The sequence below is a fragment of the Massilia sp. CFBP9026 genome, from assembly GCF_034045165.1.
Taxonomy (GTDB): domain Bacteria; phylum Pseudomonadota; class Gammaproteobacteria; order Burkholderiales; family Burkholderiaceae_D; genus Telluria; species Telluria arenae.
Genome location: NZ_JAXCWH010000002.1, coordinates 1 through 57,671, shown reverse-complemented (window position 1 = coordinate 57,671; position 57,671 = coordinate 1). Strand labels below are relative to the sequence as shown.

At 66.3% G+C, this 57,671-nt stretch carries 43 protein-coding genes (1 of these 43 running past the window's edge); 15 read left to right on the top strand and 28 right to left on the bottom strand.

Translation table 11 applies throughout. The annotated features are described in order from the left end of the window. Positions 1-844: the 5' portion of a ribonuclease Z gene (locus SOM28_RS04385; protein ID WP_320467358.1), read on the bottom strand. It extends 119 nt beyond the left edge of the window; 844 of the gene's 963 nt are visible here — the first part of the coding sequence; its start codon is at positions 842-844; its stop codon lies off the left edge, out of view. Between the two features lie 149 nt (positions 845-993). Here SOM28_RS04385 and SOM28_RS04380 point away from each other — a divergent pair, with 149 nt between their 5' ends. After that, positions 994-1,413, top strand: a complete 420-nt coding sequence (locus SOM28_RS04380) for a hypothetical protein (protein WP_320467357.1) — start codon at positions 994-996, stop codon at positions 1,411-1,413. Between the two features lie 21 nt (positions 1,414-1,434). Here SOM28_RS04380 and SOM28_RS04375 read toward each other — a convergent pair whose 3' ends face one another. From SOM28_RS04375 to SOM28_RS04365, 3 genes are read right to left on the bottom strand one after another with little or no spacing between them, the layout of a single operon-like run. Then, a complete protein-coding gene (locus SOM28_RS04375) occupies positions 1,435-2,349 on the bottom strand; it encodes an NAD(P)/FAD-dependent oxidoreductase (RefSeq protein ID WP_414675163.1) in 915 nt (304 codons plus the stop codon). Continuing rightward, on the bottom strand, positions 2,336-2,800 hold the full coding sequence (locus tag SOM28_RS04370) for an Rrf2 family transcriptional regulator (RefSeq protein ID WP_320467355.1): 465 nt from the start codon (positions 2,798-2,800) through the stop codon (positions 2,336-2,338). Before SOM28_RS04370 ends, SOM28_RS04375 begins: the two co-directional genes overlap by 14 nt. 42 nt (positions 2,801-2,842) lie before the next feature. Then, positions 2,843-3,247: a YbaN family protein gene (locus SOM28_RS04365; protein ID WP_320467354.1), complete on the bottom strand. Its 405-nt coding sequence runs from the start codon at positions 3,245-3,247 to the stop codon at positions 2,843-2,845. A 257-nt stretch (positions 3,248-3,504) separates the two neighbouring features. On the opposite strand from SOM28_RS04365, the gene SOM28_RS04360 reads away from it, so the two are divergent. Next, on the top strand, positions 3,505-5,427 hold the full coding sequence (locus tag SOM28_RS04360) for a sensor domain-containing diguanylate cyclase (RefSeq protein ID WP_320467353.1): 1,923 nt from the start codon (positions 3,505-3,507) through the stop codon (positions 5,425-5,427). 131 nt (positions 5,428-5,558) lie between these two features. On the opposite strand, the gene SOM28_RS04355 is transcribed toward SOM28_RS04360, so the two are convergent. Then, positions 5,559-7,892, bottom strand: coding sequence for a CHASE domain-containing protein (locus tag SOM28_RS04355; protein WP_320467352.1), 2,334 nt, complete (start codon positions 7,890-7,892; stop codon positions 5,559-5,561). A 137-nt stretch (positions 7,893-8,029) separates the two neighbouring features. On the opposite strand from SOM28_RS04355, the gene SOM28_RS04350 reads away from it, so the two are divergent. The 4 genes from SOM28_RS04350 (at position 8,030) to SOM28_RS04335 (ending at position 11,804) form a co-directional block, all read left to right on the top strand. Next, complete coding sequence (locus tag SOM28_RS04350; RefSeq protein ID WP_320467351.1) at positions 8,030-8,482, top strand: hypothetical protein; 453 nt, start codon at positions 8,030-8,032, stop codon at positions 8,480-8,482. Between the two features lie 64 nt (positions 8,483-8,546). After that, the gene (locus tag SOM28_RS04345; RefSeq protein ID WP_320467350.1) at positions 8,547-9,167 is read left to right on the top strand and encodes an LON peptidase substrate-binding domain-containing protein; all 621 of its coding nucleotides are present in this window, start codon (positions 8,547-8,549) and stop codon (positions 9,165-9,167) included. A gap of 22 nt (positions 9,168-9,189) precedes the next feature. Then, complete coding sequence (locus SOM28_RS04340; protein WP_320467349.1) at positions 9,190-9,948, top strand: anti-sigma factor; 759 nt, start codon at positions 9,190-9,192, stop codon at positions 9,946-9,948. 290 nt (positions 9,949-10,238) lie between these two features. Next, positions 10,239-11,804: a DEAD/DEAH box helicase gene (locus tag SOM28_RS04335; protein WP_320467348.1), complete on the top strand. Its 1,566-nt coding sequence runs from the start codon at positions 10,239-10,241 to the stop codon at positions 11,802-11,804. Positions 11,805-11,941: 137 nt separating this feature from the next. Here SOM28_RS04335 and SOM28_RS04330 read toward each other — a convergent pair whose 3' ends face one another. From SOM28_RS04330 to SOM28_RS04230, 21 genes are all read right to left on the bottom strand, one after another. Continuing rightward, on the bottom strand, positions 11,942-13,300 hold the full coding sequence (locus tag SOM28_RS04330; RefSeq protein WP_320467347.1) for a sensor histidine kinase: 1,359 nt from the start codon (positions 13,298-13,300) through the stop codon (positions 11,942-11,944). Beyond that, positions 13,287-13,973 (bottom strand): response regulator transcription factor, encoded by a 687-nt coding sequence (locus SOM28_RS04325; protein WP_320467346.1) that lies wholly within the window; start codon positions 13,971-13,973, stop codon positions 13,287-13,289. Before SOM28_RS04325 ends, SOM28_RS04330 begins: the two co-directional genes overlap by 14 nt. Positions 13,974-13,977: 4 nt before the next feature. Then, positions 13,978-14,790 (bottom strand): MipA/OmpV family protein, encoded by an 813-nt coding sequence (locus SOM28_RS04320; protein ID WP_123069652.1) that lies wholly within the window; start codon positions 14,788-14,790, stop codon positions 13,978-13,980. 282 nt (positions 14,791-15,072) lie between these two features. Then, complete coding sequence (locus SOM28_RS04315; RefSeq protein ID WP_320467345.1) at positions 15,073-16,782, bottom strand: response regulator; 1,710 nt, start codon at positions 16,780-16,782, stop codon at positions 15,073-15,075. 116 nt (positions 16,783-16,898) lie between these two features. Then, positions 16,899-18,602, bottom strand: coding sequence for a glycosyltransferase family protein (locus SOM28_RS04310; protein WP_320467344.1), 1,704 nt, complete (start codon positions 18,600-18,602; stop codon positions 16,899-16,901). Further along, positions 18,599-20,719, bottom strand: coding sequence for a DUF7024 domain-containing protein (locus SOM28_RS04305; protein ID WP_320467343.1), 2,121 nt, complete (start codon positions 20,717-20,719; stop codon positions 18,599-18,601). The genes SOM28_RS04310 and SOM28_RS04305 overlap by 4 nt, the downstream gene beginning before the upstream one ends. Positions 20,720-20,751: 32 nt before the next feature. Beyond that, positions 20,752-22,860 (bottom strand): DUF7024 domain-containing protein, encoded by a 2,109-nt coding sequence (locus SOM28_RS04300; protein ID WP_320467342.1) that lies wholly within the window; start codon positions 22,858-22,860, stop codon positions 20,752-20,754. Then, complete coding sequence (locus SOM28_RS04295) at positions 22,857-23,630, bottom strand: PIG-L deacetylase family protein (RefSeq protein WP_320467341.1); 774 nt, start codon at positions 23,628-23,630, stop codon at positions 22,857-22,859. Before SOM28_RS04295 ends, SOM28_RS04300 begins: the two co-directional genes overlap by 4 nt. Then, the gene (locus tag SOM28_RS04290; protein WP_320467340.1) at positions 23,620-24,471 is read right to left on the bottom strand and encodes a GNAT family N-acetyltransferase; all 852 of its coding nucleotides are present in this window, start codon (positions 24,469-24,471) and stop codon (positions 23,620-23,622) included. The genes SOM28_RS04295 and SOM28_RS04290 overlap by 11 nt, the downstream gene beginning before the upstream one ends. After that, entirely contained in the window at positions 24,471-24,845 is a 375-nt protein-coding gene (locus SOM28_RS04285) for a GtrA family protein (protein ID WP_123069658.1), read from the bottom strand. The genes SOM28_RS04290 and SOM28_RS04285 overlap by 1 nt, the downstream gene beginning before the upstream one ends. Then, positions 24,838-25,896, bottom strand: a complete 1,059-nt coding sequence (locus SOM28_RS04280; RefSeq protein ID WP_370663537.1) for a glycosyltransferase family 2 protein — start codon at positions 25,894-25,896, stop codon at positions 24,838-24,840. The genes SOM28_RS04285 and SOM28_RS04280 overlap by 8 nt, the downstream gene beginning before the upstream one ends. Before the next feature lie 12 nt (positions 25,897-25,908). Continuing rightward, entirely contained in the window at positions 25,909-28,869 is a 2,961-nt protein-coding gene (locus SOM28_RS04275; RefSeq protein WP_320467339.1) for a glycosyltransferase, read from the bottom strand. 1 nt (position 28,870) lies between these two features. Beyond that, entirely contained in the window at positions 28,871-30,151 is a 1,281-nt protein-coding gene (locus SOM28_RS04270) for an FkbM family methyltransferase (protein ID WP_320467338.1), read from the bottom strand. After that, a complete protein-coding gene (locus SOM28_RS04265; RefSeq protein ID WP_320467337.1) occupies positions 30,148-31,173 on the bottom strand; it encodes an FkbM family methyltransferase in 1,026 nt (341 codons plus the stop codon). The genes SOM28_RS04270 and SOM28_RS04265 overlap by 4 nt, the downstream gene beginning before the upstream one ends. Positions 31,174-31,190: 17 nt before the next feature. Then, the gene (locus tag SOM28_RS04260; protein WP_320467336.1) at positions 31,191-32,468 is read right to left on the bottom strand and encodes an ABC transporter ATP-binding protein; all 1,278 of its coding nucleotides are present in this window, start codon (positions 32,466-32,468) and stop codon (positions 31,191-31,193) included. Continuing rightward, the gene (locus SOM28_RS04255; RefSeq protein WP_320467335.1) at positions 32,468-33,268 is read right to left on the bottom strand and encodes an ABC transporter permease; all 801 of its coding nucleotides are present in this window, start codon (positions 33,266-33,268) and stop codon (positions 32,468-32,470) included. The genes SOM28_RS04260 and SOM28_RS04255 overlap by 1 nt, the downstream gene beginning before the upstream one ends. 222 nt (positions 33,269-33,490) lie before the next feature. Then, positions 33,491-34,375: a hypothetical protein gene (locus SOM28_RS04250; protein ID WP_320467334.1), complete on the bottom strand. Its 885-nt coding sequence runs from the start codon at positions 34,373-34,375 to the stop codon at positions 33,491-33,493. Between the two features lie 327 nt (positions 34,376-34,702). Next, positions 34,703-35,470 (bottom strand): Crp/Fnr family transcriptional regulator, encoded by a 768-nt coding sequence (locus SOM28_RS04245; protein ID WP_123068627.1) that lies wholly within the window; start codon positions 35,468-35,470, stop codon positions 34,703-34,705. 17 nt (positions 35,471-35,487) lie between these two features. Continuing rightward, positions 35,488-35,796, bottom strand: coding sequence for a VanZ family protein (locus SOM28_RS04240; protein ID WP_229414867.1), 309 nt, complete (start codon positions 35,794-35,796; stop codon positions 35,488-35,490). Positions 35,797-35,861: 65 nt separating this feature from the next. Next, positions 35,862-37,097 carry a tetratricopeptide repeat protein gene (locus SOM28_RS04235; RefSeq protein WP_320467333.1) on the bottom strand — a complete coding sequence of 412 codons (1,236 nt, stop codon included), beginning with the start codon at positions 37,095-37,097 and terminating at the stop codon, positions 35,862-35,864. A 116-nt stretch (positions 37,098-37,213) separates the two neighbouring features. Further along, positions 37,214-39,019, bottom strand: a complete 1,806-nt coding sequence (locus SOM28_RS04230) for a CHASE2 domain-containing protein (RefSeq protein ID WP_320467332.1) — start codon at positions 39,017-39,019, stop codon at positions 37,214-37,216. A 333-nt stretch (positions 39,020-39,352) separates the two neighbouring features. On the opposite strand from SOM28_RS04230, the gene SOM28_RS04225 reads away from it, so the two are divergent. The 6 genes from SOM28_RS04225 to SOM28_RS04200 all read left to right on the top strand — a co-directional run bounded on the left by SOM28_RS04225 (position 39,353) and on the right by SOM28_RS04200 (position 50,707). Further along, complete coding sequence (locus SOM28_RS04225) at positions 39,353-40,708, top strand: FecR family protein (protein WP_320467331.1); 1,356 nt, start codon at positions 39,353-39,355, stop codon at positions 40,706-40,708. Between the two features lie 372 nt (positions 40,709-41,080). Then, complete coding sequence (locus SOM28_RS04220; protein ID WP_320467330.1) at positions 41,081-43,336, top strand: DUF4214 domain-containing protein; 2,256 nt, start codon at positions 41,081-41,083, stop codon at positions 43,334-43,336. Positions 43,337-43,604: 268 nt separating this feature from the next. Continuing rightward, on the top strand, positions 43,605-45,860 hold the full coding sequence (locus tag SOM28_RS04215) for a DUF4214 domain-containing protein (protein ID WP_320467329.1): 2,256 nt from the start codon (positions 43,605-43,607) through the stop codon (positions 45,858-45,860). A 264-nt stretch (positions 45,861-46,124) separates the two neighbouring features. Further along, entirely contained in the window at positions 46,125-47,951 is a 1,827-nt protein-coding gene (locus SOM28_RS04210; protein WP_320467328.1) for a type I secretion system permease/ATPase, read from the top strand. A gap of 32 nt (positions 47,952-47,983) precedes the next feature. Beyond that, on the top strand, positions 47,984-49,348 hold the full coding sequence (locus tag SOM28_RS04205; protein WP_320467327.1) for an HlyD family type I secretion periplasmic adaptor subunit: 1,365 nt from the start codon (positions 47,984-47,986) through the stop codon (positions 49,346-49,348). A gap of 3 nt (positions 49,349-49,351) precedes the next feature. Next, positions 49,352-50,707, top strand: coding sequence for a TolC family outer membrane protein (locus SOM28_RS04200; RefSeq protein WP_320467326.1), 1,356 nt, complete (start codon positions 49,352-49,354; stop codon positions 50,705-50,707). Here SOM28_RS04200 and SOM28_RS04195 read toward each other — a convergent pair. Beyond that, positions 50,704-51,963, bottom strand: coding sequence for an acyltransferase family protein (locus tag SOM28_RS04195; RefSeq protein ID WP_320467325.1), 1,260 nt, complete (start codon positions 51,961-51,963; stop codon positions 50,704-50,706). The genes SOM28_RS04200 and SOM28_RS04195 overlap by 4 nt on opposite strands. Before the next feature lie 47 nt (positions 51,964-52,010). On the opposite strand from SOM28_RS04195, the gene SOM28_RS04190 reads away from it, so the two are divergent. Continuing rightward, positions 52,011-52,292, top strand: coding sequence for a hypothetical protein (locus tag SOM28_RS04190; RefSeq protein ID WP_320467324.1), 282 nt, complete (start codon positions 52,011-52,013; stop codon positions 52,290-52,292). Positions 52,293-52,305: 13 nt separating this feature from the next. Here SOM28_RS04190 and SOM28_RS04185 read toward each other — a convergent pair whose 3' ends face one another. Beyond that, positions 52,306-53,187, bottom strand: a complete 882-nt coding sequence (locus SOM28_RS04185) for a sulfurtransferase (RefSeq protein ID WP_320467323.1) — start codon at positions 53,185-53,187, stop codon at positions 52,306-52,308. A 465-nt stretch (positions 53,188-53,652) separates the two neighbouring features. Between SOM28_RS04185 and SOM28_RS04180 the strand changes: the two genes are divergently transcribed. Together SOM28_RS04180 and SOM28_RS04175 are read left to right on the top strand one after the other, a co-directional pair. Next, the gene (locus tag SOM28_RS04180) at positions 53,653-56,574 is read left to right on the top strand and encodes an Ig-like domain-containing protein (RefSeq protein ID WP_320467322.1); all 2,922 of its coding nucleotides are present in this window, start codon (positions 53,653-53,655) and stop codon (positions 56,572-56,574) included. A gap of 271 nt (positions 56,575-56,845) precedes the next feature. Further along, on the top strand, positions 56,846-57,499 hold the full coding sequence (locus SOM28_RS04175) for a PEP-CTERM sorting domain-containing protein (RefSeq protein WP_229414865.1): 654 nt from the start codon (positions 56,846-56,848) through the stop codon (positions 57,497-57,499). The last annotated feature ends 172 nt before the right edge of the window (positions 57,500-57,671 follow it).

Sequence of the window (57,671 nt, the reverse complement as noted above, 5' to 3'; positions counted from 1 at the left end):
GCAGCGGGCCGCCGTCCTGGTAGCGTGGGCTGAAATGGGTCAGCACCAGGTTGCGCACGCCGGCCCCTTCGGCGAAATGCGCGATCCGCATCGCCGAACTGTGCTGCGGCCCGGGCCCGATCTTCTGCAGCACTTCCTCGGTATAGGTCGCCTCGTGCACCAGCACGTCGGCGCCCTGCGCGCTGGTGGCCAGCAGGGCCGGGCTGTCGTTGTCGCCCGCGACCACGATGCGGCGCGCGCGCCGCGGCGGCAGCAGGTAATCGAGGGCCTTGATGGCGCGGCCATCTGGCAGGACCACGTCGCGGCCGTGCTGGATCTCGCCCCACAGCGCCGACGATGGGACCGCGTCGGCCCGCAGTTTCCCGGTGTCGATCCGGCGCTCGACCGCGGCCTCGGCGAAGCCGTAGGCCCAGCACGGGATGCGGTGCGACAGCGCGGTGGCGTCGACCGCCAGCTCAGGCAGCAGCGGGCCGGCAGCCAGGTCGTCGGGTGTGAACCAGACGAGCGGGAAGGGCAGGCTCAATTCGCTGGCCTGCATGATGCATTCGATCATGGCGCGCAGCGGCGGCGGGCCGACGATCGTCAACGGATCGCTGCGGCCCAGCAGGCCGGCGCTGGCCAGCAGGCCGGGCAGGCCGTAGCAGTGGTCTCCGTGCATATGGGTGATGAACACGGCGCGCAGGCTCATCACCGAGAGCGGCGTGCGCAGGATGCGGTGCTGGGTGCCTTCGGCGCAGTCGACCAGCACCCACGCGCGCGCGCCGCGCAGGCGCAGCGCCAGGCTGGACATATTGCGTTGCCGGGTCGGCGTGCCGGCCGACGTGCCGAGGAAGATGAGTTCCATGACGTATTCTCGTGGTGTGACGGCCTCCATTATCCGGCAACGCGGTCCTGGCCGTCGCGCAGCCAGAACTTGGGGTGGGCCACGGTGTCATACGAAACGGGAACGCCGCCAACCGGCCGGCCATGCCCGACTCGACGAAGGAGAACGACATGCGCAAGAACGCCATTGCCACCGCGTCCGCGGCGGCTGTTGTCGCATTGCTGGGTGCAGCGCCGCCTGCTTTCGCTGCGCCGGTATTGCAAGAGATGCAGGTGCCCGTTGCCGGCATCAGCTGTTCGCGCATCGGGCCGCCACCGCAGCGGGTGACGCCCGACGCCGAAGTGCTCGAGTCGATCGACGGCGTCTACCGGCTGTCCAACGGCCAGAAGCTCGGGATTGCGGCCGGTGACCAGCAGGTGGTGGCCGACTTCGGCCGCTGGCACCAGATCCCGCTGGTGGCGACCACGCCAGAGCGCTTCGAATCGCGCGACGGCCTGGTGTGGGTGCGCTACGAGGCCGACGAAGCCACCGAACGGATCGTGGTCAGCTATCCGGCCGACGCGCGCGGCCACTATGTCGACGCCTGCTGACGCCGGCCGAAAGGGCCAGGCCTAGTGCTGCGGCGCCAGGCCGAACAGCAGCGAGCGGTGGGCGCCGACGCCGGCCATCGCGCCATCGGCCACGGCGAGCGCCACCGAGTTGGCGGCGCGCATGGCGTCGCCGCCGGCGAACACGCCCGGCACCGTGGTCTGGCGGGCCTCGTCGGTGCGGATGCGAGGGCCCAGCGGTCCTTGGTCGAAGGCGCAGCCGAGGTCCCCGGCGACCGGGCTGGCCATGTGCACGCGGCCAAAGGTAAACAGGCCGGCCATCGCTTCCCGCCGGCCGTCGGCCAGCACCACGGTGGCGTGGTCGGCAAGCCGCGCGACCGGGGTCTCGTCCACCTGCACACCGCGTTCGGCGAGGTCGGCCCGTTGCGCTTCGTCGAGCGGGCACACGCCGTTGGTGAACAGGGTCACCTGGCCCCAGTGCGGCAGCATTTGCGCCTGGTGCACCGACAGCGGGCCGCTCGCCAGCACGCCGATGCGGCCTTCGTCCAGTTCATAGCCGTGGCAGTAGGGACAGTGGAACACGCTATTGCCCCAGCGTTCGGCCAGGCCCTCGATCGGCGGCAGTTCGTCGCGTACGCCGGTGGCCAGCACCAGGCGCCGGCCGCGCACGCCCGGCCTTGGCTCCCCATCGAGGCAGACCAGGAAGCCATCCCCGTCCGCACGTACCGCCGTCGCCAGCCCGTCATGCCAGGCCACGTTCGGATAGGCGGCGACGTTGGCGCGGCCTTCGCGCGCGATGGCTTCGGCCGGCTGGCCATCGCGGGTCAGGAAGCCATGCGAGTCGCTGGCGAAGCGGTTGCGGCGCTGGCCGCCATCGATCACCAGCACCTTGCGGCGCGCCCGCGCCAGTTGCAGGGCGGCCGACAGGCCGGCATAGCTGCCGCCGATGACGATGGCGTCGTATTCATCCAGGGGCATGTTCATGCTCGGGTCTCCTGTGCGGATGGTTGTCGTAACGAAGATTGAAATCGCGCGACAGGTCGGCCAGCGTCACGTCGCCGAGGCGTCTCACCAGCAGCGCCTCGGCTTCCTGGAAGGCGTCCGCGAGCGAGGCGTTGACCACCTGCTCGACCAGGCATGCGCTGTGCTCGTTGCGGTTGCCCATTGCGAACACGGTGGGCGCGCCGACCGCGTCGTAGACGTCGCGCAGGGTCACCGTGGCCAGGTCGCAGGTGACGGTCCAGCCGCCGCCGTGGCCGCGCTCGGAACTGATGTAGCCGCGCTCGCGCAGCCCGGCCAGCACGCGCCGCACCAGCACCGGATTGGTGTCGAGCATGCCGGCCATCTGCTCCGAGGTCATCGGGCGCTCGCTGTGGGCCAGGTGCAGCAGCACGTGGAGGACGGAAGAAAGTTTGCTGTCGCGTTTCATGTAACTAATAATAGTACAAAATCGGCGGCGACATGAAATTTTCTAACGTCCGGCCTGGGATTCCTCGTCGGGCTCGGCGTTCGGCGGCAACTTGAGCGTCGGCAGATACCACCACATATACGTGCTCACGCAGGCGCCGATCGCGATCATCGAGATCAGGATCGCGATGCTGTCGAAATGGCGCGTCGACCACGCCATCGAGCCCCACAGCATCACGGTGGCGACGATCTTGCCCTTGAGCGGAATGCCGTGACCGGCTTCGAAATTGGCGAGGTATTTGCCGAACACGGGATGGGCCAGCAGCCAGCGGTGCAGGCGAACGGAGCCGCGCGCGAAGCAGGCCGAGGCCAGCAGAAGGAAGGGCGTGGTCGGCAACAGCGGCAGGAAGATGCCGAGGATGCCCAGCAGGACGGCCAGCACCCCGACAACGTTATAGAACAGTTTCATGCCGCCACTCTAGCATCCGGCGCCACGGGGTGTCATGTTTGCACTATTGCCGATCTGATTATGCAAAAAGGAAACAGTCGGGAATATCAATATGCAACTTTAAGTTCCGTTTTGCAACTTAAGGGCGCTAACTCGGTATAATGGCCGGCTCGACGACGGGCGCGTCTGTTCGGCAGTGGCAGGAATCGTTCTACGCCCGGCCTCCCTTTCCGCCTGCTGTCCGATTGCCGTCCGGCTCGCGCCGGCCACCGTCTTCCATGCCTTATTCCACATCGTCCAATCCCATCGTGGCCATGTTCGGCGGCTATTTTCGCCGGCGCGTGCTGCGCCAGCTCGCGCTCTACCTGGCGCTGATGCTGGCCGTCGTGTGGGGCGGCGTGGCGGTGGAGCAGGCGCGCTTCGCGACCCTGGCCGAGAGCGGCGCCCAGGCCAATGTGAGGAACCTGTCGCGCGCCTTTTCCGAAGAAGTCAAGGCGACCGTCGCCCTGGTCGACCTGTCTCTGATCCAGTTGCGCGGCACCTGGCAGCGCGACCCCGCCAACTTCGCGCGCAGCGTGGCCGAGCATGCGCGCCACCTGCGGGTGCCGATGCACATCACCGTCACCGATCCCGAGGGCCGCCTGCTGTACACCGACGCCGCGGTCGGCGGCGTCACGGCGCCGCAAGGCCTGGCGCTGGGCGACCTGCGCCAGTTCGCGGTCCACCGCGAGCGCGGCGGCGACCGGCTCTACGTCAGCCGTCCCGAGCGCAACCGTCTCTCGCAGCAGTGGGTGGTGCAGTTTACGCGCCCGATTCGCGCCGCCGATGGCCGCCTGGCCGGCGTGATCGCGGTGGCGATCCGGCCGGAATACTTCCTGCGCTTCTACGACAGCATCGACCTCGGCCCGGACGCCATCGTGAGCCTGATGCGCCTGGACGCCACCGTGATCGCGCGCAGTTCGCGCGCGGACGGCAACCGCCATATGGGCGCAGTGATTCCCGATGCGCCGCAGACGCGCGACACCGGCGCCAGCGGCGCCTTCCGCAAGGCGAGCAGACTGGATGATATCGAGCGCTTCTACGCCTGGCGCAAGCTGCCCGAATACGGCCTGGTGGTCACGGTGGGCCAGGCGGTGACGGACGCCGAGGCGCGCTTTGCCCAGCAGCGCGCGGTGATGCACAGCACCGGCCTGGTGGTGTCGCTGGTGCTGGCCGTGCTGGGCTGGGCCGCGATCGGCGCGGCCGACCGCCGCCGGCGTGCGCTCAAGGCCCTGGCCGCGGCCGAGGCGCGCTGGAAGCTGGCCCTGAACGCGGCCGGCGACGGGGTATGGGATTGCGACGTCACGACGGGAATCGCAACGCTGTCGCCGAGCGCCCAGCGCATTCTCGACAGCGAGCATCCCACGGTGTCCTGGTTCGGCGACCAGGGCCTGGCCGAGCTGGTACACCCGGACGAACTGGAAACGGTGCGCGCGGCCCTGCGCGCCCACGTCGATGGCCTCACTGCGGACTATGCGATGGAACACCGGCTGCGCACGCGCGACGGGCTCTGGCGCTGGATCGAGGCGCGCGGCGCCGTCACCGAGCGGGGCGAGCGCGGCGAGCCATTGCGCATGGTGGGCACCTTCTCGAACATCGACGCGAGAAAGCAGGAAGAGCAGCGCATGCGGCGCATGGCGCACGAGGATGCGCTCACCGGCCTGCCCAACCGCGTGCTGCTGCACGACCGCATGCGCCAGGCCATCCTGGCCGCGGACCGCGAAGGGCACAAGGTCGGCCTGGTCTATTTTGACCTGGACAACTTCAAGCCGGTCAACGACACCCATGGCCACGCGGTGGGAGACCGCCTGCTGCGCATGGTGGCCGAGCGGGTGCGCGCGGCACTGCGCGAATCGGACACGCTGGCGCGGGTCGGCGGCGACGAATTCGCGGTGCTGCTGCCGCGCTGCCAGCAACCCCAGGACGCCGAGCGGGTGGCGGCCACCATCCTGGCGCGGCTGGAACAGCCGTTCGAGGATGGCGAGCGCACCCTGCGCATCTCGGGCAGCCTCGGTTACGCGCTGTATCCCGATTGCGGCGCCGGCGACGGCGACGCCGCGGCGGCCGAAGCGCTGCTGCATTGCGCCGACCTGGCGATGTACGACGCCAAGGCGCATGGCCGCAACCGCATCTCGGGGAGCTATCGCACGCGGGTCGGATGACCGTACGGTGGTAGGGTGGACGGCTTGCCGTCCACGCGGTGATAGCCATCGGCTCCGATTTCGCGCCGAATGAACTGGCCGCCAACCATCACCGCGTGGACGGCGGAGCCGACTCGGCGTCCCCGTCCCCCCTACGAATGAAGTTTCGTAGACTCCAGCACCACCTTCGTCGTGTGGCGCGGCAGGTAGATCGTCACCGTGGTGCCGGCGCCAGGCGTGCTCTCGAGCCGGATCTGGCCGCCGCTCTGGCGCACGAAGCCGTGCGCCATCGACAACCCGAGCCCCGTGCCCTTGCCCTCTGGCTTGGTAGTGAAGAAGGGTTCGAAGGCGTGTTCCATCACCTCGGGCGGCATGCCGTGGCCGTTGTCGGCGACCGTGATCATCACGTAGTCGCCGGGCGCCGGTTCGCCTTCGAGCTGGCTGGCGCCGGCGGCAACCGTCAGGTTGGCCAGCCGCAGCGCGATGCGCCCGTTGCCTTCCATCGCGTCGCGCGCATTGATCACCAGGTTCAACAGCACGTGTTCGAGCTGGTTCGGATCGACCAGCGTTGGCCAAAGGTTTTCTGCGGCACTGCGTTCCAGCACGATGTCGTCGCCGACGGCGCGCTGCAGCAGGCTGTCGCTGCGCTCGAGCAGCTGGGCCACGTCGACCACGCTCGGATGCAGCGGTTGGCGGCGGGCGAAGGCGAGCAGCTGGCCGGCCAGCTTCGATCCGCGCTCCACCGCGTCGAGCACATTGTGCAGGCGCTTGCGGCTGGGCGGGCCCTCGGCGCGCAGCATCAGCTGCACGTTGGCGCTGATGATGTGCAGGATGTTGTTGAAGTCGTGCGCCACGCCGCCGGTAAGCTTGCCGACCGCTTCCAGCTTCTGGGCCCGGGCCAGCGCCTGGCGCGCCTCATCCAGGCGCTGCTGGCGCTGCAGCTCGCGCGCCTCGGCCTCGCGGCGCGGCGTGATGTCGCGCACGAACACGGTGGCGCCCGCGCCGTCGCCCGGCGGCAGCAGGGCCACCGCCAGCTCCACCGGCACCTTCTGGCCGCTGGCGTGCAGCACTTCGGTCTCGGTCGGTTCGCCCGCCATGGGGCCGGCGCCGCCGCGCGCGAAGGCGTCGAACGTGGTGCGGAAGGCGGCCCGCCTTTCCTCCGGCAGCAGCAGCTCGGCCGGGCTGCCGATGGCCTGCGCGGCGTCGAGGCCGAAGATGCGCGTGGCCTGCGCATTCCAGTCGGTGATGCGGCCCTGGCGGTCGATGGCGACGAAGCCGTCATGGGCGGTCTCGAGGATCGTCTTGAAGCGGCGCTCGTCGGCCGCGATGCGGTCGTGCGATTCGCGCAGTTCGAGCGTCATCGTCTGCGCCAGTTGCAGCGCGCGGCGGCGCGAACCGGCCAGCAGCCACACCACCAGGCTGACCAGGACTCCCAGCACGACCCCGGTGGCGGCCACCATCTGCGGGCGATCCTGGTCGAGCGTGGCCTCGAGGCTGGCGCTGGAGGCCATCCGCACGGTCCAGGTGCGGCCGGCCATCTCCATGCGGGTGGCGGTGGAAAAGCGTGGCACCCCGGCGCGGTCGGCTCCGGGCGAGCGGTACAGCAGCGCATCAGGCGCCATGTGGTCGCCGTCATAGATCTCGACGTCGAGCTGGGGCGCCGCGATACCGCCCACGCCGCGCATCAGGTCCTTCATGCGAAACGGCGAGTAGATCCAGCCCAGCAGCGCCGTGCGGCGCTGCTCGACGGTGTCGACGTCGCGCCCGCTGCGGTACACCGGCAGGTACATCAGGAAGCCCGCATCGAGGCTGGCGCCGCCTTCCTGCACCAGCACCACCTTGCCGCTCAGCGCAGCCTGGCCGCTGTCGCGCGCCGCCGCCATCGCCGCGCGCCGCACCGGTTCGCTGTACATGTCGTAGCCGAAGGCGCGCAGGTTGCGCGCGTTGAACGGTTCGATGTGCGAGATTGCCGTCTGCGGCTGGCCACCATCGGCCGGGTGCACGCGGTAATTGGGGAAGCCCTCGGCGCGCACCTTGTCTTCGTGGGCGGCGAGCGCACCGGGCGGGATCAGGGTGGCGACCGCCAGCGCCTCGAGGCCGGGGAAGGACTGGTCCAGGCGCAGCACCTCGTAGTACTCGGCGAATTCGGCGCGGCTCAGGTCGACCGAGCCGCGCAGGTAGCCGCGCGCGCCGCGCAGCACCTGTTCGTAGACCAGCAGGCGGCGTCCGATCGCGTAACCCATGTCGCGGGTGCGGTAGTCGAAGGCTTCATGCAGCTGGGCCTCGGCACTGCGCTGGGCGCTGGACCAGGCGCCGAAGGTCACCAGCAGGGTCAGCACGAACACCAGCAGCGCCATCAGGAGTGGCGCGTGGCCGGCAACGGAGGCCGACATCGGAGCTGGGGGGCGGTTGGCGGTCTGCTGCATGTCCTTGTGCGTGGCAGCCGGGGCGGCGGGGTTGATCGGATTGACCGGACTACGTAGCATACGCATCCTTGGATTGACGGGGCGCACGCGACTTTGCGCCTTTGTCAACGGAGTTGGTCAACCGGGCACAAGGATGCTCCTTGCTAAATGAAACATTCTAATCTGAAATATCTGCCTTGCAAGAGTGCGAAAGCGGGATGAGTTCCGTCTTCTCTTCTTCCCTGAAACGTCATTGGCCGCTGACCATGCTGGCCGGAATGTGCGGCCTGGTGCTGCTGCTGGGCATGCTTGCCCCATTGCGCGGCGGCAGCCATGAACTGCTGCTGGCCTTCCCGTCCACGGTGGGCGGAGAGCTGACCTTGCCGTCCGAGATCCGCCTGACGCGCGGCGTGCGCGACGTGCTGCTGCTGCGCAACGAAAGCAGGGCGCCGGTGGTATTCGGCCCGCTCAAGATCGGCCCGGGGCGCGAACTGCGCCTGCCGTTCGGCGAGGCCGGCCTATATACGTATGCCTGCCCGCCGGTCGCCGGCAAGGTGGTGCGGGTGAGGGTGGTGGACGCGCCCGGCCCTGGCTGGGGCCGGCTTCGCTGGCGCCTGGACGAGCTGCGCCAGTGGGTGCGCTACCTGCCGCTGAGGTCCCCGGACGAGTAAATGTGCTCCCGGGCGGCCGCAATCGTACACCCGCGATGGCCCCGATTCTGTCATCATGGGGGCCATGTCGACGATTTCCATGCCACTGTTCCCGCTCAGTACGGTGCTGTTTCCGGACGGGGTGTTGCCGCTGCAGGTGTTCGAGGTGCGCTATCTCGACATGATCAGCCGCTGCATCCTCGAAGACACCCCGTTCGGTGTGGTGCTGCTGACGCATGGGCAAGAAGTGCGCGGGCCCGATGCCGAGCAGGAGCGCTTCGTGGCCGCCGGCACCATCGCCTCGGTTACCGAAACCACCACCGAGACGCCCGGCCTGCTGCAGGTGCTGTGCCGCGGCGGCGCGCGTTTTTCCGTGGTCACCGCCGAGCAGCGCGTCAACGGCCTGTGGATGGCCGAGGCGCAACTGGTCGAGGACGACCACAGCGTCAACATCCCCTCCGAGCTGCAGGGCGCTTCCGATGCGCTCGACCGGATACTGAATTCGCTGCAAGACGTTCCCCAGCACCGCTGGCCGGTGCAGCCGCCGTTCCGGCTCGACGACTGCGGCTGGGTGGCCAACCGCTGGTGCGAGCTGCTGCCGCTGCCGAACCAGCAAAAGCATCATATGCTGATGCTCGACAACCCCGTAATCCGGCTCGAATTGCTGCATGACGTGCTGGATGAACATGGCTTGATCACTTCTTAAGGAAGCAGCGCAGGGGCCCGGAATGAAATTTTCTGACGATCTTCTCATCGGGTACATCAACGGCGAACTCGCCGAACCGGCGCGCGCGGCGGTCGAACGGGCCATGCGCGCCGATCCGGTGCTGGCCGCGCGCATCGCCCACCACCGCGCCGAGCTGCAGCTCAAGGGCAATACGCGCATCGCGCGCGTTGGCGTCTCCGCCAACGGCATTGATGCCAACCATGCGCAGCGCAGCGCGCCGCCCTGCGGGGCCAAGGTGGTGCAGCTCAACAGCCTGCGCCCCGGCCGCACGGTGCCGCCGCCGCAGATTGCCTATACCAATTGGTGCAAGCGCCACTGGGTGACGGTCGGCGCGGCGTTGCTGGCGGGCGCCGCCATGGGAGCCTTCGGCTGGCACAGCCTGGCGCAGGCGCCCGGCCTGGCCACGCTCGACCACGTCGATGGCGCCCTGGTGGCGCGCGGGCCGCTGGTGGCGGCGCTGGACGGCCAGCTGGCCAGCCCCGGGCCGTCCGACAGCGGGGTGCGCATCGGCGTCACCTTCGTCGCGAAAGACGGCGCTTATTGCCGCAGCTTCGTGGTCGACACCACCGCCGGCCTGGCCTGCCTGAAGGGCGGGCGCTGGAATATTCCGGTGCTGGCCCAGGATGGCGGCGGGGCCGCCTGGGTCGACGGCAGCCAGCCGCCGCCCGTCGTGCGCGAGGCGATCGACGCGCGCATCGCCGGCACCGTGCTCGATCCGGTGGCCGAACGCGCGGCCCAGCAACGCGGCTGGACGCGGTGAGACGGCCTCCCGGTAAACTGGCTTATGCTGCATTGCGGCAGGGATTGGCTTTCTTTTGGTAAACTGTGTAGAAAACAGGCCGGCATATACATGGGTGGCGATTTCGGGTATCGTGTCACCCGCTAAAAGTGTCTCTACGTCCGCTTTATTCGGCCCGCCGGCCGGCTTGCCGCCGGGTAGTTCCGTCCGCCGGCTTATTCCCGTTCCTCCCTTCGCTGCGCGTCTCTCGACCCGCGATGGGGAGAACATGCCCGATCGTAGAGCTGAACGAATGAATGCAACCAAAAACTATGTCTGATTCTCCGAGCAATAACGCGAACAACAACGACGTCGCCGCCGTCCCGGACGCCGCGCCAGCCGTGCCGGCCGTTCCGGCCGCCGCCGAGGCTCCCACGGTACGCTTCGCCGACTTCGGCCTGGCGCCGGAAATCCTGCGTGCGCTCTCGGACCAGGGTTACGTCCATCCGACCCCGATCCAGGCCCAGGCGATTCCCGTGGTGCTCGAAGGCCGCGACGTGATGGGCGCGGCCCAGACCGGCACCGGCAAGACCGCCGGCTTCTCGCTGCCGATCCTGCAATTGCTGATGCCGCACGCGAACGCCAGCATGTCGCCGGCGCGCCATCCGGTGCGCGCCCTGGTGCTGGTGCCGACCCGCGAACTGGCGGTGCAGGTGGCCGACAACGTCAAGGCTTATGCCCGGCACACGCCGCTGCGCGCGACCGTGGTGTTCGGCGGCATGGACATGAAGCCGCAGACCGAGATCCTGCGCCGCGGCGTCGAGATCGTGATCGCCACCCCGGGCCGCCTGCTGGACCACATCGAACAGAAGAACGTCAGCCTGGGCCAGGTGCAGATGCTGGTGATGGACGAAGCCGACCGCATGCTCGACATGGGCTTCCTGCCCGACCTGCAGCGCATCATCAACCTGTTGCCAAAAGCACGCCAGAACCTGATGTTCTCGGCCACCTTCTCGCCCGAGATCAAGAAGCTGGCCAACACCTTCCTGAACAATCCGCTGACCATCGAAGTCGCGCGCAGCAACGCGACCGCCGAGAAAGTCACGCAGATCGTGTACAAGGTCGACGAGGAACAGAAGCGCGACGTGGTCGAGCACCTGATCCGCTCGCGCGACATGAAGCAGGTGATCATCTTCTCGAACACCAAGATCGGCGCCTCGCGTCTGTCGACCCACCTCGAGAAGCGCGGCGTCAAGGCGTCGGCGATCCACGGCGACAAGACCCAGCAGGAGCGCATGGCGGCGCTGGATGCGTTCAAGAACGGCAGCGTCGAAGTGCTGGTGGCGACCGACGTCGCCGCGCGCGGCCTCGACATCTCCGACCTGCCGGCCGTGATCAACTACGACCTGCCGTACAACGCCGAAGACTATGTGCACCGCATCGGCCGCACCGGCCGCGCCGGCGCCTCGGGCGACGCCCTGTCGGTGTACTCGGACAAGGACGAGCGCCTGCTGGCCGACATCGAGAAGCTGATCAAGCAGACCATCACGCGCGGCACGCTGGAAGGCTTCGTGGCGCCGAGCAGCCGCGCTCGCGAAGGCGGCCGTGAGTTCGGCGCGCGCGAAGGTGGACGCGAAGGTGGACGCGACTACGCTTCGCGCGACGCCGAACGCGGCGCCCGCCGCGGCGATGAGCGCGGCGAGCGTGGCGGCCCGGCGCGTGCGCCGCGCTCCGGACCCGGTCCGGGCGCGCGCCGCGAAAAGGTCGATCCGTGGTTCCTCAAGCCCTACGAACCGACCAGCAGCCCGCGCAAGGATCTCGATGCCGCGCCGCACGCGCCGGCCAAGCCGGCCAAGCAGAAGCTGGCCTTCCTGCTGGGTGGCGGACCGAAGGCGTAAGCCTGACTGCCAGCTTGTAAACGTCGTCCCCGCGCAGGCGGGGACCCAATTTCTTATGCACGCCACTGAAGCAAACTTTGGTGGCTGCGCTGATCAACTTGGGTCCCCGCCTTCGCGGGGAGTCGTTACTGCCAGTGTCAGTAACGACGTGTTTGGGCTGACAATGTAAAACGCAATCCAGGCTCGGCACGTTCCACCGCGAGCCGCCAGCCATGGGCCCGCGCCACCTCCTGGCAAATCGACAGTCCCAATCCCGCCCCAAGGTCGCGCCGGTGCGCTCCACGCCAGAAGCGGTCAAAGAGCAGCGCCAGTTGCGCCGTCTCGACACCCGGCCCGTGGTCGCGCACGCACAAGCTGTCCGCAGCGATCTCCACGCTCACACGCGAACCGGCCGGCGCATGTTCGATCGCATTCTCCAGCAGGTTTTTCATCAGCGTGAACAGCGCGCCCCGGTCGGCCTGCCACGTCAGCCCATCGTCCATGGCGGACACCGCCAGCTTCACGCCGGCCGCCTCGGCCATGCGCCGCAGGTAGCCGATCGCCTCGTCGGCGACCTCTCTCACCCTGACCGTGCCGAACGCATAGTTGGTCGCCTCGCTGGCCTCGGCCAGCAGCAGCAACTGCTGCACCTGGCGCGACATATAGGCGACGTCTTTCAACAGCGCGGCGCGGTCCGCCTCGCCATCGATCCCCAGCTCCACCTGGGCCCGGATCATCGCCAGCGGCGTCTTGAGTTCGTGCGCCGCGTTGCCCAGGAATTCCTGCTGCGCGCGGTAGGCCTGCTCGAGGCGTTCGAGCACCCGGTTGAAGCTGTCGACCAGCGGCGCGATCTCGCTTGGTACCGCGTCGGTGCGCAGACGCGCGTGCATCGAGCGTAGCGAGATGCCGGCCGCCGACCCCGACACGTCCTGCAGCGGCTTCAGGGTATAGCGCAAGGTGATCCAGGTGCACAGGCCGAAGGCGACCAGCAGCACCAGGGTGAACAGGGCAATGCCGTAGGCCACCAGCGGCAGGGCGACCCGGTGCAGCAGGTACATCATGCGGCTGCTGGCGGCCACCTGCAGGTACAGGCCATCGCGTCCTGCGAGCGCGAGCGGCTCGCTGGCGCCGAAGAAGGTCACGCCGTCGCGGGTGAACTCGAAACGGGTGCGCCCCGCGCTTGCCGGCAGCACGCCGGCCGGCCAGAAGCGCGGGCCCGCCTCGGACAGCAGGGCCACATTGCCGGTGCGGTCGACGACGCGGTAGGCGACTTCGCGCCCCAGGCTGTCGAAGGCCCATTTGATGGCATGATGCTCGTCGTTCCCGAGGCGCAGCCTGCCGTCCCGCTCGACATACACCTTGGCCGACAGGTCCTGCGCCATGTCCGCCAGGTCGGTCCGGGCCAGCACATTGGTCTGCAGGACGAAGGCCGCGACCAGCACCACCAGCATGACGCTGAGCAGTGTGCCGGCCACGAAGGCCATCACGATCTTCAGGCGGATGCTATTGAGCCGCATCTTCCTCCCGCAGCACATAACCGATGCCCCTGAGGTTGACGATGCGCTGGCGCGAGCCGATTGCCGCCAGCTTGCGGCGCAGGCGGTGCAGGGCGACGTCGAGTGCATTCGGGGTGACGGCATCGTTCAGGCCCCAGGCCGCCGCTTCCAGCGCGCCGCGGCGCACGGTGGTCTCGTGCTTGCGCAGCAGGAGCAGCATGATCTGCATCTCGGCCGGGGCCAGCGTGATGCGCTCTTCGCCGCAGCACAGCAGGTCGCCTTCGGGCTGCAGCGCCAGGTCGCCATGGGCATGCGCCAGGGGCCGGAACTCCACCGGCCGGCGCAGCAGGGCGCGCACCCGCGCCACCATCTCGTCCATGGCGAAGGGCTTGGCGAGATAGTCGTCGGCGCCGGCCTCGAGGCCCTGGACGCGGTCGTGCAGGGCCTCGCGCGCCGTCAGCACCAGGCAGGGGAGCCCTAAGCCGGCCGCGCGCATCCGGCCCAGCAGGGCCAGGCCGTCGCCGTCGGGCAGTCCGCGGTCGAGAATCAGGGCCTGGTAGGACATCTGCTGGAGGGACGCCCAGGCGCCGTCGATGCGCGTGGCCACGTCGACGGCGATGCCGGCCGCCGCCAGGCCCTTGGCGATCAGCTGGGCCAGGCGCTCGTGGTCTTCGATCAGGAGGACACGGCTCATCGGCTCACCTGAAGCGGTACAGGTAGCCGACCAGCACCCGGTTCTCGGTCGAGCGGTCGACCAGCGGGCTGTCCTTGATCTCGTCGGCCAGGCGCGACACTTCGAGGTCGACCAGGATGGCGTGGCGCCGGTCGAACATATACATCGCGCGCAGTCCCACTTCTGCGTTCACGCCCGACTCGCCACGGTAGGCGGCGCGGCCGGCGCGCGCTTCGTCGGCCCGCACGCCGTAGTAATAGTCGACGTATTTGTCGTCCTGCCAGCTCGCGGTCACGCGCGGCGTGATCGTCACGCGCTCGCCGATATGCCATGTCCTCTCCACGCCGAGATTGAATCGCTTGCCCTTGCTGTTGCCGGAGGCGTCGCCCAGCGCTTCTGCGCTGACATCGGCCCACCGGCTCTTCCATTCGATTCTAGCACCGGCCCAGACGCCGCTTTTCCGTTCGCGCATGCCGGCCAGGATCGGCGTGTCGTCGATGTCGTCGTCGTCGTAGCCGCTGCCGTCGTAGCGCACCACCAGGTCGAGGTTTAGGGTGTGCGCCGGCGCCGGGTCGAGGCTGAGCAGCTTGAAGCCCACTTGCGGGCCGGCGATCGAGAGCCAGCGGTTCTCGTACTGGACGAAGGGAAGCGCCAGGTATTCGCGGTCGATGCCGGCATAGGCCTTGTCGAACGAGATGGCGCCGACGCCCAGCGCCCAGGAAGAGGTGGGGGCGGCGTCGCCCGTCCGGGCCAGGGCCGGCAGCGTGCAGAGCATGGCGGCGGCGAGCAGCGGAATATGCGCCAGGCGGCGCTGGAAGCAGGGGGCGGAGAGTGGCATGGAAGCGCTTTCGGGTTGTCGAAAAGCGCCATGCTCGGCCCGGTCGCCTTACTCGACACTTACCGCAACGACATCGGCACGACGTCGTCCCGGTAAGTATCCGGAAAGGCGGACTGGCGGATAGTCCGGGTCAAAGGAGAGACGACGATGAACACATCCCGCAAGATGGCGCTGGTCGCCGTGAGCGCGCTCCTCGGCGCCGCCCTGGCTGGCGCCCTGGCGTCGGCCCCGATCGAGATCAGCGATGCAGCCGGCGATGCAGTCAGCGATGCAGTCAGCGATTCAGGCAGCCCGCTTGAGCGCCGCTCCGACCCGGTCCAGCAAGTCCTGGTGCTGGTAGGGCTTGGACAGCACGTCGAGCGTGCCGCTGGGCTTGCCGCGGTCGGGCAGTTCGTCCATATAGCCGGTGGTGACCAGCACCGGCAGGCCTGGACGTTTGGCGTGCACGCGCTCAATCAGTTCCAGCCCGTTCATCCCGCCCGGCATGATCACGTCGGTGAACAGCAGGTCGGCCTGCTCGCCGCTTTCCAGCAGGCCCAGCGCGCGCTCGCCGCTGGGAGCCGACAGCACATCGTACCCGGCCATTTCCAGCATGCTCTGGGCCAGCTCGCGCACGTCGTCGTTGTCTTCGACCACCAGGATGCGGCAGCGCCGCTGTTGCGGTTCGGCGGGCGTGCCGCCGCGCCGTTCGGCCTGCGAGTCGTCATCGCTGGCGGCCTGCTCGGCGACCCGGAACACCATGCGCACCATGGTGCCCCGGCCCGGCTCGCTCTCGATGTCGAGCTTGCCGTGCGATTGCTGGACGAAACCATGCACCATCGCCAGGCCCAGGCCGGTGCCCGGCCCCTTGGTGGTGAAGAACGGTTCGGTGGCGCGGCGCCTGACCTCGGGCGTCATGCCTTCGCCCTCGTCGTTCACGCAGATGCAGACATAGTCGCCGGGGGAGAGGCCCAGCAGGCGGCGGCGCTCCTCGCCCAGCACGGCGGTGCCGACGGTGACCGCGCCTCCACGCGGCATCGCGTCGCGCGCATTGAGCACCACGTTCAGGAGCGCCATCTCGAGATAGGTCGGGTCGATCGTGCTGGCCGGCAAGCCGGGCTTGAGGTCGAGCCGCAGGTCGATCTTGTCGCCCAGGGTGCGCACCAGCATGTCGGAAAACTCGACCACCAGGCTGTTCAGGCTCAGGCGCTTCGGTTCCAGGCGCTGCTTGCGCGCGAAGGTCAGTAGCTGCTGGGTCAGCTTGCCGGCCTGCATGGTCGCGCGCTGGGCGCGCCGGATCGGCTCGGCCGCCTTGTGCTGGGGCCCGGCGCCGAGCAGGGCGACTTCGAGGTTGCCGTTGATGACTTGCAGCAGATTGTTGAAATCGTGGGCCATGCCGGCCGAGAGCTGGCCGATGGCTTCCATCTTCTGCGCCTGCAGCCAGGATTCCTGGTTGTTGCGGCGCTCGGTGATGTCCATCTGCGAGGCGAAGAAGTGCAACAGCTTGCCATCCTGGTCGAAGATGGGGCCGAAGAACAGGGCGTTCCAGAACGGCGTGCCGTCGGCCTTGTAGTTCAGGATGTCGACCGCCACCGCACGTTCTTCGTCGACCGCGCGGCGCAGCTCGGCCACGGTGGCGCGGTCGGTGTCGGGCCCCTGCAGCAAGCGACAGTTGCGGCCCAGGAGCTCGTCTTCGCGGTAGCCGGTCAGGTCGGTGAAGGCGCCGTTGGCGAACACGATCGGGTTGTCGTCCTGGCGCGGATCGGTGATCAGCATCGGCATGCGGGTCATCTCGACCGCGGCGAAGAAGATGTTGCCGCGCTCGTCCAGGCCGCCGTGCTCGATATAGCCGGATTGCCAGTGATGGACGCCGGGATTGTCCTTGGGCGGACCCATCGGGTGGACGGCATTGCCTTCGACCTCGGCATTCGCCGGCACGCCGCGGCTCTGGCCGCCGCCCTGCACGTCCAGCGCTTTCTTGAATGAATCGTCCTTTGGCGGTCCGAGTACCATGGCGTGTCCTGGGCGGTGCGGGCGGCGGCATGCCAGCCCTTCGGCTTCACTTTAGCCGGAGCGAACGCTGCGTTTCCGTTCGTGAGCGCACAAAGACGCGCTGCCGGGACAGGCTCTTAGTGCAGGCCGGCAGGCGCAGGCGGAGGGCTGTCTGCGCCCAGGCGCAGCAGGGTGAATTCATCGGTCTGGCGCACCGCCTGGGCGAAGGGCGCGGCGTGGTTTCCGATCACCAGCAGCCAGCGCGTGGCGGGGGCGATGCCTTGCCTCGGTACCGCCTGGTCCGGCGCCAGGAACAGCGGCGCAGTGTCGGCGCGGTCGATATGGAACAGGACGCGCAGGATGACGCCCGGGTCGGCGCCGGCAACCACCAGCTGGCCGCGTTCGGCCGCCGGCACCGATTCCAGTACCAGGGCGCCGGCGCGGTCGCCCAGCTGGCTGTTCCGGTGGAAAGAAGCGGAACTGGCGATCCGGTCCTGGCCGACCAGCACGAGGACCGGCAGCAGGACCAGCACGAACAGGCGGGCGGCCTGCGCGCGTCCGCCGGCCCAGGCTGCCAGCAGCGCCAGCTGCAGCACCGCCGACACGTGGCCCGAGGTCGAACGCATATTGATCGCCGCGATCTCGGGGCCGTCCACGACCCGGGTGATATAGTCCGGCAGCCGGGCGAAGGCGAGCAGCACCAGCAGCGCCATCAATGCCGCGAGCGCCCAGCGCCAGCGGCGCGCAGGTCCCGTCGCGGCCGGCGCCGCGCCGATGGAGGCCGCTGCCACCAGCCACAGCAGCGGGAACACGAAATCATAGTAGCGCAGGTGCAGGCGCATACCTTCGGCCGGGCCGCGGTCGGCCAGGGTGGCGGTGTAGAACACGGCCATGCCGGCCGCCGCGCCCAGCATCAGCAGTGTGTAGGCATGCAGCCGCCCGGCCGGCGCCTGGCGGCGCAACGCCCCGGTGGACATGCCATGCAGCAGGATCGCCAGCGGCACGCCGAACATCACGGCCAGCGCCATCAGGTGCCCCAAGGCGCTGACCAGGATCGGTTCGACGAGGTCCAGGCGCAGGGTGGTGCTGCCCGAACTGACATTGTCCTGGTAAAAGGAGCCAAGCAGGCCGAGTCCAGCTTCTCCGGCCAGCATCCAGCCCAGGGCGAGCTTGACCGCAATCGCCAGCGCCGACGCAGCCAGGGCGGCCGTCACGCCGCGCGTCCAGGCGCCGTCCACCTGCCAGCCGGCATACACCAGGTAGAGGCATAGCGCGGGGAGCAGGAACAGGGCATGCACCTTGACCAGACTCATCAGGCCAAGCACGAGGCCGCCGGCCAGCGCAGTGGCCAGCGTGGACCAGTTGTCTCGGGTCAGCATGATCCAGCTGAGCACAGAGAAACCGAACCAGTAGGTGGCTTCGGGCATGAAATACATCGTGTAGGCGTTCAAGGGCGCGGCGGCGACCAGCACCGTGAGCAGCCGGGCGTAGCCCTGGCTGGTGTGGCGCCGGGCCAGGCCGTGGACGAAGGGGAGTGCGGCAAGGTAGAACGCGAGATTGCCCACGCGCACGCATTCGAGGAAACCGGCGCCGCAAGCATTGCTCGCGCTAAACAGCCAAAGATACAGATAGGACGGCACCATCGCCTCGGCCAGCGGCGCCAGGCGCGACATCCTGCTGTAAGACCACTCGTCGGCGAAAACGGCTGGATACAGGCCGTGGTTGCGCAGGTAGACGTACAGCGCGACGGCCGCCAGGGCCAGGAAGAAGGCGGCGCGCCACGCGCTGGCTTTGCCGCCAGCGTTGTTTCCCTCCCGGAGCGGCGGCGCGCCGACCGTCATGGCTGTTGGCTGGCGACCGAGGGGGGCGAACCTTGCGGGATGGTGAAGGTCAGCCAATCGATCCCGATCCCGATCAGACGCGGATCACCGTTCGGGGTGGCGCTGGCCGGCATCGGTTTCGGCACCACGATGGTCATGCTGCGCGCTGTGCCGTCCGTATCGAACTGCAGGTTGATCGGCGCGGGATGCCAGCCCAGGCGGAACTGCTTGCGCACGCCGCCGATCTCGATCGTGAATGGCAAGTTGGCGTTGTCGGCATGGGCGCGCCCCTGAAACACCAGGCCGAAACTGCGCGGCAGCGGCTTGGCGAAATGGAATACCACCTGCTTGGCGTCCGACCAGCGGCCCCAGGCTTCGGGGCCCGACAGGCCCTCGATGGCGCTGATGAAGCCCGGGTCCGGTTGTTCGGACAGCTTGACGTGGGCGAAGGCCGGCGGCGGCTCGGGCATGCGCAGCAGGGTGAAGTCGTCGGCCTGGTGCACTACGTGGGGCGAGCCGGGGATGTCCCGCTTGTCCATCACCAGCAGCCATTTCTGGTCCACCGGCAGCTGGTATTCCAGCAGCGGCGCATTGTCGCGCATCTCCACCCCGACCGTATCGGGATGGTCCAGGTGGAACTGGACCCGCATCACCTGCGTCATTTCGTTACCGACGATCATGACCTTGCCGCGCTCGGCCGGTGGTACGTGTTGCAGCACGGCCTTTGCCGCGCGGTCGCCATGGCCGTCGGGGCGGTGCGCCTGGGTCCAGGTCCAGATCTGGAACTGGGCCGCCAGCATCGAGAGGGGCAGTGCGGTGAACAGGAACACGCGGCCCGGGGTCAGGCGGGCTGCGCCGGCGCGCGGGACGGCCCACAGCGCGAGCAGCGCCAGCTGCAGCGCCAGCAGGAAGCCGAGCGCCAGGCGGCCATACGGCGCCGGCAGGGTGACCAGCGAGACATCCGGGCCGTCCACGGTGAAGACCGAGTATTCGGGCAGCTTGAACCAGGCCAGCACCAGCAGCGCCGCGACCAGGGCAGCGATGATCCAGCGCAGGCGCGGCAGGCGCGCGCGCGCGTCCTGCAGGGTGGCGGCGCCGGCGATCCACACCAGCGGGAACACGAAATCGTAGTAGCGCAGGTGCAGTCTGAAGCCTTCGTTGCTGCCCGGGTGCGCCAGGGTCGCGGTGTACAGCACCGTCACGCCGGCTGCCGAAGCCAGCATTAGGATTGCATAGACGTGCAGCGCTCTGGCGCCTTCGTTGCCGGCGTCGCGCCGGCCCAGGCCGGCGCACAGGCCGTGCAGGATCACCGCCAGCGGCAAGCCGAGCAGCATGGCGAGCGCCATCAGGTGGCCGCGGCCGTTGACGAAGGCGGGCGCCAGCAACGCCAGGCGCGCGCTGGCGCCTTCGGATCTGACCGCACCCTGGTAAAACGGGCCGAACACGCTCAGGCCGGCGTCGCCGGCCAGCACATAGCCGAGCCCGAACTTGACGGCCAGCGTGCCCGCTGCCGCCACCGCGGCCGCCAGCAGGCCGCGCGCCAGCCAGGCGCCGCCGGCGTGCCAGCCGGCGTACAGCACGAACAGGCACAGGGCCGGCAGCAGGAACAGGGCGTGCACCTTGACCAGGCTCATTGTGCCGAGCACCAGCCCGCCGGCCAGGGCCCGCGCCAGCAAGGACCAGTCGGCGCGCGCCAGCATGATCCAGCTCAGCACGCAGAAACCGAAGTAATACGTGGCCTCGGGCATGAAGTAGGCGGTGTAGATGTTCAGCGGCGCGCCCAGCGACAGCACGGCGACGACCGCAGCCCAGGCCGGCCCGATGTAGCGGCGCGCGATCAGATACAGGAAGGGCGCCGCCGCCAGGTAGAACGCCAGGTTGGCGGCGCGCACGCAGTCGAGGAAGCCGGCGCCGCAGGCGTCGCTGGCGCCGAACAGCCACAGGTAGAGGTAGGACGGCACCAGGGCTTCGGACAGCGGCAGCAGCCGCGCCATCTTGCTGTAATACCATTCGTCGGCGAAGACGGTCGGGTTCAGGCCATGGTTGCGCATGGCCAGGTAGGCCGTCATGGCGGCCAGGGCCAGGCCGAACAAGACGCTCCAGGCCTTGCGGTGTCGGTCGAACGTGGAAAGGTTCATGGTGGTGGTGTGGACGTTTGGTGTTGTTGTTGTCAGGGTGTTGCGGTATCCGGTGCATGGGTCCCGATGGCGATCTCGGCGATGGCGATGCCGAGTTCGCGGTCGTCCGGCCATTCGCCGAGCGTGCGCGGCGCGGTCGGGCGCGGGACCACGATTTCCAGGCTGCGCTGCAGGCCATCCGTGGCGAAGCGCAGGTGGATTTCCTGGAAGCTGCCGGCGATGCGGAACGGGTGCGATTCCTGGCCCACGCGCATGGTGAACGGCAGGCCGGTGTTGGCGGCGTAGGCGCGCGCCTTCAGGACCACGTCGAGCTGGGGCGGCAGCAGGCGCGAGAAGTGCAGCACCACGCGTTCTCCGTCAGACCAGCGGCCCCAGGGCTCGGCCACCGACATCCCGTCGGCCGCAGCCAGGAGGCTGGCGCCGCCATAGTCTGCACTCAGCGCGGCCGTGGCCAAGAGGCGCGTGTCCGGCGCCAGGCGCACCAGCGCATGGTCGTGGGCCTGCACGACCGGCCGCAGCCCTTCCGGCAGGGCATGGCGGCCCACCACCAGCAGCCACGGCTGGCGCACCGGCAGCTGGTAGCGTTCGATCGGCGCCCCGGCCGGCAGCTCGAGCATGCCGATGTCGCGGGCGTCGACGTGGAACTGGGCGCGCATGATGTCCACCACGCTGTCGCCGGCCACCGTGACCAGGTGGCGTTCATGCGGCGGCACGTGGTCGCGCGCGGCCTTGCCGGCGCGGTCGGCGCCCCAGTCGTTGACCACCTGGGCCAGGTAATTCGAGGTGACGGCGCCGCCCAGCGCCAGCGTGAGCGGCAGCGCGGCGAACAGGAACAGTGGCGCCGCCATGCGCTGCCCGAGCGCCCACAGGGCCAGCACGACGCAGGCCAGCGCGGCGACGGCCCAGCCGCCCCAGGCGCGCAGGTCGAGCGCCGCGATCTCGGGACCGTCGATCGGATTGATCGCGTAACGAGGCAGCAGCGCCACCGCCGCCACCACGGCGGCGCCGACCATGGCGGCCGCCAGCAGGCGCATGCGCGGCGCGTGGCGGCCGTGGCGGGCCACGGCCGCGGCCACCACGAGCAGCAGCGGGAAGGTGAAGCTGTAGTAGCGCAGGTGCAGGCGCAGCACCTCTTGCGGCCCGACGCCGGCAATCGACGCCGTGTAGGCGACGGTCAGGCCGGCGGCCGAGCCCAGCGCCAGGATGCTGTACAGCGCCAGGCGGTTGAAATCGGCGCCGGTGGCGCGCCGCGCCGCGCCGCTGAGCAGCGCCAGCAGCAGGACGGCCATCGGCAGCGGCATCAGGATGGCCAGCGCCATCAGGTGGCCGCGGCCGTTGATGAAGGCCGGCGCCGCCAGGGCCAGGGGACTGCTGCCCGAACCGGATGCGGCCGCGGTGGCGTAGAACTTGCCGAACAGGCCGAGCGCGGCATCGCCCGCGAGCAGGTAGCCCAGGCCCAGCCTGACCGCCAGCGTGGCGCCGGTGAGCACCAGGGCGGCCATCAGGCCGGTGCGCAGCCAGCGGCCTTCGGGCGCGCGCAGCCAGGCCGCGCCGACCTGGAACAGGCACAGGCCCGGCAGCAGGAACAGCGCGTGGACTTTTACCAGGCTCATCATGCCGAGCACGACGCCGGCCGCCAGCGCCAGCGCGGCCGGATGCCAGGCCGTGCGCGTCAGCAGCAGCCAGCTCAGCACGATGAAGCCGAAGTAATAGCTCGCTTCGGGCATGAAGAAGGCGGTGTACAGGTTGAACGGGGCCAGCAGCGACAGCAGGGTGACGGCGATCGCCGCGATCGGCGCCGTGAAGCGGCGCGCGATCAGGTAGATGAAGGGCCCGGCGCCGACGAACAGCAGGGCGTTGCCGATGCGGACGCAGTCGAGGAAGCCGGCGCCGCAGGCATTGCTGGCGCTGAACATCCACAGGTAGAGGTAGGACGGCACCAGCGCTTCGCCCAGCGGCTGCAGGCGCGACATCTGGCTGTAGTACAGCTCGTCGGCGAAGATGACCGGATTCAGGCCGAGGTTGCGCATCATCAGCCAGGCGAACACGGCGCCCAGGCCGGCGGCCAGCGCCAGCCAGGCGCGCAGCGACGTGGCGGGGGCAGGCGGCGCGGACGCCCTGGTGGACTTGTTGGCGCTCATGGCGATGGCGCGGCGCGCCAGCCGGCAACCGCCGCGCGCATCCGTTCCCAGCTGAAGAATTGGCGTTTTTCGTAGTACAGCGGACCCGCGTGCGGACGCTCGTCCAGGCGGGCCGGGTCGACTTTCTGCAGCGCCTGCTCACCGCGCAGCAGGTAGTGCAGCAGCACGAAGGGGAACAGGCCGATCCAGGTCGTGCGCTGCGAGGGATAGGACAGGCACAGGCGCAGGTAGTGGCGCCGCGCGGCCCAGGAGATCGGGGTCGCCTCGACCGGGCCGTTGGCCGCCAGCGGCGCCAGCACCCGGAACAGCGGGCCGCCCAGGCCCTCGGCCTGGTACAGCGAGAATTGCCAGGTGCGCGCCAGCAGGCCGCGTTCCTCGGCCAGGGTAACGGCCAGCGCATGCAGCGCGTCGTGGTCGTGGTGGCCGCCTTCCCAGGCCGTCACGTGGATCGCCTCGATCGGGCAGAAGCCGTCGATCCATTCGCCGATCCAGCGTCCCGCCGCTTCCATGTGCAGCGGCAGGCGCGCGTCGCCGATGCCCAGCTGCTGGCCGGCGAAGGACACGTCGCCCGGGGCCACGCCCAGCTGCGCGAGCACGGCCAGCGATTCGGCGTTGCGCTGCGCGGCGCTGCTCTTGGCGGTCTGGCCGTCGGTGAGATAGGCGCACGCCACCCGCACGCCTTGCCGGCGCAGGGTGGCGATGCGTTCGAACACCCCGAACTCGTCGTCCTGGTGCGCGAACAGGAACAGGGCGACCGGTTCAATAGGCATCGAAGTCGAGGAAGCTGAACTGGATACGGGAAGGATCGAGCGCGGCCACGCGCGGGACGAACGAACGGTAGATCAGGTTCAGCGGCGACGGACGCAGGCGCTGCGGGATGCTGGCGTAGTTCCACCAGCTGGCGTTGGCGTCCGGGGCCAGGCCGATCAGCAGGCGCAGCGGCGACAGCACCGGCGCGCCGTTGTGCGGCGCGGCTTGCAGCGGTCCATCCAGCTCGGCATAGGCCGGCAGGCGCAGGCCGAAGGCGGCGGCGTAGAACTGCTGGCGCCCACCATGCGCGCGGCGGTGCACCGGATTGTGCGGATTGGCGCAGCGCCAGGCCAGGGCCTCGGGACTCCAGCTGCGCTCGAACGACAGCTGCGCGGCCGGCGCCCTGGGGCCGTGCGACAGCGTGCCCAGGCCGACCCGCGCCTCGAGCGGACGCACCAGCTGGAAGCCCAGCTTGCGCACGAAGCCCGGGGTGCTGTTGGCGTTGGCCACGCCGTACACGCCGTCGAAACCGGCGGCGGCGCCGGCCTCGAAGGTGGCCGCGGCCAGTTTGGTGAACAGGCCCTTGCCCTGGTAGTCGGGGTGGGTGGCGGTATTCAGCGACAGCAGCACCAGCACCTCGCGGCCCTCGACCCAGGCGCGCTGCGGAATGCAGACGTAATGGGCCGCCAGGCGCTCGCCGTCCCAGGCGTCCATGCCGACCGCGGGGCCGTCCGGATTGGCGGCGTACAGCCAGGTGAGGTAGTCGGGCGTGAACTTGTCGGCGCCGGGGAAGCAGGCGGCGAACAGCGCGCCGTATTGCGCCAGGGTGGCCTGGTCGTGCTGAACGGGAGCGATGCGCATCACTTGAAGATCCAGTAGCGGCTGAGCAGGTATCCGTTCACCGCCACCAGCGGCAGCGACAGGATCTTCCCGGCCAGCGGGTTGTCGACGAGGGCCACCGCCACTGCGACGCAGGCGATGGTCAAACCATAGTTCAGGCCCACCACGCACATATAGCGGGCAAAGCTGCTTTTCGACGCCGCCTGGTCGAATGTGACCCGGCTGTGGAAGGCGTAGTTGACCAAGAGGCCCGCCACGAAGCCGGCGCTGGCGGCGGCCGTGTGGTGGAATCCTTTCATGACCAGCAGCTGCATCAGGCCGACGTCGATGCCGGCGCACAGCAGGCCGCCGGCGACGAATACGCCGAACTGGCGCAGGCGTGCGGCGTCAATCATCGCGGCGGCGCCGGAACAGCGTCTTCTTGTGCAGCGGCCGGCTCGGCACCGATGCGATGTCGTAGTTCAGGAAGGCCAGGATCAGCTGCACGCCCATGATCACCGGCAGCGCGGCCATCATCACGGTGCCGGCCGGGGTCTCGACATCGCTCTGGGCCGAGGCGATCCAGTGCACGACGCCGTAGACCAGGCCGAAGGTGGTGAGCGCCACGCCGATCGGCAGCTCGAGCGAGGCCACCGACAGGTTGCGCAGGTAGTAGTTGTAGAACAGGCGCTTGAAGAAGTTGCGCACGTTCTTGGCGGCGAACTCGGTGATCACTTGCGAGACCTTCAGGTTGCTCACTTCGTCGCCGTACACCGCGTCCATCGGCACGTCGACCGCCACCGCGCCCAGGGTGTTCAGGCGGAACAGCATGTCGCTCTCGAAGAAGTAGCGCTTGCTGATCTTGTCGAAGGGGAGGTAGCGCGCGGCGTCGGCGTGGATCGCGGTATAGCCGTTGGTCGGATCGAACAGGTGCCAGTAGCCCGAGGACAGCTTGGTCATGAACGACAGCATGGCGTTGCCGAACAGGCGCACCGGCGGCATCGCGCTCAGGCGCTCGAGATTGAAGAAGCGGTTGCCCTTGGTGTAGTCGGCTTCGCCGGCCAGGATCGGCGCCACGAAGACCGGAATCAGGGAGGCGTCCATCTGGCCGTCGCCGTCGATCTTGACGATCACGCTGGCGCCGTCGGCGATGGCGGCGCGGTAGCCGGTCATGACGGCGCCGCCCACGCCCTGGTTCTCGGCGTGCTCGAGCACGGTCACGCGGGGGTCCTGGCAGTTGGCGCGCACGAATTCGCCGCTGCCGTCCGGGCAGCGGTCGTCGACCACGTAGACGCGCGAGACTTCGGGGCCGATGCCGGCGATGACGCCGATGATGTGGCGGGTGACGCGGTAGCTGGGGATCACCACCGCGATCCGTGCGGATGCGGGGGCGGATGCGGCGCCTGTGGAGGCTGCGCCGGCCGGTTGGTCGATCACGTTCATGGCTTGGGTGACGTTGACGTTCATGGAATCTTATTATTATCGCGTATTGACGAGTGGCGATGCCGATCCGGGCAGGGTCTTGTACCAGCGCTGGCGCACCAGCGCGTCCAGCGCCTGCTGGGCGCTGCCGTCCCAGGTCAGCCATGGCATGCCGGTCGACGGCGGCGCCGTGCCGGCGCGCTGCTGCGCCAGCCAGCCGTTGACGGCGTCGGCCAGGTCTTGCGGCGCCAGGCCTTCGAAGTAGGCGGCGTGCTCGCCGGCCACCTCGCGGAACACCGGCAGGCTGCGCGCCAGGATCGGGATGCCGTGCTGGGCGGCCTCGATCAGCGGCAGGCCGAAACCTTCGCCTTCGGACGGCGCCAGCAGGGCCGAGGAGTTCGCGTAGAGCTTGATCAACATCTCGTCCGAGATGCCGGCCAGCCAGAACAGGCGCTTGGCCTTTTCGGGATGGGCGGCCATGCGTTCGCATACCTTCTCGACCATCCAGCCCTGCTTGCCGACCACCACCAGGTTGACGTCGACCCCGCTCTCCCACAGCAGCTCGAAGGCGGCCAGCGCCTGGGCATGGCCCTTGCGCGGTTCGACCGTGCCGACCATCAGGAAGCTGGGGCGCTGGCCGAGCGCGGCCAGCACCTGGTCGGCCTCCGGCGGCAGGCCGAAGCTTGGGGCGCTGGCGTCGATGTCGGCGCCCAGGTGGAAGTGGGCCAGCTTGAGCGGGCTGCGGCGCGTCATTTTCTCGCGTTCTATCCAGCCGGCCAGTTCGTCGGCCACCGCGCGCGAGATGCACAGCACGCCGTCGGCCACCTTGTGCACGGTGCGCAGGAAGTCGCCGAAATACTGCTCGGTCCCGAACGGGAATACCTCGGGCCGCAGGATCGGCAGCACGTCGTAGACGACGAAATAGATTTCCACGCCGCGCGCGCGCATCTCGAGCAGGCGCTGCTCGTTCTGCGAAGTGCCGTTGGTGAACAGGTCGAGGCCGAAGAACACGTCGCCGGGACGGACCTCGCACGGCGCATCTTCCAGCGCCAGCTCGAATTCGCCCACCTGCTTCATGCCGAAGCCGCGCGCATAGCAATACGGTTGATTCGCGCCGACCGAATACACCGGCTCGATCCGGAAGCCCGCCGGCGGCGCGGCGAACAGCGACAGCAGGATGCTGCGCACCACGCGCTGGATGCCGGTCTTGAGGTCGGACTGCACCATGGCCGAGACGTCGACCAGCAGCTGGCGCTGCGGCGTCGGCGCGCGGTTGAAGGCGATCGCGGCGGCCAGCGCCGGCAGCTCGGCCTGGGCGGCCAGCGGCGCGGCGGCGTTCACCGCGCGGCGGTAGACGGCGTCGCGGCCGTCGCGCGCGAAGGTTTCGATCGCATCGAGGTACAGGCGGCCGACCTGTTGCGGCGCGTGGTGCGCGGCCATGTGCGCCAGCGCGCGCTGCGCCAGGCGGGCGCGCAGTTCGCCATCCTGGCGCAGGCTGGCCAGGGCGGCGGCCAGCGCGGCGGTCTCGAAGCCGTCGTCCAGCATGGTCAGCACGTCGTGCGGCAGCAGGGCGGTCGAACCGTGGGCGTTGACGATCGTCGGCACGCCGTACAGCAGGCAGTCGAGTACCGAGGCCGAGGTCTCGCCGCGGGTGGCGCTGCGCAGCTGCACGGCGCCGTCGCAGGCGGCCAGCCAGTCGGCATAGGCCGCGGCGTCGACGAAGCCGGTGATGCGGATGCGGCCAGCGGCGGCGCTGGCGGCGATTTTTTCCGCCAGCTGCTCGCCATAGGGGCCGGGATCGTTGGCGCCGACGAACACCAGCTGGCAGTGCGGATCGGCGCCCAGCGGCGACGCCAGGAAGGCGTCCAGCAGTTCGGCATTGAGCTTGGTGCTGCCCAGCATGCCGAAGGTGCAGACCACGAAGGCCTCGTCGTCCAGGCCGAGGCGGCTGCGCGCGGCGGCGCGCGCCGCGGCGCGTTCGGCGTCGCTGGCGGCGCCGTCCGCACGGCCGCGCAGCAGCGGGATCGTGCGCCAGCCGTCGGCGGCGCCGGGGCCATACCATTGGTCGGCCAGGGTGCGCGAGAAATCGGAATGCACGATCACGCCGTTGGCGTGGTCGAGCACCGCCTTGTTGAGCGGGTAGGTCCAGATCGACGGATTGCGGCCTTCCTTGCGGTGCGACAGCAGGCCGGTATAGCCGTGCGATTCGTACAGCGCGCGCAGGAAGCCCTTGGGCAGGTATTTTTCGCGCTCGAGGTTGTCGAGCACGCCCGAGAAATAGAAGTCGTGCAGCACCACGGTGCCGGGCACGTCGCGCAGCAGCTCGAACATGTGCTGGTGGGCGTGCGAATTGCCGAAGTGGTAGACCACGCGCTCGAATTCGTGGGCGTGGGCGCGCAGCCAGTCGGGGTCGCGCAGGTGCATGCCGTCCAGGCGGCGGTCGTCGACCTTGTCCTGGGCCACCACCAGCTCGACGTCATAGAACGCCGCCAGCTCGGGCACCAGTTCGGCGCTGTAGTCGGCGATGCCGGAATGGACCGGCGGCAGCGGCGAGACGTAGGCCAGTTTCGGGCGGCTTGCCGGCGCCTGGACCGGGCGCGCGCCGTTGGCGGCGCTGGTCTCGAGCGCGTCCAGCAGCGCGGCCGGATTCTGCGCATCGGCCGGGGCGCGGGTAAGGATCGGATACGGCGCGGAAGACGGCGCAGCTTCGCCGGCGGCGGCGCCTTGCGGGCCGACGGCCAGCGCCGCGGCCGGCATCAGCCCGGCCAGCGCGTGACGGCGCAGCGGCGCGGCCAGGCGCGGGTTCGATCCGAGGTCGAAGGCGCGCACGCGCGCCGCCAGCAGCGGTTCGAGGCGCAGGGTTTCCAGCGCTTCCTGGTCGTGCAGGGGCGCGGCCACCCACAGTTCGCCCTGGTAGCGCTCGTCGGCGCCGCGCGCGCGCGCCAGCGCGGCGCACAGTTCCAGGGCCGCCGGGTCAACCCGGCCGGTGTAAGCGAGAAGATCGATAACGATACGCATGTCAGGAGCTTGTATGAGTGGTGCGGGCGCGCTGCAGGTCGGCCAGCGCGGTGCGCACCGAGACTGGCAAGCCCCGCAGTTCGTCGGGGACGTGGGCCACGTCCGCCGGCAGCGGATCGGGCACCGCCTGCTTGACGGCGACCAGCGTCACAGCGACGCGCCGGCCCAGGGCCGGGAAGCGCAGCAGGATCGGGATCAGGAGGCGGCGCAGCAGTTCGACCCGGGTCAGGCGCTTGACCACGCGCTGCAGCAGGTGCGGCTCGCGCAGCTTGCGCGCCAGGCCGCCGGCGCGGCGCAGCGGACGCGTGATCTTCCACGAGGTGCTGTTTTCCAGCGCCGCGATCTGCCCTTGCAGGCCCTCGGCCCAGGCGCTCAGGCGGGCGGCGTCGGCGTGCACCTGCTCCAGTTCCTGGGTCAGCACGGCGGCGCGGCCTTCGGCGTGCTCGGCGCGCTGGGTGGCGCCATCCATCTGCCACAGCAGTTCCATGGCCTGGGCGTGGAAGCGCTCGACCTGCGCGCCGAGTTCCTTCTGGCGCTCGCCGGCCGCCTGCAGCGCGGCGCCGAGCGTGCGCTCGGCGGCCCAGGCGTGGTCCAGGTGCCAGGAGATGAAGCCGTCGAACACGTTCGGCTGGACGCCGAAGTGGGCCAGCAGCTCGGCGTGTTCCTCGGCCACGTAGTAGCGGTTCAGGCCATCGAACCAGGCGAAGCGGTAGCGCTGGCCCGTCACCAGGTGTTCCCAGCTCTCGTGGTTGGTCTCGCGGCTGTTCGGCAGCGTCGCCTCGATCACCAGCACCCATGGGCGCCAGCGCACGAAGTCCATCCCGCGCAGCACTTCGCCCTCGAAGCCTTCGACGTCGACCTTGAGGAAGTGGATCTCGCCGCGCACGTGTTCCTCGCAGATCGAGGCCAGGGTGCGCACCGGCACCGTGAGTTCGGCCACTTCATGGCCTTCGGCGCGGTGCATCTCGGCCACCGACTGTTCGGGCGAGGCCCAGCCGCGCACGGCCGGCACGTCGTACAGGGTCAGTTCGCCGTCGACGGCGCCGGCCGCGATGGCCAGGTTGACGTCGTGCGGGCGCTGTTCCTCGAACGCCTGGTGGAAGGAGGGCAGCGGCTCGATGCTGATGCCGCGCCAGCCGCGCTCGTAGAAGGCCTTGGTGACCGAGTGCTCGACCGGGTCGTTGGCGCCGACGTCGATGTAGAAGCCGTGCCTGACGTGGCCGAGCGCGCGCCACAACAGCACGTCTTCGCCGTTCTGTGCATACGAAACGAACTGGTTCATGCCGCGCCCTCGTCGAACAGCGCTGCGAGGGCAGCATCGGCCTGGCGCGCCAGCGCCTGCGCGGCCGACGGCTTGTCGTACACCAGCAGCAGCACCAGCGCCTGGGCCAGCAGGCCTTGCGCGTCGGCGCCATGGCGCACGAACACGGCGTCGCCCCAGCCCAGGCGGTCGCGCGTGCGCGCCGCGCTGTCCACGCTCGGGTAGCGGCACAGCGACGAGAAGTCGAGCAGCCAGAAGCCGGCCGCGCGCATCAGGGTCTCGATCTCCGAGAACAGGGCCTGCCCTTCGTAGATCGGCGCGAACGACACTTCGCAGTGCACGACGCTGGTGCGCGCCAGCACGGCGCCCGCATGGCGCAGGGTCGGCAGCTCGAAGCCCTGGATGTCGAGCTTCAGGAAGTCGACCGCGCCTTCGTCCGCGAGCACGTCGTCGAGGCGGCTGGTGGCGACGTCCTCGGTTTGCACCGTGTGCAGGTGGTCGAGGTCGCGCAACTGCGCGGTGAGCGTGCGGTTGAACGGCAGCAGCGAGGAAGTCGCGTCGTCGTTGTTGGCGTGGAAGGTATGGCGGCCGCCGTCCCCGATGAAGGTCGGGTACAGCGTGACCCGGCTGTCCGGGTTGTTGCGGCGGCTGGCCTCGATCTTGTCCTGCTGCGGCTCGAAGCCGACGATGCGGTAGGGCAGGCCGTGGCGGGTCAGCGGGGCGTAGATGTGGTCTTCGTTTTCCAGTTCCTGGGCGCCGATGTCGACCACGGTGAGCGGGCGCGCCAGCAGCGACGCGGCGGCCCTGGCCACGCGCGCCTTGAGCGCATCGAGGCCGGCGACGCCCGGCGCGCCATGGCCCAGGCGGTATTCGTCGGACCCCATCAGGGCCGCCAGCAGTTCGTCGGCGATGGCGCCTGCGGCCAGGCGGCCGCTCCAGTAGGCCAGGCCGGCCGGATCGGGTTCGCGTCCCAGGAAACCGCGGTACAGGCCGCGTACGACGGCGGCGTGGTCGGGCTCGGGGATAGGGGTGATGTCGGACATGATGGGTTCCAATCTGGTCAGCGTATGCTGATGTGCAGCTGCGGGTGCAGGTTGACCAGGCCGCCCCAGGTGATGGCGGCCGGGTTGGGTGCGACCACGAAGCTGTGCACCTCGTGCAGGTAGTTCAGCACTTTCTCGAACGAGCCTTCGCCATGGCCGCCGGCGCCCAGGCCGACAGTGAGCGTGTACTCGTCCGGGAACAGCGACAGGTTCAGGGCGAAGCTGGCCGAGACGATCGCGCCGCGCGCGGCCGGGGTGGAGGCCTGGCGCATGCAGTAGCTATTGGTTTCGAACAGGGTGGCGCCGAAACGGTTGCGGATCTTGAAGCCGACATGGGGATCGGCCACGTCTTCGTGCAGCAGGTAGTCGACCTGCAGGGTCACGATTTCGTCTGCCACCAGGGTGGCGCGCTCGTCGCCGTGGCGGTCGAGCAGGCGCACGCCGACGCAATCGGCGCCGGGCGTGGTGATGCTGCCGGTCTTGCCTCCCAGGACCGTCAGGTGCTCGCGCGCCACCGGCGCGGCGGCGACCGGTCCGCCCTGGATCCGGATCGCGTCCGGGGCCTGGTCAGCGCGGCCGAGCAGCTCGGCCTGGTACAGGTCGAGGGCATCGGCCGGCGCGCCGTCGAAGGCGACCCGGCCGCCGCGCAAGAAGATGCAGCGGTCGCAGATGTTGAGCACGGTGCCGGCGCTGTGCGAGACGAACAGCAGGGTGGTCCCGGCCTTGATGAAGCTTTCGATGCGGGCGAAGCACTTCTGCTGGAAGAACACGTCGCCCACCGCCAGCGCCTCGTCGACGATCAGGATGTCGGGCCGCACGCAGGTCGCGACCGCGAACGCGAGGCGCACCTGCATGCCGCTCGAATAGACCCGCACCGGCTGGTCGATATAGTCGCCGATGTCGGCGAAGGCCAGGATCTCGGGCATCAGCGCCTCGATCTGCGCGGCGTCCAGGCCGATCATCTGGCCGGCCATCAGCGCGTTCTGGCGGCCCGTGAAATCGGGATGGAAGCCCAGGCCCAGTTCGAGCAGGGCCGCCACGCGGCCGTGCAGGGTGACGGCGCCGACCGTCGGCTGGGTGGTGCCGGTGATCAGTTTGAGGAGGGTGCTCTTGCCGGCGCCGTTCACGCCGATCAGGCCGACCGCCTCGCCGGGTGAGATGGTGAAGCTGATGTCTTCGAGCACCCACTTGAGCGCGTGGCGCTGGCCCGGCAGGGTCCAGTCCGCGAGACGCGCCCAGCGGTTCTTGTATTGTTTATAGGCCTTGCCCAGGCCGGTGGCGACGATCGATCCCATTACAGCTCATCCACGATTTCGCCGGCGCGCTTGCGGAACATGCGCAAGCCGAGCGCGCACAGCAGCAGGGCCAGCACCAGCGGGAAGCCCAGGCTCGACCAGTCGGGCAACTGGCCCTTGACCAGCACGGTCTGCCAGGCGCCGATCACGGGCGCCATCGGATTCCAGTCCAGCAGCGGCCGCACGTGCTCGGGCAGGATGCTGGCCGGATAGACGATCGGGGTGAACCAGAACCAGAACTGGAGCGCGATCGTCATGAACTGGCCGACGTCGCGGAAGAACACATTGAGGATGCCGACCACCATGCCGATGCCCAGCGCCAGCAGCACCTGCAGGACCAGGACCGGAACCAGGGCCACGAAGGCCAGGCCAGGAAAATTGCCGGTGACGATGAGGAATACGGTGAACAGGCCGAAGATGATGCCGAAATTGACCAGGGCATTGAGCACCACGATCACCGGCAGGCAGATGCGCGGGAAACTGACCTTCTTGAGCAGGTTCGACTGCTCCAGGAACATGGTTTGCCCACGAGACACGATCTCGGCGAACAGGCCCCAGGTCAGGATGCCGGCGCACAGGTAGATCGAGTAGGCGAAGGTGGAATCCGAGCCGGGCAGCTTGGCGCGCATGACTTCCGCGAAGATCACGGTGTACACCAGGATCATGGCGAGCGGACTGAGCAGGGACCAGGCGGCCCCCAGCATGGCATTGGCGTATTTCGACTGGAATTCGCGTTTGACGCTGCCCAGCACGAAACCGCGGTAGGCCCACAGGCCTCGCAGCATCAGGGGCAAAATCATGGGGTCGTAGGGGGATGCGCCTCGCAGGAGGTCGGGAGGGTTGTCGTCATAGCGGTGCTGAGCGTTAAGAGCGGGATTATACCCCACGGTCCAGCACACAAATTGTTCAATTGTAACGACCTGTCATTGAGTCGCACACTCCATAGTCCCCTGACGCAGTCTCGAAACGTGGGAACGATTCGTCAGTCGGGACGGCAAGGCTGTCCACGCTTGCCGTCGCCGTTAGATGAAACGGCTCGGTCGCCGTCTTTTGATGCGGCGTGTTTCTACCTTTTTGAGACGCAGTTTCTGGCGTGCCGCGTGAAAATATGATTCGTTACCGATTTTCTTATTTTTTTGAATATGAATGTTCGCCAACTGGGCGCCTCCGGCAGCCGCGCGAAAGCCCAATGCGAGAGACATGAAGATGATATACGCGTAAGGAAGAAAGAAACTGATGTCCGACGTTTCTGTTTTCAGGTCGTTATATTGTTTTAATGCCTCGAATAATTTCAGTTGCTCGCGCGCGATGCTTCGACCGGATTCACTCATCCTTTCTGCCTGTTCGATGTCACTGAACAGGGAGGCGAGCGTTCCAATATCATTCATCGACATGCCCGGCATTGCAAGCGAACGCTGGTAATCCGTCCACTGCGTGCAAGCCGGCGCTATGCGATTCATGTTCCGGCACATGCTATCGGTCGCGTCGTAGACCGTGGCGAGCAATTGCCTGTGTGCCCATATCACTTGTTGCTGCGCCCGTTCCAGACGGTGGCCGGTCGATTGGCTTTCCACACCGGCTAGTACGGCACCCAATGTCAACACCGGGGCGAACAGCCAGACGATGTCCGCGCTCAGCCACAGTCGGTGCGCGGCGGGTAGCTTGTAGCCGATCGTCATGCCGGTGATGCCTATGCTTGCAGCAAGCATGCCGAACACCCAGGCTTGCGCGGTGAAGTCCTGAGTGTCGTCAATCCGGCCACTCATAAAAGCCACTGTCAGGACGATCAGAATTGTTGCCGCTGGCCAGAACGCGAATCTGTCAATTTTCCAGTTATCTTCAATGTTTTTATGAATTCTGCGGAAAATTCCTTGTTTGATTTGAGGTGATGTGATTTTTTGCTTCATATATTTCCTTTCATTTGTTAGTGAGCATTAATATTAATGCTCACTGGAAACAAATTCAATAGAGCAAGCAAAGATATTTAAAAAATAACTTTGCTCTTATATGAAGCGTTGTTTATTTACATCAATCGGGGTGGTTGAGCGCGAATGTTGGCCGTGAATGAAAAATATTTATATTGAGGGACAGTATAAATTATTTCTGATAGGGCTTTGGGGGGAGTGGTAGCGCTCGCTGTGGAATAAGGATAAATTTTGCAGGGACCGGTGAGAAATATATATATATGGTCTCTGTCGAGAAGGGTGTAGGAACGGCGATCCTCCAGCGCTCGCTCAACCGCCCTGCGCCAACCTCTGCAGCCCATCCGGATCGAGAATGATGAGCCGGTGTGCATCCTTCTGCACGATCCCCTGCTGGGCCAGCACCAGCAGGGCCCGGGTGACGGTCTCGCGGCTGGTATTGATCATATTGGCGATGTCCTGGTGGGTCGGCAGGTTCTCGACCACGCGCCGGCCATCCTTGTCCTCGGTCTGCTGCATCAGCGCGATATAGGTGTAGATGCGGCGCGTCGTATTGTTAATGCTGAGCAGGGCGCGGAACTCGGAATCGCGCTGGATCTTCTGCGCCAGGTGGCCGAGCATCTTGTGCGCCACCGAGGGAGAGTGCGAGAACAGGTGCAGGGCGGTCGAGGCCGGCAAGAAGGCGACCAGCACCTCGGTGGTGGCGACCACCGAGGCCGAACGGGTCGAGGCGTTGATCAGGGCGATCTCGCCGAAGAAGTCGCCGGCCGCGAGCATGCGCAGGCCGACCGCGCGCCCGTCTTCGGTGACGTCGATTACCTGCAGCTGGCCCGACAGCAGGAACAGCAGGGCGTCGCCGGTGCCGCCCTTGTGCAGCACGACCGCGCGCTTCGGGAAGTGGCGGTAGCGCATCTCTCCCTTGACCTTGATGATTTCCTCGTCGCTCAGGTCCGACAGCAGGGGAATCTTGCGCAGGTGAACCTGGATCTGGCGTTCCTGGAGCTGGGGCGTGGCCCCGGCAGCCGCCTCGGAAGGCGGCGCAGCGGCGGCGCGGGTGGAAAGCTTGGTGCTGGAACTCATCGATTCGTACGGTCTCGTCAAAAATGCCCGGCCATGAACACGGCCAGTGCGGCGCTGCCGATGCCGGCGGCATTGGCGCCAATATCGCGCCAGCAGAAGCGCCGGTCCGGCACCAGCGCCTGCAGGCACTCGATCAGCCAGCCGCCGACCAGCAGGCCGGCCAGCCACCATGCCGCCTCCACGCCGGTCTGCGCGATACGCAGCGCCAGCACGGTCAGCAGCGCATAGGCGGCGAAATGCAGGAATTTATCGTTGGGCAGGGGAGGCAACCAGCGGTTCGGCACCAGGCACCCGATGCACAGCCCGAGGGCCGCGCAGACAAACAAGATCGCATCCAGGCCCATCTCTACCTACCGCTTCTACATTCAGGACAGCGATTGTACTGCCTGCATCAGGGAGTATGCCACTGCCAGCTCAGCTGTAGCTGGCGGTTATTGTACTGAAAGAGCGAGATATTCTCGCGGTTACGCACCGCGCGTGCCTCCAGCACAACACTCTGCTGCTTGCCGATCTGGTAACTCAGCGTGGCGCGCATCACTTGCGTGCGCTGGGCGCGCACCTCGTCGATCAGCAGTTCGGGCGAATACGGCGTGGCGCTGTCCCAGGTCTGGCGCGTATACGCCAGTTCGGCCGTCACGCCCCAGGCGATCGGCTGGCGCAGGTTCAGGCTCAGGTAATTGCCATGGCGGTTACCGCCCGGCCGGTTGTTGAGCGCGCGGTCGGTCAGCAGGCCGGCGCTGACGTTGGTGCTGAACGATCCCGTGTGGTGGCTGAGCAGGACGCGGGCCTCGAACATAGTGGAATCGAAGGCATCAAGATTGGCGTAGTCGTTGCGGGTGGCGGCGCCGATCAGGTGCAGTTGGGTGCGCGGCGGCAACGGCAGGGGCGGGGTGACCCGTACCTGGGCCTGGGCCTGGCGCTGGTACAGGTGGCCGCCCATGCCGGACACGCCCAGCGAACCGGTGGTGCGCAGCAACCACTGCCTGAAGCGCCAGGGCGATTCGACGCCGGCATACAACGCCGCGGTGTCGTAGTCACGCAACTGGTCATAGCGCCGGCCCTGGAATTGCAGGAAACCCAGGGTGCCGTTGGCGGTGATGTCGCGCACGTAGTCGGCGCTCACTTGCGTGTACTGGTCGCGCTTGGGCAGGAACTCTTCCAGCAGCGGCAGTTCGACCGAGCCATCCGGGCCTTCGACGATGAAGGAGGAATTGCTGGCGCCCTGGTTGACGTTGTCGTCCACGCCGCGGGTGAGGCTGATCGCGGTGGAGCTGGCCGGGGTCCAGCTCACGCAGCCGGTGTCGCGCGCCTCGGCGATCAGTTCCAGGATTTCACGGTGCGGGTTGAAACGGGTCTCGACGCTGGCGAACAGGCGCTCGGCCTCGTCGCCCTGGCCCAGGCTGCACTGGATCAGCGCCAGGTCGAGCCAGGCGCCGGCGTGCTGCGGCACCATGCCGATCAGGCGCGTCATCTGTGCCGAGGCATCGCTCTTGCGGCCTTCGGCCAGCGATTGCAGGGCTTCCTGGTACAGCGCTTCTTCCGGTCCGGCGTCGGGCGCCGGGGCATCGGACTGGGCCAGCGCCCAGCAGGGGGCCAGCGCCAGCGCCAGGCCGGCGAACAGGCGCACGCCACGTCGTTCCCGCGCAGGCGGGAACCCAGGTTCGCTCGGGTGGCTAAGATCGGGGGCTTCGGCTTGCAGAAGAATTGGTTTCCCGCCTACGCGGGAACGACGGGCGCGCGCGCTCATGCCGATCCTTCCGGAGCGACGTCGGCGCGGCTGCGCAGGTCGGAACGCGGCTGATCCGCGGTGATTTCGAGGGTAAACAGAGGAGTTGCTCTTTCCTTGCCACGCAAGAGACGCTCGCCGAGGGCGAGAAAACGATGGCGCCGGCTGCGCTCGACCGTGCCGGGACCGATGATGACATCATGCGAAAAATCGCGCGCCACCTGTTCCAGGCGGGCGGCGGTGTTGACGCTGTCGCCGACCGCAGTATAAATGCTGCGGAACGAAGTGCCAAAGTCGCCCGCCATGGCGGCGCCGCTTTCGATGCCGATGCGCACCCGGAGCGGCTTGTGGCCGCGCGCCACGCGCGCGGCGCTGAGGGCGGCCACGCGGCGCGTCATTTCATGGGCGGCGTCCAGCGCCAGGTCGGCGTGCTCCTCGAGCGGCAGCGGTGCGCCCCAGAAGGCCATCATGCCGTCGCCAGTGTATTTGTCGAGGGTGCCCTGGTGGGCGATCACGGGGCCGGTCAGGCAGTCGAGGAAGTCGCGCGTCAGGGTCGCCGCCTCTTCCACCGGCAGGGTCTCGACCTGGCTGGTATAGCCTTCCATGTCGGCCACCAGCGTGGTGACGTCGCACCGGCGTGGCCGCAGCGGATCGTTCTCCTGGCTGCGCAGCAGCTGCTCGACCACGGCCGGCGCCACGTACTGGCGCAGGGTCTGCAGCAGATGGCGTGAGCGGCGCTGGGCCAGCTGCCACTGGTAGGGCACGGCCACCGCCAGCAGGAACAGGTTGGTGCCGAGCGGGCCGACCGGCGCGAACAGCGGGTCGTGCGGCGCCGCCACATAGGCGACCAGGAGCCACAGCGCCGAACTGGCGCCCAGCAGGGCCACGCCGGCGGCGGCCGACAGGCGCGGGAACAGCAGGGTGCAGGCCACGCTCGAGCCCAGCGCGAACAGGCAGGCGATCAGGCGCCCCGGCCAGGGCGCGGGCAGCGTGCCCTCCTGGCGGTCGAGCAGGGCGGACAGGATCGTGGCCTGCACGCCCAGGCCCGGCCGGTTGGCGGCAAGCGGGGTGGAGACGCGGTCGCCCATGCCCAGCGAGGAGGAGCCGATCAGCACCAGGCGCCCGCTGGCGCTGGCGGGCACGATGCGCTGCTCCAGGATGTCGGCCGCGCTCACCACGGTATAAGCGCGCCAGTCGCGTCGGTAGGGGATGCGCATCAGGCCGGTGTCGTCCAGCGCCAGCGGCGCCTGGCCGGTGCAGCAGTTGACCAGGGCCAGCCCCAGCGCCGGATAGGCGCGACCGCCGAAACGGCTCACCAGCGGGACGTGGCGCAGGGCGCCGTCGGGATCGGGAATGAAACCGATCGCGCCGATATGCGGCGCGGCGGCCAGCGCCGGGTAGTTGCCGATATAGCCGGTGGCCGGCACGCCGCCCGCATAGCCGGCGATGGCGCCGCCCAGGTGGCCGTCCAGTACCGGCTGCGGGCGATTGCCGGCGAAGTCGAAGTCGAAGGCCTGGGCCGGCACCAGCGGACCATGGGCGGCGAGCAGCGCCAGGCGGGCGTCGCCGGCGCTGTCGGTGGGTGAGGGCAGCAGGATGTCGAGCGCAACGCCGCGCGCGGCGTAGTTGGCGAGCAGGATCTCGACCAGGTGGGCCAGCCGTTCGCGCGGCCAGGGCCAGGGGCCGAACTCATTGAGCGAGGCCTCGTCGATGTCGATCACCAGGATGCGCGGATCGGGAGCGTCGCTTACCTGCAGGCGCAGGAAAGCGTCGCGCAGCCATTCATTGGGCAGAAAAGATACACGGCTAATCGCCAGACGCATCCAGCTGTTGTCGGAAAGCGACAGCAACGGGGCCTGAATGCCGAATTGCGACCACAGCGTCACGGTAAACGCCAGCGCAGCAATGACCCAGCGGCCGCGGGGTCGTGCTTGTGTTCTCGGATCGGCCACGTGCTGCGCTCTTCTATATAGATGGGTAGAACATTCGGTAAGTGAGCAAGTATATCGTTCGGGTTGCCGCATTGCATTGTTTTTTTAGAAATACGACAAACTGTAAAGTCAGTTGGCGGTCTCGGCCATTGCGTTAAAATGTGATAGTCGTCACAGAACCGTGTCTTGACGGCACGGTACAGTGGAAGGGAAAGGGGATCCATCTTGCAAAAAATACTTATCACCGCACTGCTTGCATGCGCCGCGCAGTTTGCCCATGCCGCGGACGCGGGCAAGATCGTCTTTGTCGCCGGCGCCGCCAAGGCCGGTGACCGTCCCGCCTTGGAAGGCAGCCAGGTCGAGGAAGGGCAACTGCTCAGCACCGGCGCCGACGGCTATATTTATGTCAAGACCGCCGACAACGGCCTGTTCATCCTGCGGCCGCAGACCCAGGCGCGCATCGTCACCTACCGCATCGACCAGCAGAATCCGGCCAATACCCGGGTCAAGTTCGAGCTGATCAGCGGCACCGCGCGCAGCAAGTCGGGCGACGCGGTCAAGCATGCGCGCCAGAACTTCCGCTTCAATACGCCGGTGGCCGCCATCGGCGTGCGCGGCACCGATTTCACGGTGGTGACCGACAACGATACCTCGCGCGTGTCTGTATTTTCGGGCGGCGTGGTGGTGAGCGGCTTCGCTGGCGGCTGCCGTCCGGACGGCGGCGGGCCGTGCGAGGGCGCGACCAGCCGTGAGCTGAGCGCAGCGCAGCGCGGGCAACTGGTGCAGGTTACCCGTGGCCAGGCGGCGCAAGTGGTTGAGGAAACCACGCCAGGGCTGGGACAGCCGGCGCGGCCGGATGAGCCGTTGGCGAAGAAGGAAGAGGGCGAGCAGGCCAAAGTCAGTGTCGAGGCGGCCAAGAATATCGGGCTCATCACGGCCATCGATGCGGTCAAGCCGGGGACCGGCGTGCCGGTCAATCCGGGCGCCGGGAATCCGACTCCCCCCGTGCCGGTGCCTACGGACCCGATCATCACGCCGCCGGTGCCCCCTGTTCCCGAGCTGCCCGAACGTCATGCCATCTGGGGCCGCTGGCAGCCGGTCGGTACCTCGGCGCCAACACTCGATTATGCAGCCGAGGGTGCGAAGAGCGAACTGCTCGCCTTGAATGGCTATTTCGCGCTGTTCCGTACGCCAGGCAAGGAATATGTGACGCCCAATAACGGTAGTGTCGGATTCTCCCTGCGCGGAAGTGAAGCCTATGTGAATACTGAATTTGGCGGCGGTAACATCACGACCAGTAAAGCGACTTTGACGAACGGCACGCTGAATGTCGACTTCGGCAAACGCAGTTTCAACACCAATATGGACCTGGTGACGAAAACCGATACGGTCAGGCTGCGCGGCGAAGGCACGGTCACCGGCGACGGTCAGCTGTATGGGGCGGCCGACGGGCGCCGCGGCTACCTCAACATCCGGGGGCTGCTCAGCAACGAGCGTGGTCCGACGGGCAGTGCCGCAACGATTTTCGATGGCCGTATTGACGATCGGCGCACCGTGAATGGCGCTGCAACCTGGCGCTGATCTTTATCGATGAGCTTTAATAAAAACCCCGGACTCCCGGGGTTTTTTATTTTCCGTATATGTATATAACGCGAAAGCGATATTAAAAAAACACCGCTTATGAATGGCCGGCGCAATACTGCCGAGGCTGCAATATTTGATTTCAAGTGTGAGAATGTTAGAGAATCTGGATGGAAAGCATCAAATGGAGGCCATTTTGTCGGGAATCTGTAAATTTTTCCGGAAACTTTGTCGTTCGTGTGACGGCCATCACACAACAGACGAGTCCGCTTCTGTCATGATGCGGTCCGTTGGGCTTCAAGGGTGCACGCCACTCTTGCAATATTGAATCAACACAATTCGATCGATCGATCTATCTTTTTGGAGTTATACATGGCAATCGTCGCTACCCAAGTCGCAGCAGTTCAACAACTGTACGTCTCCTACTTCGGCCGTCCTGCTGATCCAGCTGGCCTGGACTACTGGACCAACATCGTTGAAGCCCAGAAATCGACCGCTGCTGTGTCGGCTACCTTCGCTGCTTCGGCCGAATACAAAACCGCCTTCGAAGGCAAAACCAACGCGCAGATCGTTGACCAGCTCTACACCAACCTGTTCGGTCGTCCTGCTGACGCAACCGGCCGCGCTTACTGGGTTGACCTGCTGGACAAGGGCACCATCAAAGTCGATACCATCGTTTATGAAGTGTCGCTGGCTGCCCTGACCACCGACAAAGAAGCCGTCGAGAACAAGGTCGCTGCCGCTACCGCCTTCACCGCAGCCCTGGACACCCCAGCAGAAGTCGCTGGCTACACCGGCGATGCAGCCCTGGCCCTGGCTAAAGCATTCATCACCGGCGTGACCACCGATGCAACCCTGGCAACCGCAACCGCTCCAGCAGCCCTGACCGCATCGGTCGCAGCTGTCGTGAACGCTGGCACCCCATTCAGCCTGGAAACCTCGCTGGCTAGCTACCTGTCGGCACAAAACGCCAAGACCGTTGTCCTGGCTGACCTGGCCGAGAACGAAGACGTCGCCGCTGCTCTGGAAGCTGCTGGCCACGACGAAAACCCAACCAACGCGCAAATCCTGGACGCCATCAAGGCCGTGCAGACCGCCGCCAACACCACCGCTAACGGCACCACCGGCCTGGGCGCTGACTTCTCGACCGCTTCGGCAGCAATGCAGAACGCACGTATCTCGGACCGCGAAACCGCGCTGAACACCCAGCTGACCGCCAACAAGACCGCGCTGACCAACGCCAACGCCGAAGCCGCTAAAGTCGCTAACCTGACCGCCGCGATCGAACTGTACACCGCTAACCAGGAAGAAGCTGTCGAAGCTGGCAAAGCTGCTGCACTGACCGCGACCGCGCAAACCGCTGCTGTCTCGAACCTGGGCACGCTGACCGCTAAGCCAGTCGTGCTGAACGCAGGTACCTCGGTCACCGTTGATGCCAAAGTCGTGATCTCGTACGATGCAACCGCTGAAACCTGGAAACTGGCTACCGGCACCACCGAAACCAACACCCCAGGCGCAACCGCACTGGTGGCAGCACTGAACGCCAATGCAGCTGCGCAAGAAGCCAAGCTGGATGCTGAAAAAGCACGTGATGACGCAATGAAAGCTGCCGACATCCTGGACAGCGCCGACGCAGGCGTGAACCTGGGTGCGGTCAAGGCTGCTTTCGTGTTCACCACCCTGAGCGCCACCGCGCTGCCAACCTGGGAACAGATCGAAACCGAACAAGCCCTGTTCGACGACCGTCTGGCTACCCTGGACGCAGCCGCTAAACTGGCTCCTTACTCGGCAACCGGCTACGCTGACTACCTGACCGACCTGGAAGCAGGCGTTGCTGGTTCGGCTACCGCCGCTGCCCTGAAAACCACCCTGGACGCAGCAGTCACCGCCGGCTTCATCACCGCAGCTGACCGCACCGCGATCACCACCGCTGCTAACGCAAGCGGCGGCTATGTTGCAGCTGACGCAGCAGCCGCTGTCGATGCCAACAACTGGATCGCCCGTAACGACAAGCTGGACCAGGCTGTCATCACCCTGGAAAACGCTGAAGCCCTGGAAACCGGCATCGGCAAACTGGCTGACGCAGTTGTCAATGCTCAAGACGCTATCGAACTGACCGAGCTGGCACAGAGCACCCTGGCTGAAGTCGTCGCTGAATACCGCGCTGCCCAAGCTCTGAACACCGACGTGGCTGCTTCGGACAAAGCCATCGCTGCTGCTGCCAAAGTCATCACCGACAAGGGCTACGCTGCTCCAGCTGAACTGAAGACCGTCGGCCTGAACCTGGCAACTGCCAAGGACGACATCTTCTTCAAAGCTAACGGCGACACCGACGCGATCATCCGCAGCTTCGGCGTGCAAGGTAAAGACACCCTGTACGTTGGCACCGATCTGACCTACAACGACACCGAAATCGGCGCCGGCACCGGCCAGACCGCTCTGAACAAAGCTGGCGACAACGCCGTGCTGGAATTCTTCCTGCAACAAGACGGCAACAATGTGATCGTTCACATTGAAAACCGTGCCTACGGTTCGGAAGCCGGCGGCAACGCCGACATCAGCACCATCACCCTGGTGGGCGTTGATCTGGAAGACATCACCGTCGCTAACGGCTTCATCACCGTCTAATCACTGATTAGCCTGTGAAAGTACCTCGCAAGAGGTACTGAGCTGACGAACCCCGCTATCGCAAGGTAGCGGGGTTTTATTTCGTCTGTTCAAAAAATAGATGCTCAGTGAATAAAATTAGATTTTAGAAACTTCTCTTGCGTTATGTGATTTAAGTCACATGTCTGTGTGGTAACTTTCTGGCATGATGCCCTCCATTCAACCGGTCCTGTAAATACCCTTCCTGTGCCGGCTCGACCATCCCGTCGATTCACTTTATGGAGCCTTCATGGCAGTTGTCGCTACCCACGTCGCAGAAGTTCAACAGCTTTACGTCGCCTATTTTGGCCGTCCGGCCGATCCGGCTGGCCTCGACTACTGGACCAATATCGTCAAGGCGCAGGGCAATAGCGCTGCCGTGTCAACCACCTTCTCCACCTCGCCGGAGTACAAGGAAGCGTTCGCCGGCATGAGCAATGCCCAGATCGTCAACAAGATCTATTCGAACCTGTTCAACCGCGACGCCGACCCGACCGGTCGCCAGTACTGGGTCAATATGCTGACCAAGGGCACGATCAAGGTCGACTACATCGTCGCCGACGTCGCCCGCGCCGCGCTGAGCACCGACCGCGATTCCGTCGATAACAAGGTCACCGCGGCGACCGCCTTCACCAAGGTCCTGGACACCGCCGACGAGATCGCGGGTTATTCCGGTGTCAAGGCCCTGGCGCTGGCCAAGGCCTTCATCACCAGCGTGACCACCGCCGCGTCCCTGAAGGCCGCGCTCGCCCCTGCGGCACTGAACGCCTCGGTGGCGGCGGTGGTCGAGGCAGGCTTGCCGTTCGCCCTCGAAGGCGCCCTGGTCAAGCTGCTGGCCGCCCAGGAAGCGAAGTCGGACGTACTGGCCGACCTGGCCGGCAACAAGGCTGTCGCCCAGCAGCTCGCCGCCGATGAGGTCACCGATGCGCCCACCGACGCGCAAGTGCTGGCGGCCATCGCCGCCATCGACAAGGCCGGCGACGCCGCCATGAACGCCGTCATCCCGACCTTCTCGGGCCTGAGCGCGGCCCAGCAAACCGCCCGTATCGAGGTCGCCAGGGCCGACAACACGGCCGCCTTGCGCACCCAGGCCGCCACCGTGGAAACGCGCGAGACCGCCGTGCAGGCGGTGCGCAACCTGGAAGCGGCTTACGACAAGTACAAGGCGGCGGTCAAGATCGAGGCCACCGCCGACCAGTCAGCCAAGCTGGCTGCCACCGCCGAAAAGAAAGCGATCGGCGATGTCGGTACCTACAACAAGGGCGCGCTTGCCAGCGTCGTCGTCGATGGCGTCGTGACCGGCTACGAGTTCACACCGACCGGCGGCGCGGCCGTCAAGCTGTTCGCGCTCAATACCGCAGGCACGGCCTTCGTGCTGGTCTCGGGCGTCACGGAAACCACCCACAAGGGTGTGACCGCCGCCCTGGCCGCGATCAACAAGAGCATCAGCGCACAGCTTGCGCTCACCAAGGCGCAGGACGAGCTGGCCATCGCCGACATTGCCGCCGATATCCTCGATTCGGCCGATGCCGGCGTGCGCCTGAAGGCGGTCGGCAATGCCTTCGTATTCGGCAAGCCGACCGACGCGCTGCCAACCTATCAGCAGATCCTGGCGGAAGACAAATCGTTCCGGACCCAGCTGGACTCGCTCGATGCCCTGGTCGGCGACGGCAAGGATGGCTACGCCACCGGCATCACTGCGCTGGCAGGCGAGGTGGACACGCTCATGAAGGGCGCCACGCCGACTGCCGAGGCCCTGAAGGCGCTGCTCGACGCCGCTGTGGCCGACAAGCTCATCACCAACGCCCAGGCGAGCCTCATCGGCGGCAAGTTCGCCACTGGCGCCGCTGCCGTCAACAAGGAGCTGGCCGGCGTCAACGTGGCAGCCCAGTACAAGACCTTCGGCGACGCGCGCGAGGCGCTGTTGGCGGCCGAGAAAGCCGAGTCCGGCATTGGCAACCTGACCAGGCAGCTGGACGAGGCCCAGGCCGCGGTGGACGCCACCAACGCCAGGATCAAGGCACTGGCCGACGCCATCGTCACCTACGATGCGGCACAGGCACTGGTAGGCGCGGTGGAGGCCGCCGACGGCAAGATCGCCGCAGCGCGCAAGGTCATCACCGACGAAGGCTTTGCCGCGCCGGTCGTCCTGGAGGAGAGTATCACCCAGGCGAGCGCCAAGGACGACGTGTTCCTGGCCGGCACCAAGAAAGTCAGTCTGCAAAAGTTCGGTTCGCAGGGCGAGGACTACCTGTACGTCGGCGCCGGCCTGACTTATAACGACACCGAGATCGGTTCCGGCACTGGCCAGACCACGCTGGCCAAGGCTGGCAATGACAAGGTGCTGGAGTTCTTCCTGCAGCAAAGCGGCGACAACGTCATCGTCCATGTCGAGCAGAAGCCTTCCGGTTCGACCTCGGGCACGGCCGCCAACATCGTCGCCATCACCCTGGTCGGGGTCGACCTGGAAGACCTGGTCGTGCGCGACGGCATTATCTCGATCTGATCGACGCGCCGTGGGCCGTGAAAACGGCCAATTCGATAACACCCCAGCGCCAACTGGCCCTGGGGTGTTTCTTTCTTGCGAAATCATTTAACAAACGGTTGTCTCCTGGACGCAACCTCGCATACTGCACGTTCAAAATTTGTGATCCACATCACAAAAAAACCTTGATGTGGAGCATAATATGCGTCGGCGAGCAATTTCCTGGAGTTAGGCACCTCATGTGAGGTGCCGGAATTGCTGGCTTGCATCTCACTACGCTCACACATGAAACCATTGCTGAACAAAAAGAACGAGATCGAACAGGCGCTAGCCACCTTCAAGAGCACCTTCATCACGGTAGGTGTCTTCAGTGCGATCATCAACTTGCTGATGCTGACGCCGTCGATCTACATGCTGCAGGTGTATGACCGCGTGCTGGCCAGCCGCAACGAGATCACGCTGCTGATGCTGACCTTGCTGATGCTGGGCGCCTACGCGCTGATCGCCGGACTCGAGCTGATTCGCTCGTTCGTGCTGGTCCGGGTCGGCGCCCGCTTCGACATGATGATGAACAAGCGCGTGTACACCGCCGCCTTCGAGCAGAACCTGAAGCAGGCCGGCGGCAACGCAGGCCAGTCGCTGAGCGACCTGACCAACCTGCGCCAGTTCCTGACCGGTAACGCGCTGTTCGCCTTCTTCGACGCGCCATGGTTCCCGGTCTACCTGGCGGTGATCTTCCTGTTCGAGCCGACCCTGGGCCTGTTCGCGCTGGGCGGCACGATCGTGCTGATCATCCTGGCCGTGGTCAACGAGCGCATCACGCGCAAGCCGCTGTCGGAAGCCAACACCATGTCGATCCAGGCCGGTACCCTGGCGACCAACAACCTGCGCAATGCCGAAGTCATCGAATCGATGGGCATGCTGCCGAACCTGATGAGCCGCTGGTTCAAGCTGCACGGCAAGTTCCTTTCGCTGCAGGCCGACGCCAGCCAGAAGGCCGGCAAGATCAGCTCCGCCACCAAGTTCGTGCAGACCGCCCAGCAATCGCTGGTGCTGGGCCTGGGCGCCTTGCTGGTACTTGAAAACAAGATCACCCCCGGCATGATGATTGCCGCCTCGATCCTGGTCGGCCGCACCATGCAGCCGGTGCAGCAGGTGATCGGCGTGTGGAAGAACTGGAGCAGCACCCGCATGGCGCATGAGCGCCTGACCAAGCTGCTGGAAACCAATCCGGCACGCGAAGCCGGCATGGCCCTGCCCAAGCCACAAGGCAACCTGAGTGTGGAAGGCGTCACCGCTGCGCCACCGGGCGCCAAGAACCCTGTGCTGCGCAATGTCAGCTTCGCCATCCAGCCGGGCGACGTGCTCGGCGTGATCGGACCGAGCGGTTCGGGCAAATCGACCATGGCGCGCCTGCTGGTGGGCGTGTGGCCGTCGATGATGGGCAAGGTGCGCCTGGACGGCGCCGACATCTACCAGTGGAACAAGGCCGAGCTGGGCCCGCACATGGGTTACCTGCCGCAGGACATCGAACTGTTCGCCGGCACCGTGAGCGACAACATCGCCCGCTTCGGCGAAGTCGATGCCGAGAAAGTGGTACAGGCAGCCAAGCGCGCCGGCGTGCACGACATGATCCTGCACCTGCCGAACGGCTACGATACCCAGCTGGGCGACGGCGGCGCCGGGCTGTCCGGCGGCCAGAAGCAGCGCCTGGGCCTGGCCCGTGCGATGTACGACGATCCTTCGGTGATCGTGCTGGACGAGCCGAACTCGAACCTGGACGAAGCCGGCGAGCAGGCGCTGGTCAACGCGGTGCTCGACCTGCGCAACCGCGGCAAGACCATCATCTTGATCACCCACCGCCCGAGTGCGATCAGCGTGACCACCAAGCTGTTGCTGCTGCGCGATGGCCAGGTCCATATGTTCGGTCCGACCGCCAAGGTGCTGGCCGCTCTGCAGGAACAGCAAAAGCAGGCCGCGCTGACCAACCAGGCCGCAGCCAAGCCGCAGGCTCCATCGGCCCCGCCGGCGCCGCCCCCGCCGCCTGCGCCGCCGGCCCCGGCCGCACCCGCCGCACCGGCCACGACCGACCAGCCCCAAGCTAGCGTTTGACCGACGACGGTCATTACTGGAGAACCGAACTGATGAAGTTGTTGAAGAGTAATACCTCGGGCAATACTACGGACGTGGTCGTGCACGACGTCGAGCCGACCGAAGTCAAGACCGACCCTAATGCGTACAGCAAGCTCGGCTGGCTGATCGTGCTGGCCGGTTTCGGCGGCTTCCTGCTGTGGGCACTGCTGGCGCCGCTCGACAAGGGCGTGCCGCTGTCGGGCACCGTGGCCACCGAATCGAACCGCCAGGCCGTGCAGCACCAGGCCGGCGGCACCGTGCAGGAACTGCTGGTGCGTGACGGCGACGTGGTCAAGAAGGGCCAGGTGCTGGTGCGCATGAATCCGATCATCGCCCGCTCGGCGGTCGAGGTCACCGACGCGCAATACCTGGCGGCCATGGCCACCGTCGCCCGCCTGACGGCGGAACGCGACGGCGCCAAGGCCATCAAGTTCCCGGAAGAGCTGGAACGGCGCCGCACCGAGCCGCGCGTCATCGAGCTGATGAGCACCCAGTCGCAACTCCTGATGGCGCGCCAGAATTCGCTGCAAAGCGAACTGTCCGGTATCGACGCCAGCATCGAAGGCCTCAAGATGCAGATCAGCGGCCTGCAGGAATCGCGCGACAGCAAGAAGGAGCAAGTCGAATTCCTGAAAGAACAGCTGGGCGGCATGCGCGACCTGGCCAAGGAAGGCTACGTCGCCCGCAACCGCCTGCTCGACCTGGAACGCACCTACGCCCAGCTGGGCGGCGCCATCTCGGAAGACATCGGCAATATCGGCCGCTCGCAGCGCCAGGTGATCGAGCTGACCATGCGCCGCGCCCAGCGCATGCAGGACTACCAGAAGGAAGTGCGCACCCAGCTGGCCGATTTCCAGAAAGAAGTCGATGGCCAGGGCGCGCGCCTGCACGCGCAGCGCTTCGAGCTGTCGAACGTCGAAGTGAAGTCGCCCGCCGACGGCACCGTGGTCGGCCTGGCGGTGTTCACCAATGGCGGCGTGGTGCCGCCCGGCTTCAAGCTGATGGACATCGTCCCGAGCAACGCGCCGCTGATCGTCGACGGCCAGCTGGCGACCAACCTGGTGGACAAGGTGCACCCGGGCTTGCCGGTGGAGCTGATCTTCTCGGCCTTCAACGCCAACAAGACCCCGCACATCAACGGCGAAGTGCTGTACATCTCGGCCGACCGCAGCGTCGACGAAAAGACCGGCAATCCGTACTACAAGGTCCATGTGAAAGTGACGCCGGAAGGCCAGAAGAAGGTCGTCGCGCACAATATGGACATCCGCTCCGGCATGCCGGTCGAGCTGTTCGTGAAGACCGGCGAGCGCACGATGATGAGCTACCTGCTCAAGCCGATCATGGACCGCGCCCACTCGGCGCTGAGCGAGGAGTAAGCCATGACGCGCACACACGCATTCCGTTTGCGCGGCCTGGCAGCGGGCGCGCTGCTCGCCGCCGGTTTCTGCGGCGCCGGCAGCGCCGGCGCGGTCACGCTGGAAGAGGCCTACCAGGCCGCGCTCAAGAACGACCCGACCTTCCGCATGCGCTATTACGAGGCCGAAAGCGGCAAGGAAAACCGCATCCTTGGCCGCTCGCAGTTGCTGCCGCAGGTGTCGGCCAGCTACTCGTACAACCAGAACGTGACCGATCGCGAAACTTTTCAAGGGGCCACTCTGCCTCCTCGGGTCGACCATCCGAAGTACGATAGTCGCTCGGCAGTGGTCCAGCTGCGCCAGCCGCTGTTCAATATGGACGCCATCCAGCGCTACCGCCAGGGCAAGGTGCAGAGCGACCAGGCCGTGCAAGCCTACGAGGCTGGCGTCGACGAGGTGTCGGTGCGCGTGGTCAGCGCCTATATGGACGTGCTGTTCGCCGAAGACCAGCTGGCGCTTGCGCGCGTGCAGCGCGACATGTATGCCGAGCAGCAGAAGGTCAACGATTTCCTGTTCCAGAAAGGCGAGGGCACCAAGACCGATTCGCTGGAAACCCAGGCCCGGCTCGACCTGTCCGAGGCCCAGCTGGTGGAGGCGCAGGACCACGTGGTCGCGGTGCGCAATACGCTGGCCGGCGTGATCGGCATGGACCCGGGCACGCTCGACCAGCTCGGCACGAACTTCCGTCCCGTCACGCTCGACGTGGCCGGTTTCGAGGAATGGCGCAAGCTGGCGCTGGAGCGTAACAACACCTTGGCCGCGACCCGGCTCGCGGTGGAAAACGCACGCCTGGACATCAACCGCAACCGCGCTGGCCACCTGCCGCGGGTGGACTTCGTGGCCGCCTACAGCAAGAGCGATAGCGAAAGCCTGAACCTGCTCGGCACCGAATCGACCAACCGCTCGATCGGTGTGCAGGTGAACATCCCGATCTACCAGGGTGGCGCGATCAATGCCCAGACCCGCCAGGCGGCGGCCAGCTACGGTCGCGCGCAATCCGATCTCGATGCGCGCACCAACGAGGTGCTGATCGAGCTGCGTAAAGCCCATGACCTGGTAATGAGCAGCGGTCGCAAGATCGATGCGCTGGTCAAGGCGGTCGACTCGAGCAAGGAACTCATGAAGGCCACCGAGCAGAGCATCAAGGGCGGGGTGCGCATCAACCTCGACCTGCTCACCGCCCAGCAGACCTTGTTCATCAGTCAGCGCGACCTGGCCCAGGCCCGCTACTCCTACCTGGTGGGCCTGATGCGCCTGCGCGCGGCCTCCGGCACGCTGGCGCCGGACGCCGTCCGCGAGATCGGCGCTTTCTTCCGCTAGACCTGTCGGCGGGCTCGGGCAACCGGGCTTGCCGCTTCTTCATCGGGCGCCGCCTGCGCGCCGCTTTTTCTTTCTTCTCCACACAGCAGCGTCCCGAAGCGGCGCGATATCGCGATCGCCGGCCGGTCGATCCAGCGTTCGAACAGCCATGCCGCGCCCACGCAGGCGGCCAGGTACAGGACGAAGCCGATCCCGAGATGCAGCGCATCGCGCGGGAAGTGCGTATAGAACGCCGTCGACAGCGAGCACAGCACAATGAAGTGCAGCAGGTAGATCGAGAACGAAATGCGTCCCAGGAACTGCACCAGCGGGCGGTTCAGCAATCCCTGCCCCCATCCCGACAGTACCGCCGCGCACACGCAGACGGCGCCAATGGCGTTATAGAAGCTCTTGACGTCCCAGATCCGCGGGTCGGGCAAAAAGCCGTACATGGCCCGGAAATGCTGGTAGGCGCCGAAATACAGGCCGGCCGCGAACACGGCGAACTGGCCGGAGCGCGTCAGGCGCACGCGGTGCAGCGCGGCGCCCACGAACAGGGCGATGTAATAAATCGACTGCTCCGCGTGAATGGCGTGCAGCAGCAGGCACGCAAACACCATCGGCAATAGCAGATGGCGCGCGGGCTTGGCGAGAAAGAACAGCAGAATATAGATCGAGCCGATAAACTCGATCTTCAGTGTCCACAACGGCGGCAGGAACGACGCGCTGCCAAGCACGATCGACCCGAACAGCGCTTCTTTCAAGGCCGCGAAGCCGGTCAGGCCCGCCGGATAAAAGCTGGCCAGCCAATTCGTGGAACCGGACAGTTGCGCCGCCTTCCCCGTGTGCATCAATCCCGTCGAATAGGCAAGCCAGGCCAGTCCGATCGCGGCCATGATCGGCAGGTTCAGGCGCAGATAACGCGACCACAGGCGACGCTGCAAGACCGGGGCGGCGTCGGCGCGCTCGAACCAGGGTAGTGTCAGGACATAGCCGGACAAGACGAAAAAGATCAGTACGGGAAAATGGCCGTTATAAAACAGGGTGAATACCGGTGAACCGAATGCGTCCGTGAGCGGGCCGGGCTCCACGGGACGGGGAAACAGCGCGCCATAGTTATAAAACAGCAGCGATGGCAGGAACGCGGCGACGAAATGGGTAATCGTGACGCTTAATGCAGCAAGACCGCGCAGGCCGTCCGCGCTCGTATTCTTCATATCGTGATCATCGTGAGGCTGTTCCTCCCGTTCGGTAGAGCGCAACAGCGTGGTGGTCATGCAAAGACTTGATTATCCGACAGTCGGCGCCGATCGGGCGATAAACCGTGGGTGCCAGCACTGCCTTTAACGGCAAAGTAGCGGCCGCCAGCATGTTCACCCTGCGCCTGGACGAGCCCAGTGAGGTCGCCGCCTACAACGGCGATGCAGCGAAAGAGATCTCGATGGATTTCCTGGCGACGGTCAAGGATCTCGCCAGCGCCGATGCGCTGAAGCCCGATGTGGTCGACGCATGGCTCGGGCGCATCGTCGACGCGCATGGCGCCAGCGCGGAAGGCGTCGCGCTGGTCGGCGTGGCGCCGGCGGCGGAGCCGCTGCCGGGCGCCTGATGCAGCGAGCGGGTCAGGCCGCCGCGTGGCCGGCGGCCGGCTCGCCCGTTTTGACGTCGCCCGCGCAATGCGGGCACGACACGCCCACCACATAGCTCGGCGACAGCTGCTGGCGCGGCGTCACCACGGCGCGGCAGGCGAAGCACTGCGCGGTCTCGGTCGGTTCCAGCTTCGGATTGAGGGCGGTGCGGTAGTCGAACACGAAGCAGTCGCCGGTGTAGTGGTCGCCCCCGACTTCCTCGAAATACTTCAGGATGCCGCCCTCGAGCTGATACACGCGGTCGTAGCCGATTTCCTTCATGTGGATTGCCGCTTTTTCGCAGCGGATGCCGCCGGTGCAGAAGGTGACCACGGTCTTGCCGTTCAATTCATCCTTGTGCTGGGCCGCGACGGCCGGGAATTCGGTAAATTTATCGATGCGGTAGTCGAGCGTGTTCTCGAAAGTGCCCACATCGACCTCGAAGGCGTTGCGGGTTTCCATCATCACCACTTCGACGCCGTCGTCGTCATGGCCCTGGTCGAGCCAGCGCTTCAGGGTGTGTGCATCGACCGCGGGCGCGCGACCCAGTTCAGGCTTGATCAGCGGCATGCGCATGGTGATGATCTCTTTCTTGATCTTCACCAGCATGCGCTTGTGCGACTGTTCGGTCGACAGGCTCTCTTTCCACTCCAGGTCGGCCAGGCGCTCGTCGCTGCGCACCCAGGCCAGGTACTGGTCGATGTGTTCGCGCGTACCCGACAGGAACATATTGATGCCTTCCGGCGTCAGCAGCACGGTCCCCTTCAATCCAAGCGCGTTGCACAGGTCCTGGTATTGCGGGCGCAATTGCTCCAGGTTGTCGAGCGTGATGAATTTATAGGCGGCGATATTGACGTACTGGATTTCGGAAGACATGGTCGGTAGGCCTTGCAAAGGCGTGAGAAAAGACAGGGCGACATTATAAGTCAGCCAGTCAGGCCTACCACGCGGCAGCGGCATTTTGCCGACAATAAGCGCTTAGCGTATGGAAACTCGCTAATTCGATAACAGATAAATAGTGCAATAAAAGCATTTCGTTTCTGGAATGTAGCTGGAGATGTCAAATTTGCGTTAACAAAAAACCTATTAACTATGTGCGCCGCATGTACAAAAAAGCATCATTTTGTGGTGCGTGCCCAACGTTTCCGGCAAAAACGGTAAATTGCCTGTTCGCAATAAATATCTGACACCTATACTCAGCGAGCGATGCAATCCTGCAGCGACTTAATTTTTTGCCGACTTACCGACATGACCGCTCCCAAACCAGCTTCTCTTGATTTCGACGACCTGTCCGTTACAAATTCCAATTCGTTATCGACGAACGGAACGCCATATGGCACCTTGCTATTCTCACATATTGGTAGCGGCTACTACAGCTCGAGCTATATCGACGAAGATCAGGGTAACAAGTATTTGTCGATTACATTGAATCAGGCCGCGAAGGATTCGGGCGTGCGCATCTCGGCCCAGGATGGCAGCAGCTTCGGGATCAAGTCCCTCAAGTTGATCGTACCCCAGAGCTTGATGGCCGACGTCAAGGTCATAGGATATGACTCGAACGGGTCCCCAATCGCCTCGAAGACGTTCAATACGGCCCTCAACGATCCTTTCGGTTCGGTTCAATTTTCGCCGGAAGACGGCACGCTGACGTTCAACGCGGAATGGAAAAACGTGTCGGCGGTCAGCCTGATCAAGCCTACGGAAGGAAACTTCTATTTCAGCCTCGACGACATCGTCCTGCAAACCAACACCCTGCAGTTCGCCGCCAATAGCGATACCGGTGTCAAAGGCGACGCCATCACCAAGCTGAGCTCGCCGGCGCTGGAAGGCTATGCTGAAGCGTCGGTCGAGCTGGACGTGTATCTCGACGACGCCAGCGTGGCATTCGCTACGGTCGACAGCAATGCCGAAGGCTATTACTCGGTCGCGCTGCCCGACCTGGACGACGGCGAGCATACCGTGACCGTCAGGTTGAGGAACAGCGACGACGCCGGCACCAGCTTCACCTTCACCGTGGACACCAAGGCCGATGCGCCGGCCGAGATCGGGCTCGACAGCACTTATGCCATCGGCGATCCAGCCGACAAGGTGACGTCCGACTTCACCCCGGACATCACCGGCACGGCCGAGAAGGGCGCCACCGTCACCCTGTACAACGGCGAGAAAAAGGTCGGCGAGGCGGTCGCCAATTCGCTCGGCAACTGGAAAATCACCACCACCGAACTGAATGACGGCCCCTACAGCCTGACAGCCAGGCAGGTCGACGTGGCCGGCAATGAGTCGGCGGCCAGCGCGCCGCTCGAGTTCACGGTCAAGAGCGCCCGCCCGAGCACCCCGGTGCTGAGCGAGAGCAGCGATTCGGGCGTGAAGGACGACGGCATCACCAACGACGTCAACCCCACGTTCACCGGCACCGCGGCCGCGAACGCCACCGTCAGCCTGCTGGACAGCACCGGCAAGGTGCTCGGCATCGGCAGCGCCAACGGGGACGGCAACTGGTCGATCCGGGTTGGCGACAACATGACCCTCGATCCGGAAGACCGTCAGCCGCTGAAAGACGGCAACTACAAGATCCATGCGCAAGTGCTGGCGATGGGCCAGGGTGTGGAGAACCAGCCGGTGATCCTCAAGAGCGGCATCGTCCGGGTCGAAATCGATACCGTCAACCCGGACGCCCCGCATGCGCCTGCGCTGGCCGAGGCCAGCGACAGCGGCACGAAGGGCGACAACATCACCAACGTCACCGCTCCGACCCTGAACGGGTACGGCGCCGACGCCTATGGGCGGGTCGCCATCTACGCCGATGGCAAGTTGGTGGCCAGCACGAAGGCGAACGAAGAGGGCGTCTGGAGCGTCAAGACCGACACGCTGGCCGTCGGCAAGCACACGCTGACCGCGGTCCAGTTCGACGCCGCCGGCAACGTGTCGCAAGCCAGCGAAGCGCTGGAATTGACGGTCGAGCGCGCGGTCAGCCCGACGCCGACGCCGATTCCGCCGGCCGTCGACAACAGCGTGCCGGTGTTGGTCAAGCCGGTCACGCTGCCCGGCGGCACCATTGGCCGGGAAATCAATGTGCCGATCGTGACCGCCGGCCAGACCGGCGCATCCGACATTTCCCTGGTCAGCAGTGGCGGCAAGGCGCTGTTGACTGCGAATCTCGATGTGGGCCTGGGCCTGAGCGCCAGCGGCGGCCTCGTCAGCGGCACGGACACCATGCTCAAGACGCTGATCGGCATGATCGAAGCTGCCAACAAGACGAGTGCGACCGCCAACATCGCCAAGATGATCATGGATGGCGAGCAGTACCTGGACAGCCTGGCGATCGCCCAGTCGCTGGTGGTCGAAACGATGTCGCTGACGGGCACCACGGCGTCCAGCAGCGCGATCGACCTGGTCGGTATCGGTGGCGGCCAGCAGATCGCCGTGGTAGTGGACGGCGCTGCGGCGCCGGCCGCTACCGGCGTCAACCTGAGCAATATCGATTTCGCCGCAATCATTGGCGCGATCAATGTGCATGGCGGCGGCAACAAGGTAATCCTGTCCGGCGATAACGCCGCACAAGGCTTCACCGTCGGCAGTAACGGCAGCAAGGTATTCGCGGGCGGTGGCGCCGACCTGCTGAACATCGACTTCGGCAGCGCTACCTCCGCCGCGGTGCGTGCTGCCACGGTCTCGACCACGGCGACGGTCATCAGCGAGTCGGTCACGACGACGCTGCTGCATGGCGGCGCCGGTCTCGACACCGCTGCCTTCGCCGGCACCGCCGCCGACTACACCATCGCGCACCATGGCGGCTATACCCTGGTGAGCAGCAAGGCCGCGCCGGACCAGGTGGCCAAGGTGGTCAACGTCGAATCCCTGCGCTTCAGCGATGGCGTGATCGCGGTCGAGAGCGATGCCGCATTGCACACCCTGGCCGGCCTGTACCAGGACGTGCTGGGCCGCCAGGCCGACGCCGACGGCTTCGCGTATTGGGCGGACCGCGGCGACGCGGGTCTCAGCCTGGGCGGTGTCGCGCTCGAGCTGCTCAGCTCGGCGGAAGGCGTGGCCCGCTTGGGCGCGCTCGACGGCAATGCCGCGCACGACATCGGCCTGCTGTACCGCGCGGTGTTCGACCGCACCGCCGACGCCGGTGGCCTCGACTTCTGGACCGGACACATGGACAAGGGCATGACCTTGCAGGAAGTCGCCGACCAGCTGATGCACTCGGCCGAGATCGTGGGCCGCCAGCTGGACGTGGCGGACTGGGACTTCACGGTCTGATGCCGCATCGTTGTCCGCGGCGCTGACGCGGCGAACGATGCCACCAAGCCCGGCCGGATGATCGGTCGGGCTTTTTTTCATCCCGAGCGCAAGCAGGGATACCTGCTTGCCGTCAGGATCGAATAATTTCCTGTCGAAAAACTTTACAGTAATTACATTGTTTTATTGATGGAAATCAACTAAGTTGTTGATTTTTATCATTTCTATCCTTCTGGCATGGGAATTGCTCTATGCCCTGTGTTCATAATCTTCAACCAATACAGGGATAACCATGATTCGCAAACTCGCCGCCATCACCCTTGCACTCGCGTCAAGCATGGCATCGGCTTCCCCGATCCTGCCGTCGCAATCGTTCACCGAGAATTCGAACACCGCCTACACCTACAAGTTCGATCAGGCGCAGACCGGCAGCTTCGTGCTGGACTTCACCTTCAGCTTCACGGGCAAGGTCGGCAACAATGACTTCCTCGGCGTGTGGTTCGGTAATGAAGGCAACAACAAAGCCTACGAAGGCCCGAACTTCGGCTTCAAGGCCAACTGCAATGAAAACGGCACCTGCGCCAACGACCTGTTCGTGCGCACTGGCGGCAGCGGCGGTCACTTCCTCCCGAACAGCGACCTGAAGGAAGGCGTGACCTACCACCTGTTCGCCCACCTGTACAAGAGCACCGTCAACGGCGTCTACGATCGCTTCGACATGTGGCTGAACCCGACCGCAGAAGAGATGCAATCGCTGACCGGCGCCGATGCAACGGCCCGCGAAGCGTCGTCGATCAAGTCCTTCAACACGATCGGCATCCGTACCGCCAACCTCAACGACGTGGAGCTGCACGTCAATGCTGCCGAAGTGCCGGAGCCTAGCAGCGTTGCACTGCTCGGCCTGGCACTGGCCGGCCTGGCGCTCAGCCGCCGCAAGCGCGCCTGAAGCTGGGCATGCCGGCGCCGGAATGGCGGCGGCATCGGTTCGAAGACCCGCTGCATGCAGCGGGTTTTTTTTATGGCGCTGTCATCGTTACCTGTTGATGACCCCGAATGCAATACGCAGCAATTGCTCTACAGAAGTGACCCTCCCACCATCGAGCGCCCAATGCCAACCC

Coding starts and splice junctions, on each gene's coding strand:
- SOM28_RS04380 (WP_320467357.1), top strand. CDS start 994: ATGCGCAAGAACGCCATTGCCACCGCGTCCGCGGCGGCTGTTGTCGCA.
- SOM28_RS04375 (WP_414675163.1), bottom strand. CDS start 2,349: ATGCCCCTGGATGAATACGACGCCATCGTCATCGGCGGCAGCTATGCC.
- SOM28_RS04370 (WP_320467355.1), bottom strand. CDS start 2,800: ATGAAACGCGACAGCAAACTTTCTTCCGTCCTCCACGTGCTGCTGCAC.
- SOM28_RS04365 (WP_320467354.1), bottom strand. CDS start 3,247: ATGAAACTGTTCTATAACGTTGTCGGGGTGCTGGCCGTCCTGCTGGGC.
- SOM28_RS04360 (WP_320467353.1), top strand. CDS start 3,505: ATGCCTTATTCCACATCGTCCAATCCCATCGTGGCCATGTTCGGCGGC.
- SOM28_RS04355 (WP_320467352.1), bottom strand. CDS start 7,892: ATGCTACGTAGTCCGGTCAATCCGATCAACCCCGCCGCCCCGGCTGCC.
- SOM28_RS04350 (WP_320467351.1), top strand. CDS start 8,030: ATGAGTTCCGTCTTCTCTTCTTCCCTGAAACGTCATTGGCCGCTGACC.
- SOM28_RS04345 (WP_320467350.1), top strand. CDS start 8,547: ATGTCGACGATTTCCATGCCACTGTTCCCGCTCAGTACGGTGCTGTTT.
- SOM28_RS04340 (WP_320467349.1), top strand. CDS start 9,190: ATGAAATTTTCTGACGATCTTCTCATCGGGTACATCAACGGCGAACTC.
- SOM28_RS04335 (WP_320467348.1), top strand. CDS start 10,239: ATGTCTGATTCTCCGAGCAATAACGCGAACAACAACGACGTCGCCGCC.
- SOM28_RS04330 (WP_320467347.1), bottom strand. CDS start 13,300: ATGCGGCTCAATAGCATCCGCCTGAAGATCGTGATGGCCTTCGTGGCC.
- SOM28_RS04325 (WP_320467346.1), bottom strand. CDS start 13,973: ATGAGCCGTGTCCTCCTGATCGAAGACCACGAGCGCCTGGCCCAGCTG.
- SOM28_RS04320 (WP_123069652.1), bottom strand. CDS start 14,790: ATGCCACTCTCCGCCCCCTGCTTCCAGCGCCGCCTGGCGCATATTCCG.
- SOM28_RS04315 (WP_320467345.1), bottom strand. CDS start 16,782: ATGGTACTCGGACCGCCAAAGGACGATTCATTCAAGAAAGCGCTGGAC.
- SOM28_RS04310 (WP_320467344.1), bottom strand. CDS start 18,602: ATGACGGTCGGCGCGCCGCCGCTCCGGGAGGGAAACAACGCTGGCGGC.
- SOM28_RS04305 (WP_320467343.1), bottom strand. CDS start 20,719: ATGAACCTTTCCACGTTCGACCGACACCGCAAGGCCTGGAGCGTCTTG.
- SOM28_RS04300 (WP_320467342.1), bottom strand. CDS start 22,860: ATGAGCGCCAACAAGTCCACCAGGGCGTCCGCGCCGCCTGCCCCCGCC.
- SOM28_RS04295 (WP_320467341.1), bottom strand. CDS start 23,630: ATGCCTATTGAACCGGTCGCCCTGTTCCTGTTCGCGCACCAGGACGAC.
- SOM28_RS04290 (WP_320467340.1), bottom strand. CDS start 24,471: ATGCGCATCGCTCCCGTTCAGCACGACCAGGCCACCCTGGCGCAATAC.
- SOM28_RS04285 (WP_123069658.1), bottom strand. CDS start 24,845: ATGATTGACGCCGCACGCCTGCGCCAGTTCGGCGTATTCGTCGCCGGC.
- SOM28_RS04280 (WP_370663537.1), bottom strand. CDS start 25,896: ATGAACGTCAACGTCACCCAAGCCATGAACGTGATCGACCAACCGGCC.
- SOM28_RS04275 (WP_320467339.1), bottom strand. CDS start 28,869: ATGCGTATCGTTATCGATCTTCTCGCTTACACCGGCCGGGTTGACCCG.
- SOM28_RS04270 (WP_320467338.1), bottom strand. CDS start 30,151: ATGAACCAGTTCGTTTCGTATGCACAGAACGGCGAAGACGTGCTGTTG.
- SOM28_RS04265 (WP_320467337.1), bottom strand. CDS start 31,173: ATGTCCGACATCACCCCTATCCCCGAGCCCGACCACGCCGCCGTCGTA.
- SOM28_RS04260 (WP_320467336.1), bottom strand. CDS start 32,468: ATGGGATCGATCGTCGCCACCGGCCTGGGCAAGGCCTATAAACAATAC.
- SOM28_RS04255 (WP_320467335.1), bottom strand. CDS start 33,268: ATGATTTTGCCCCTGATGCTGCGAGGCCTGTGGGCCTACCGCGGTTTC.
- SOM28_RS04250 (WP_320467334.1), bottom strand. CDS start 34,375: ATGAAGCAAAAAATCACATCACCTCAAATCAAACAAGGAATTTTCCGC.
- SOM28_RS04245 (WP_123068627.1), bottom strand. CDS start 35,470: ATGAGTTCCAGCACCAAGCTTTCCACCCGCGCCGCCGCTGCGCCGCCT.
- SOM28_RS04230 (WP_320467332.1), bottom strand. CDS start 39,019: ATGCGTCTGGCGATTAGCCGTGTATCTTTTCTGCCCAATGAATGGCTG.
- SOM28_RS04220 (WP_320467330.1), top strand. CDS start 41,081: ATGGCAATCGTCGCTACCCAAGTCGCAGCAGTTCAACAACTGTACGTC.
- SOM28_RS04215 (WP_320467329.1), top strand. CDS start 43,605: ATGGCAGTTGTCGCTACCCACGTCGCAGAAGTTCAACAGCTTTACGTC.
- SOM28_RS04210 (WP_320467328.1), top strand. CDS start 46,125: ATGAAACCATTGCTGAACAAAAAGAACGAGATCGAACAGGCGCTAGCC.
- SOM28_RS04205 (WP_320467327.1), top strand. CDS start 47,984: ATGAAGTTGTTGAAGAGTAATACCTCGGGCAATACTACGGACGTGGTC.
- SOM28_RS04200 (WP_320467326.1), top strand. CDS start 49,352: ATGACGCGCACACACGCATTCCGTTTGCGCGGCCTGGCAGCGGGCGCG.
- SOM28_RS04195 (WP_320467325.1), bottom strand. CDS start 51,963: ATGACCACCACGCTGTTGCGCTCTACCGAACGGGAGGAACAGCCTCAC.
- SOM28_RS04185 (WP_320467323.1), bottom strand. CDS start 53,187: ATGTCTTCCGAAATCCAGTACGTCAATATCGCCGCCTATAAATTCATC.
- SOM28_RS04175 (WP_229414865.1), top strand. CDS start 56,846: ATGATTCGCAAACTCGCCGCCATCACCCTTGCACTCGCGTCAAGCATG.